At 43.9% G+C, this 57,671-nt stretch carries 44 protein-coding genes (1 of these 44 running past the window's edge); 17 read left to right on the plus strand and 27 right to left on the minus strand.

What is annotated here, in order from left to right:
- Positions 1-90: 90 nt before the first annotated feature.
- Genes maiA through hppD form a run of 4 tightly spaced genes read right to left on the minus strand, consistent with a single transcriptional unit; the run spans position 91 to position 4,105 of the window.
- Positions 91-795: a maleylacetoacetate isomerase gene (maiA, locus tag AB4232_RS00005; RefSeq protein WP_372043947.1), complete on the minus strand. Its 705-nt coding sequence runs from the start codon at positions 793-795 to the stop codon at positions 91-93.
- Between the two features lie 21 nt (positions 796-816).
- Positions 817-1,854 carry a fumarylacetoacetate hydrolase family protein gene (locus AB4232_RS00010; RefSeq protein WP_372043948.1) on the minus strand — a complete coding sequence of 346 codons (1,038 nt, stop codon included), beginning with the start codon at positions 1,852-1,854 and terminating at the stop codon, positions 817-819.
- A 9-nt stretch (positions 1,855-1,863) separates the two neighbouring features.
- The gene (locus AB4232_RS00015; protein ID WP_102525649.1) at positions 1,864-3,039 is read right to left on the minus strand and encodes a homogentisate 1,2-dioxygenase; all 1,176 of its coding nucleotides are present in this window, start codon (positions 3,037-3,039) and stop codon (positions 1,864-1,866) included.
- Positions 3,032-4,105, minus strand: a complete 1,074-nt coding sequence (gene hppD / locus AB4232_RS00020) for a 4-hydroxyphenylpyruvate dioxygenase (RefSeq protein ID WP_017100488.1) — start codon at positions 4,103-4,105, stop codon at positions 3,032-3,034. Before hppD ends, AB4232_RS00015 begins: the two co-directional genes overlap by 8 nt.
- An 88-nt stretch (positions 4,106-4,193) precedes the next feature.
- On the opposite strand from hppD, the gene AB4232_RS00025 reads away from it, so the two are divergent.
- The gene (locus AB4232_RS00025; RefSeq protein WP_372085554.1) at positions 4,194-4,376 is read left to right on the plus strand and encodes a hypothetical protein; all 183 of its coding nucleotides are present in this window, start codon (positions 4,194-4,196) and stop codon (positions 4,374-4,376) included.
- 94 nt (positions 4,377-4,470) lie between these two features.
- On the opposite strand, the gene AB4232_RS00030 is transcribed toward AB4232_RS00025, so the two are convergent.
- Together AB4232_RS00030 and AB4232_RS00035 are read right to left on the minus strand one after the other, a co-directional pair.
- A complete protein-coding gene (locus AB4232_RS00030) occupies positions 4,471-5,130 on the minus strand; it encodes an HAD family hydrolase (protein ID WP_372085555.1) in 660 nt (219 codons plus the stop codon).
- 326 nt (positions 5,131-5,456) lie between these two features.
- Positions 5,457-7,883, minus strand: coding sequence for a response regulator (locus AB4232_RS00035; RefSeq protein ID WP_372085557.1), 2,427 nt, complete (start codon positions 7,881-7,883; stop codon positions 5,457-5,459).
- 88 nt (positions 7,884-7,971) lie between these two features.
- On the opposite strand from AB4232_RS00035, the gene AB4232_RS00040 reads away from it, so the two are divergent.
- Positions 7,972-8,730 carry a substrate-binding periplasmic protein gene (locus AB4232_RS00040; protein WP_372085558.1) on the plus strand — a complete coding sequence of 253 codons (759 nt, stop codon included), beginning with the start codon at positions 7,972-7,974 and terminating at the stop codon, positions 8,728-8,730.
- Positions 8,731-8,939: 209 nt separating this feature from the next.
- On the opposite strand, the gene AB4232_RS00045 is transcribed toward AB4232_RS00040, so the two are convergent.
- Entirely contained in the window at positions 8,940-9,500 is a 561-nt protein-coding gene (locus tag AB4232_RS00045) for an NADAR family protein (protein WP_372085559.1), read from the minus strand.
- Positions 9,501-9,690: 190 nt separating this feature from the next.
- Positions 9,691-9,885, minus strand: a complete 195-nt coding sequence (locus AB4232_RS00050) for a PA3496 family putative envelope integrity protein (protein WP_004732575.1) — start codon at positions 9,883-9,885, stop codon at positions 9,691-9,693.
- Positions 9,886-10,246: 361 nt separating this feature from the next.
- On the opposite strand from AB4232_RS00050, the gene AB4232_RS00055 reads away from it, so the two are divergent.
- The 3 genes from AB4232_RS00055 to AB4232_RS00065 are packed head-to-tail and all read left to right on the plus strand — an operon-like array spanning position 10,247 to position 12,552.
- Positions 10,247-11,071, plus strand: a complete 825-nt coding sequence (locus tag AB4232_RS00055) for an ABC transporter ATP-binding protein (RefSeq protein WP_372085561.1) — start codon at positions 10,247-10,249, stop codon at positions 11,069-11,071.
- A gap of 9 nt (positions 11,072-11,080) precedes the next feature.
- Positions 11,081-12,013 carry an ATP-binding cassette domain-containing protein gene (locus tag AB4232_RS00060; RefSeq protein ID WP_371726830.1) on the plus strand — a complete coding sequence of 311 codons (933 nt, stop codon included), beginning with the start codon at positions 11,081-11,083 and terminating at the stop codon, positions 12,011-12,013.
- Positions 12,010-12,552 (plus strand): hypothetical protein, encoded by a 543-nt coding sequence (locus AB4232_RS00065; protein WP_009846019.1) that lies wholly within the window; start codon positions 12,010-12,012, stop codon positions 12,550-12,552. Before AB4232_RS00060 ends, AB4232_RS00065 begins: the two co-directional genes overlap by 4 nt.
- Before the next feature lie 68 nt (positions 12,553-12,620).
- Here the strand turns inward: AB4232_RS00065 and AB4232_RS00070 are convergent, their stop codons facing one another.
- Both AB4232_RS00070 and AB4232_RS00075 read right to left on the minus strand, forming a co-directional pair.
- The gene (locus AB4232_RS00070) at positions 12,621-14,177 is read right to left on the minus strand and encodes an alpha/beta hydrolase (RefSeq protein ID WP_372085562.1); all 1,557 of its coding nucleotides are present in this window, start codon (positions 14,175-14,177) and stop codon (positions 12,621-12,623) included.
- Positions 14,178-14,641: 464 nt separating this feature from the next.
- Positions 14,642-16,621, minus strand: a complete 1,980-nt coding sequence (locus AB4232_RS00075) for a replication initiator protein RctB domain-containing protein (RefSeq protein WP_009846017.1) — start codon at positions 16,619-16,621, stop codon at positions 14,642-14,644.
- Positions 16,622-17,882: 1,261 nt separating this feature from the next.
- Between AB4232_RS00075 and AB4232_RS00080 the strand changes: the two genes are divergently transcribed.
- The 4 genes from AB4232_RS00080 (at position 17,883) to AB4232_RS00095 (ending at position 24,505) form a co-directional block, all read left to right on the plus strand.
- Positions 17,883-19,100, plus strand: coding sequence for a ParA family protein (locus AB4232_RS00080; RefSeq protein ID WP_009846016.1), 1,218 nt, complete (start codon positions 17,883-17,885; stop codon positions 19,098-19,100).
- A gap of 5 nt (positions 19,101-19,105) precedes the next feature.
- Positions 19,106-20,080, plus strand: coding sequence for a ParB/RepB/Spo0J family partition protein (locus AB4232_RS00085; protein WP_372085563.1), 975 nt, complete (start codon positions 19,106-19,108; stop codon positions 20,078-20,080).
- Positions 20,081-20,171: 91 nt separating this feature from the next.
- On the plus strand, positions 20,172-22,304 hold the full coding sequence (locus tag AB4232_RS00090; RefSeq protein WP_372085564.1) for a GNAT family N-acetyltransferase: 2,133 nt from the start codon (positions 20,172-20,174) through the stop codon (positions 22,302-22,304).
- A gap of 530 nt (positions 22,305-22,834) precedes the next feature.
- Entirely contained in the window at positions 22,835-24,505 is a 1,671-nt protein-coding gene (locus AB4232_RS00095; RefSeq protein ID WP_372085566.1) for a DUF342 domain-containing protein, read from the plus strand.
- Positions 24,506-24,653: 148 nt separating this feature from the next.
- On the opposite strand, the gene AB4232_RS00100 is transcribed toward AB4232_RS00095, so the two are convergent.
- The 6 genes from AB4232_RS00100 to AB4232_RS00125 all read right to left on the minus strand — a co-directional run bounded on the left by AB4232_RS00100 (position 24,654) and on the right by AB4232_RS00125 (position 34,237).
- Complete coding sequence (locus AB4232_RS00100) at positions 24,654-26,768, minus strand: type I secretion system permease/ATPase (protein ID WP_372085568.1); 2,115 nt, start codon at positions 26,766-26,768, stop codon at positions 24,654-24,656.
- A gap of 17 nt (positions 26,769-26,785) precedes the next feature.
- Complete coding sequence (locus tag AB4232_RS00105) at positions 26,786-28,696, minus strand: LapD/MoxY N-terminal periplasmic domain-containing protein (RefSeq protein ID WP_009846011.1); 1,911 nt, start codon at positions 28,694-28,696, stop codon at positions 26,786-26,788.
- A gap of 5 nt (positions 28,697-28,701) precedes the next feature.
- A complete protein-coding gene (locus AB4232_RS00110) occupies positions 28,702-29,370 on the minus strand; it encodes a transglutaminase-like cysteine peptidase (protein WP_372085570.1) in 669 nt (222 codons plus the stop codon).
- 59 nt (positions 29,371-29,429) lie between these two features.
- Entirely contained in the window at positions 29,430-30,821 is a 1,392-nt protein-coding gene (locus tag AB4232_RS00115; protein ID WP_009846009.1) for an HlyD family type I secretion periplasmic adaptor subunit, read from the minus strand.
- 112 nt (positions 30,822-30,933) lie between these two features.
- Entirely contained in the window at positions 30,934-32,238 is a 1,305-nt protein-coding gene (locus AB4232_RS00120) for a sigma-54-dependent transcriptional regulator (protein ID WP_372085583.1), read from the minus strand.
- Positions 32,239-32,338: 100 nt separating this feature from the next.
- On the minus strand, positions 32,339-34,237 hold the full coding sequence (locus AB4232_RS00125; RefSeq protein WP_372085584.1) for an ATP-binding protein: 1,899 nt from the start codon (positions 34,235-34,237) through the stop codon (positions 32,339-32,341).
- Positions 34,238-34,427: 190 nt separating this feature from the next.
- On the opposite strand from AB4232_RS00125, the gene pdxH reads away from it, so the two are divergent.
- On the plus strand, positions 34,428-35,063 hold the full coding sequence (gene pdxH / locus AB4232_RS00130) for a pyridoxamine 5'-phosphate oxidase (protein WP_009846006.1): 636 nt from the start codon (positions 34,428-34,430) through the stop codon (positions 35,061-35,063).
- Between the two features lie 95 nt (positions 35,064-35,158).
- Here pdxH and AB4232_RS00135 read toward each other — a convergent pair whose 3' ends face one another.
- The 3 genes from AB4232_RS00135 to AB4232_RS00145 form a co-directional block, all read right to left on the minus strand.
- Positions 35,159-35,941 (minus strand): PAS domain-containing protein, encoded by a 783-nt coding sequence (locus AB4232_RS00135; RefSeq protein WP_371694809.1) that lies wholly within the window; start codon positions 35,939-35,941, stop codon positions 35,159-35,161.
- Positions 35,942-36,317: 376 nt separating this feature from the next.
- Entirely contained in the window at positions 36,318-38,147 is a 1,830-nt protein-coding gene (locus AB4232_RS00140; RefSeq protein ID WP_017102247.1) for a formylglycine-generating enzyme family protein, read from the minus strand.
- A gap of 158 nt (positions 38,148-38,305) precedes the next feature.
- On the minus strand, positions 38,306-39,415 hold the full coding sequence (locus tag AB4232_RS00145; RefSeq protein WP_009846003.1) for a PEGA domain-containing protein: 1,110 nt from the start codon (positions 39,413-39,415) through the stop codon (positions 38,306-38,308).
- 498 nt (positions 39,416-39,913) lie between these two features.
- On the opposite strand from AB4232_RS00145, the gene AB4232_RS00150 reads away from it, so the two are divergent.
- The 5 genes from AB4232_RS00150 (at position 39,914) to AB4232_RS00170 (ending at position 47,079) form a co-directional block, all read left to right on the plus strand.
- Positions 39,914-40,738, plus strand: a complete 825-nt coding sequence (locus AB4232_RS00150; RefSeq protein ID WP_012600035.1) for an AraC family transcriptional regulator — start codon at positions 39,914-39,916, stop codon at positions 40,736-40,738.
- A gap of 181 nt (positions 40,739-40,919) precedes the next feature.
- A complete protein-coding gene (gene putA, locus AB4232_RS00155) occupies positions 40,920-44,075 on the plus strand; it encodes a bifunctional proline dehydrogenase/L-glutamate gamma-semialdehyde dehydrogenase PutA (protein WP_372085571.1) in 3,156 nt (1,051 codons plus the stop codon).
- Between the two features lie 11 nt (positions 44,076-44,086).
- On the plus strand, positions 44,087-44,791 hold the full coding sequence (locus AB4232_RS00160; protein ID WP_372085572.1) for a 1-pyrroline-5-carboxylate dehydrogenase: 705 nt from the start codon (positions 44,087-44,089) through the stop codon (positions 44,789-44,791).
- A 186-nt stretch (positions 44,792-44,977) separates the two neighbouring features.
- Positions 44,978-46,468, plus strand: coding sequence for a sodium/proline symporter PutP (gene putP, locus AB4232_RS00165; RefSeq protein ID WP_029222791.1), 1,491 nt, complete (start codon positions 44,978-44,980; stop codon positions 46,466-46,468).
- Between the two features lie 440 nt (positions 46,469-46,908).
- The gene (locus AB4232_RS00170) at positions 46,909-47,079 is read left to right on the plus strand and encodes a hypothetical protein (RefSeq protein WP_017097212.1); all 171 of its coding nucleotides are present in this window, start codon (positions 46,909-46,911) and stop codon (positions 47,077-47,079) included.
- A gap of 62 nt (positions 47,080-47,141) precedes the next feature.
- Here AB4232_RS00170 and AB4232_RS00175 read toward each other — a convergent pair whose 3' ends face one another.
- Positions 47,142-47,312 carry a hypothetical protein gene (locus AB4232_RS00175; protein WP_009845996.1) on the minus strand — a complete coding sequence of 57 codons (171 nt, stop codon included), beginning with the start codon at positions 47,310-47,312 and terminating at the stop codon, positions 47,142-47,144.
- 279 nt (positions 47,313-47,591) lie between these two features.
- Here AB4232_RS00175 and AB4232_RS00180 point away from each other — a divergent pair, with 279 nt between their 5' ends.
- Positions 47,592-48,080 (plus strand): Lrp/AsnC family transcriptional regulator, encoded by a 489-nt coding sequence (locus AB4232_RS00180; RefSeq protein WP_009845995.1) that lies wholly within the window; start codon positions 47,592-47,594, stop codon positions 48,078-48,080.
- Between the two features lie 110 nt (positions 48,081-48,190).
- Here AB4232_RS00180 and AB4232_RS00185 read toward each other — a convergent pair whose 3' ends face one another.
- Positions 48,191-48,895 carry a DUF445 family protein gene (locus AB4232_RS00185; RefSeq protein ID WP_009845994.1) on the minus strand — a complete coding sequence of 235 codons (705 nt, stop codon included), beginning with the start codon at positions 48,893-48,895 and terminating at the stop codon, positions 48,191-48,193.
- A gap of 297 nt (positions 48,896-49,192) precedes the next feature.
- Complete coding sequence (locus tag AB4232_RS00190; protein WP_372085573.1) at positions 49,193-51,043, minus strand: ABC transporter ATP-binding protein; 1,851 nt, start codon at positions 51,041-51,043, stop codon at positions 49,193-49,195.
- Between the two features lie 566 nt (positions 51,044-51,609).
- Here AB4232_RS00190 and AB4232_RS00195 point away from each other — a divergent pair.
- Positions 51,610-52,584: an arginine deiminase-related protein gene (locus tag AB4232_RS00195; protein ID WP_372085574.1), complete on the plus strand. Its 975-nt coding sequence runs from the start codon at positions 51,610-51,612 to the stop codon at positions 52,582-52,584.
- 150 nt (positions 52,585-52,734) lie between these two features.
- Here AB4232_RS00195 and AB4232_RS00200 read toward each other — a convergent pair whose 3' ends face one another.
- From AB4232_RS00200 to AB4232_RS00220, 5 genes are all read right to left on the minus strand, one after another.
- A complete protein-coding gene (locus tag AB4232_RS00200; RefSeq protein WP_009845991.1) occupies positions 52,735-53,367 on the minus strand; it encodes a triacylglycerol lipase in 633 nt (210 codons plus the stop codon).
- Positions 53,368-53,482: 115 nt separating this feature from the next.
- Positions 53,483-54,322: a helix-turn-helix domain-containing protein gene (locus AB4232_RS00205; RefSeq protein WP_372085575.1), complete on the minus strand. Its 840-nt coding sequence runs from the start codon at positions 54,320-54,322 to the stop codon at positions 53,483-53,485.
- Positions 54,323-54,520: 198 nt separating this feature from the next.
- Positions 54,521-55,336 carry a GNAT family N-acetyltransferase gene (locus tag AB4232_RS00210; RefSeq protein WP_372085585.1) on the minus strand — a complete coding sequence of 272 codons (816 nt, stop codon included), beginning with the start codon at positions 55,334-55,336 and terminating at the stop codon, positions 54,521-54,523.
- A gap of 228 nt (positions 55,337-55,564) precedes the next feature.
- Positions 55,565-57,187, minus strand: a complete 1,623-nt coding sequence (locus AB4232_RS00215) for a phosphoethanolamine transferase (protein WP_372085577.1) — start codon at positions 57,185-57,187, stop codon at positions 55,565-55,567.
- A gap of 231 nt (positions 57,188-57,418) precedes the next feature.
- Positions 57,419-57,671 carry the final stretch of a porin family protein gene (locus AB4232_RS00220; RefSeq protein ID WP_371701267.1) on the minus strand. It continues 317 nt past the right edge of the window, so 253 of the gene's 570 nt are visible here — the last part of the coding sequence; the start codon falls outside the window, past its right edge — the gene reads right to left on this strand; its stop codon occupies positions 57,419-57,421.

Genomic DNA, 57,671 nt, shown 5'->3' on the forward strand with positions numbered 1-57,671 from the left:
AAATAATATCTTTAAATATACCAAAGCGTAATTATAACGAGACTTCATCCAAATAATGTTTCCAGTTCATTAAAAAACAATTCAATACGTTCACATCGGTGTATTCGCATCCGCTTGGTTCTCTGGCATCGCATCGATAAAAGCGGGCAACTGATTACACGCTTCGACAATCGAATTAATTAGCGGATAAGGCGACATATCAACGCCAAAGCGCAGCGCGTTATACACCTGCGGCACTATGCAAACATCGACGATACAGGGCGAATCCGTGAGGCTATACACCGAGTCGCCATGTGCTTTTCTGTGCTTCGCTAACTTCTCTTCAACTGCTCGGAAACCTTGGCTCATCCAATAGTGAAGCCAATCCATTTTCATCTCTTGTTCGCAAGATAATTCTCTCTCCAAATATTGCAACACGCGCAGGTTATTAAGAGGATGAATTTCCATCGCAATATCCTGAGCCATCGCCAGTGCTTGATAGCGCAGTGGTGTTTGCTCAGGAATCAGCGAGACTTCCGGGCTACTCTCACAAGAATAGTGCTCATCGAGATACTGAAGAATAGCCAGTGACTGATTGAGTTGAACGTCACCATCCACCAGCACAGGCACTAACTCACTGGCATTGAGTTCGCGATATTGTGGATCATGTTGCTCGCCGCCATTACGCACCAAATGCACCGATTTCGACTCATAGTTGAGTTGCTTTAGGTTCAATCCAATACGCACTCGATAGGCTGCGGACGAGCGCCAGTAACCGTAAAGTATAATGTTCTTGTTCACGATGCTCTCGCTCATACTGAAACCCTATTACGTGGATTATAGCCCTCGATACTGGCTCACTTTTTGGTCTATCGCGCCAAAAATAGAATCACCTGCCGCATCAAACATCTCAAGCTTGATCGAATCGCCAAACGACATAAATTGAGTCGAAGGTTTACCATCGCGGATGGTCTCAATCATACGAACTTCAGCTATGCATGAATAACCCACACCGCCCTCGGCAATTGAGGTGCCATGGTCAGTGCCTTGCTTATTGGAAACCGTGCCCGAGCCAATGATTGCACCGGCCGATAGTGGGCGAGTTTTCGCAGCGTGAACAACTAATTCTGCAAAGTTGAAGGTCATATCCACACCTGCATTCGGGCATCCAAAAGGTGCGTCGTTGTAGGTTGAAGTCAGTGGCAGATGCACCTTGCTGCCTCTCCATTGCTCGCCAAGCTCATCAGGTGTTACCGCAACCGGAGAGAACGCCGAAGACGGTTTAGACTGGAAGAAGCCAAAGCCTTTCGCGAGCTCAGCCGGAATCAAGCCGCGCAGCGACACATCGTTCACCAACATCAGTAATCGAATCGACTCGTGCGCCTGTTTAGCACTTGCACCCATTGGCACGTCACCGGTCACAATCGCGACCTCACCTTCGAAATCGATGCCCCATTCGTCGCTGGCAAATTCGATGTTGTCACGAGGGCCGATAAACGCGTCTGAGCCGCCTTGATACATTAATGGATCGACCCAGAAGCTTTCTGGCATTTCAGCACCACGTGCTTTACGCACCAATTCAACGTGGTTTACATAAGCGCTGCCATCAGCCCATTGATAAGCACGTGGCAGAGGCGATTCACAATACTGAGGTGCAAACACTTCACTGCCTGTCACATGCCCGTTGTTTAACGAGGTGTATAACTCTTGTAACTGAGAAACAACGCTATCCCAGTTATCCAATGCTACCTGCATGGTTGGCGCTAGATGCATCGCATGGAAAATTTCGGTGGCAGCTACACATTGTTTAAGATCTTTGCTTACGACCATCAATAGACCGTCGCGAGTGCCATTTTTTTTGGTTGCTAATTTCATCCTTGTCCCTTACTTCTTATCGTCAGCCATGGTTTGAGAACCTGTCTCTTGCAAACCCGTGTCTTGCCAACTGTAGACATATTCTTTGTTCTCAACGCTATCGAGTTCATCAGAGAACTGCAGCGCGTGGCGAGTATCGATCATCACCGCCACTTCGTCGGTAAACTTCTTCTTATGCGCCTGACCTGCCTTAAAGGCTTTAGGGTGAGGTCCATGAGTGAAGCCTGCTGGATGGAAAGTCACCATGCCCGCTTCAATATTGTCACGGCTAAAAAAGTCACCAGCGTGATAGAAGAGTACTTCGTCGTAGTCGTCATTGTTATGGTAAAACGGCACTTTCAATGCACCTGGATCGCTCTCAATCGGGCGTGGTACAAAGGTGCACACTACAAAGCCTGCACCCACAAACGTCGTATGCGCAGAAGGTGGCAAGTGGTAGCGGTGTGACATCAGCGGTCTGATATCGCGCCAATTCACTTTCACCACGGCCAAATCACCATGCCAGCCAATTGCATCCAATGGATTGAACGGATAAGTGATCACACTGACTTTGTCGTGGCGTTTCACCTGAACTTGGGTTTGATCTTCTGAATACTGAGCGCGGAATTGATCGTTGATTGAAGGGATATCGAGTACCGCCGGATCAAACACCGCATGATTGCCGACCATGCCTTTCTCTGGCAGGGAGTAAGCCGCGTCTGTATTCTCAATCATCAAGATAAACATCGGCTCGCTTGGCTCTAAACGCCAGTTGGTCGAGCGCGGGATCATCACGTAGTCCCCTTCACTCACTGCTAGATGACCATAGTCACAATAGAGATCGGCGCTGCCTTGGTGAATGAACAACAGCTCATCGCCGTCAGAGTTACGCACTAAGAAATCCATCTTCTCATCCATGCGCCATACGCGGATTTTGCAGTCCGCATTGTGCAAAAGATGAGGCACCGCCCAAGGGGTTATCTGGCTGGCTTTTTCCACCAGCGTAAAATCAAAAGCGCGAGGGCGTAAATCCCCCTCCCACTCCGACCAACCTGTTGGGGCATGCTGGTGATGAAAGTGAGCGGCAGGGCCAAAGAATCCACTTCGGCCCGCTTCTCGCTCATAAATTGCCTCTTCGGGGAAGTCGGCGTGCGCTTGTTTAGAGCACACCCCCTCCCGATGAGGAAACGAGATCCATTTATGCATCGTCTAATACTCCTCGACGAATCTGGTCCTCTTCAATCGATTCAAACAGCGCCTTGAAGTTACCTTCACCAAAGCCTTCGTTGCCTTTGCGCTGAATGATTTCAAAGAACACAGGCCCAATTACCGTCTGTGTGAAAATTTGCAGCAAGATGCCGTCTTTGGTCGGCGCGCCATCAATCAGAACACGCAGGTCGCGCAGCAGATCAGTGTCTTCACCGTGGCCTTTCACACGATCGTCAACTTTCTCATAGTAGGTATCAGGGGTTGGCATAAAGTCCATACCGCGATCACGCAGAGTCTTCACGGTTTTGTAGATGTCATCCGTTGCGAGTGCGATGTGTTGGATACCTTCGCCGTTGTATTCGCGAATAAACTCTTCGATTTGTGATTTGTCGTCGGAAGACTCATTGATAGGGATACGGATTTTGCCACACGGTGAGGTCATGGCGCGGCTCACAAGGCCTGTCAGCTTGCCTTCAATGTCGAAGTAACGAATCTCGCGGAAGTTACCAAGACGCTCATAGAACCCAGACCACACATCCATATTGCCTTGCTTAACGTTGTGCGTGAGGTGGTCGATTTCATACAAACCAACATTGGCTTCGGCCATGCGCTGTTCCGCATCGTCATAGAATCGGAAGTCGACGTCGTAGATACTCTGCTTGCCATAACGATCCACAAAATAGAGCAGGCTTTCACCGATGCCGTAAATGGCAGGAATGCTCAGTTCCATCGGCCCTATTTCTGTCTTGTACTCTTCACCGCCGCCCTTAAACGCTTGCTCCATTGCAGCGGTTGCTTCATTGACACGAAAAGCCATGCCACAGACCGATGGCCCATGCACTTTAGCGAACGCTTCCGCTTGGCTGTGAGGCTGTTCATTGACGATAAAGTTGATGTCACCTTGTCGATACAGCCAAGCCTCTTTTGAGCGGTGCTTGGCGATCTCAGCAAAACCAAGTGACACAAACAGCGCTTTAAGTTGCTCAATTCCCTTGTGGTCAACGGCCGTGTATTCAACAAACTCGAATCCATCCGTGCCAAGCGGGTTGTATGTATCCACCATGAACTTTCTCCTTGTACCTATCGGTTTTGTGTTGTGTTGTGTATTTTTTGTCCTTAATTAAATTTGGCCCACAAGCCGAGATAATGGAATGGGTGGAGGAAAATGGGCAATTTCGATGAAATCCTGTCAGTTTGTAAAACATTTGTTACACACAAACTGTCAAGACAAGAAAGTGAGTGCTATCAAGGGATTGAAAGATGGTGGTTTGATTTACAGCAGAGCAAGAGATGTTACTGAATTGTTACATGCATCCTTTTTTCAGCTAAGGTAATAAATCGAACATTAGACTGAAGATGCAAAAAAGCCGCTGTAGTCAGCGGCTTGATGAGTTCTAGAGCGAACCTAATTCGACTATAAGATTCGTGTTAATCCCAGTTGAGAATCGACCAATTCGGTTGATCGGCTAAAGCTTTCAAACGCGGGCATGGATTCACCAAGTAAGCAAAGTCAGCGTGTTCACACAAAGGTAAGTCGTTGATTGAATCTGTATAAAAGTGAATGTCCGAGTAGTTGGTTTCTTGATTATCCAACCACTCTTTTAAACGGGTTACTTTACCTTCACGGTAGCTTGGTACGCCTGATATTTGAGAAGTAAAACGGCCTTGGTTTTCAATCAAATCAATACCGAGTGCATTCTCGATACCAATCTTGCGACCGACCGCTTCCACTAAGAAAGTTACACTGGCAGAGATGATCAACATGTCGATATCATCATTCTCAAGCTGCTCAATCAAAGGTTTCGACTGCTTGAACTGTCTAGGCAAAATATGCTGTTCAACACACTCTTCCACCAATGCGGTGACTTGCTCTGTTGGCATATCGGCCAAAGGCTGCATGGAAAATGTTAGGTAATCTTCCATGTTCAATTTGCCTTCCGAATATAAACCCATTAAGCGCTTATCTTCTTCAATAAAGTTGGGCGCTGTGGCAATGCCCCTTTCAACCAAGAACTCATTCCAGAGCATTGCTGCATCGGCATTGATCAGCGTTTCATCCATATCAAATACATACAAAGGTTTGAACATCTTAGGCTCTCACAGGTTGAGTTTCGTTAAGGTTAAAAAGGAGTTCTAGTTGGCTGCATGCTATAACGGGATTGTGACATTAAGAGCATATTTTAGTGGCAGTTGTATTTCACGGCTATGACAATCAACACATGCTTGTTTTTAAATACAACAGCTTATGGATTCAATTAGTATTGATACGCGACGTATTTAACTATATGTATTTAACTAACTAGATGTATTAGCTAACCAAGTGCTCATTAGCAAAAAAAAAGAAACTCCGACTGATTCTGTCGGAGTTTCTTATAGAGTTGGATATGCTTTAGCGAGACACCAGCTAATTGAACCTAAACGATTTTCTGCTCATGTTCCTTGCTCGACTCAGTTCCTTTCGACAAGAAACTGGCAACGATCTCTCTCAGTTTCCCTTGATTGACGGGTTTTGGTAAAAATTCATCCATACCCACATCGAAGCACAAATGCTTATCTCGTTGCACGACGTTGGCCGTCAGCGCAACGATCGGAATGTGTTTAGAGGTTCCTTCTTCGAGCGCTCGGATCTGCTTAGTCGCTTCGAAACCATCAAGAACTGGCATCTGGCAATCCATGAAAATCATCACATAGTCATTGGCCTTAAATTTCTCGACACCAATTTCACCGTTGTCTGCAATATCCACCTCAAACCCCAGCTTCTTAAGCATCATTTTGGCAACTTGTTGGTTCACTCTAGAATCTTCAACGACCAAAACCTTACCACTAAACGGATCAGCCACTGGTTTTGGCTCTTCTTTGATTGGAGCTTGTTTGTCTATTTGTGTCGCTCTAACAGAAGCAGATGTTGTAGCTTCAACAGAACTCGATGGTTTGGTTAATGGCACGGGTTGATGATCTTTAAACGCGACCTCACCTCGATTTGGATAGGTAAAGGTTGAGGTATCAGCCGATCTCGCCAGGACTTCACTCAGCGTCCATTTAAGCTGATTATCTTGATAAGGGCGAGCAATGTAGGCAACAAAACCCACTTGTTTGGCGCGTGCTTCATCCTGTTTTCGAGGGTCGGCAGAAATCATCACTAGCTTCGGACAAGCTTTGTCAAAACGCTCAATCAAACTTCTTGCTAATTGGAATCCATCAATAGACGGCATCACTTTATCAATCAGCACCAGATCATAAGGCAACGACTTCGCCACAGACTCTGAAACAAGCTCTAACGCTTGAGTGGCGGTTTCACAGCACTCAGACTTAACGCCGAATGATTGAAGTTGTGTTGAGGTAATACGCATATTCAACTGGCTGTCATCAACCAGAAGTACCGAGACTTTATTAAAATCTATGTTGCTCTCGTCAACGTCTAAGCTCGGGTCAAAGTCAGCGGTAAAGTAGAATGTACTTCCCTTACCTACGATACTGGTTAGCTCAAGCTTACTGCCCATTAAGGTCACGATCTTATCGCATATCGTAAGACCAAGCCCCGTGCCTCCGTAGATGCGGGTGGTGCTGCCGTCGGCTTGTTGAAACTTATCGAATACCGATTGTTGCTTGTCTTCTGCGATACCAATACCACTATCGGTCACCTCAAATTTCACTCTGAGCTTCTGTTCCGGCTCTATGACTTCTTCTAAACGAAGTGAGAGCATGACATGACCATGTTCGGTAAATTTGATGGCATTCCCGACTAGGTTATTCAGCACTTGTCTTAACTGAGTGCCATCACCAATCACCATGGTTGGGATCTTAGGATCAATCGCCAGTTGGAATTTGAGCCCTTTTTGCTCGGCTTTAACTCTGAAGGTCGACTCTACATCGGCAGCAATACCCATCATTTTCATCGGCTCTTGCTGAAGCTCTAAACGACCCGCTTCAATCTTCGAGTAGTCGAGAATGTCATTGATTAAATCGAGTAGAGTAAGCGAAGAGGTGTTGAGCATGTCGACATACTCTTTTTGCTCTTTCGGCATATCCATTTCAGAAAGCAGTGATGAAAGCCCAATAATCCCGTTCATTGGAGTGCGGATTTCGTGGCTCATGTTGGCCAGAAATTCACTCTTGTTGCGGTTCGCTACCTCTGCAGTATCTTTGGCTTTTTCCAATTCTTGGTATTGTTGGCGAATACGTTCAATCGACTGATTGTAGCTACTCTCTAGTGTCGAGATCTCATCACTGTATGTAGAGTTAGTGGGTGTTAAAAATCGCGGTTTGTTGTCTTCAACCTGTTGATGGTTGATCTGAGAAGACATGGTCATTAAGCGCTTGACTACAAGGCGATAGACGATGGTTAAACACACCAGAGACAATAAGAAGATTTTAACTGCTTCGAAAGCGAGCAATAATAAGACCCGATCTTCAAAGTCGTTGAGAATCATACTCAGATCAGACTGCACCGTGAGCGTCGCCAGTTGGAACTCTGAGCCTCCCATCTGATGCACCATATCCCAAGATTGAGAATAAGACTGACCGGACGTCTGTTGACCTAATTCTAAAATTTTTTCATCGGGACTTTCTATTAACAGATAACTGACCGAGGGTAAGCGCGAGATACCTTCAGCTTGCACAAACAGTTGCTCTCGGTCTTCAACCCACAAACTGGCGGTTAAGCCGGAAAGATAACCATCCTTAACCTGTTCGATCTGAGAACTGATAAAAGAAACTCGATTTTGGTACTCCACATACAAACCTAGACCTGTCACTATGACTGTGAATAAGGTACTAATTGCGATGATTACCCCGATCAACTGTCGGGAGAGTCCAATATAGCGTTTTCCTTTATTCACCATACAAAAATTACCATTATTGTTATCCTAGCAAACTACAATTACTCAACTAGTATAATAGTAGTCATTCATCAAATAACTAGGGAAGGTTATGAAAAAACATCTAATAGTTACATCCATAGTCAGTTTGTTTTCAAGCAGTTATGCTTTTGCAAGCGAACCTGTTCACTACTACATCATTGCAAGCCAAGCGCAACCTTTTCAGATCGAAACTGACGGGTCATCTCACAGAGGAATGGTTTCGGATATTGTTGAAGCCGTATTTGACGACAGCCAATACGAGATCGATTACCACACCTACCCTTTCAACAGAATGGTCGATAAGCTCGACGCTAGAGAGAATCCAAACTGGGTCACCTATGGCAGCCCAAGTTGGGGAAATATCCAATCTGTAAACCTGTCTAAAGATCCGATTTACAATGTAAAACATGTGTTACTTAGCAGCGGCAAGAAGCCATTTGAGTTCAACACTATCGATGATTTAAACGGAAAAGCGGTAGTATTACTGGTGGGGTTTGAATATCCAAATCTAGAGCCTTATATCCAACAAGGTAAGCTTAACGAGATTCGAGTTAAAGGTTACAGCGCGGCTTTTCGTGTATTAAACCGAACTCCGGGTGATACCGTTTTTGTTGAAATGGAATCTCGAATCAAATACAACCTAAATGAACAGAAACTCAGTATTGATGACTACCAGATGCAAGAGTTTGGCTCAGTAATCAATAACTACCCCATCCATTTAGCATTTGACCCAGAGATGGATCCTAAACTGCAAAACTTCATCGACCAGCGCCTCGACCAAATGAAAGACGATGGTCAGCTCAACGACATCGTACAGAGTTACTTATAGCAACAGCATCAGTTGTAACCTTCGCATAAAGGTATAGCTTAAGTAACGTAATTTAGCTCTCTTCGATGACTAACTCGCTCTTAAGCCTAAAAGGCCGCCCTGATTAGCACAGAAGCTAAACAGGGCGGCCTTTTTTAATTCATCTTTAAGGGCTAAAAGAGTTTACCTGCAATCGACCTACTTAATTTGGAACCACGAAGGTAAATGAATTAGTGTGCAGCAATCAAGTGCAGTTGCTGAGTACGAAGCTCTTGTCGTACTGCCATCAGAATCTTGCCTAAATGGTTCTCGCCGGTTCCATCGCCCCCATCCCCCCAGAAGTGGTCTTTGTGCGAATGCTCTTTGATCACCGAATCTCCGGTATTAGTAAGAAACAACGCAAACTGTGGGTTCTGCTTGAACTTCTCTGTGACAATGAACTGCATCACTTCGACACGAATGTCATACCAATCTTCCCGAACTTGGTCTTCATAATCACGGCTTAAAGAGAATGCTTCAGCAGGAGTCGAGGCTTCGAGAATGGTGTTGCGCAGCGCTTGAGAGGCAAACTTCATCGCTTGATAATAATGCTCGCTGGTTGCCCAAACTTGATCGTCGATTTTGATAGGACAAGCGGCAAAATTTGACAGGTACCCGTTTGGATCTTCAGGTTCATAGAACAGCACTTCTTTGGCTTTAGCCACCGAATTAGACATAGCCTTCTCCTTACCAACAACATCGCATATTTTTGCTTTAACTTTAAAATTAGTGGCGTTGCATATAACTGTCAAACAACTTAGTTAAAGAGTATGCCAAGGGCATGTTTTTAGTCGAGAACAAGTAATGTAGAGGAAGGACAATAGATTTAAATGGTGAGAGGCAAGGAGCATGGTTTACTTATAAAAAGCACAAACTTCTTTAAAAAAGGCATATAAATCAAAGGGTGGCGGTGCGCCACCCTTCTAAATGCAATGGGGATTGTTAATGAATTAGACCTAGCTCCCTCGCTTCTTCCAGACTAAAACCGCTTTCTCTAATTTCTCTTAGAGCTTCAATACGACGACGAGCTTCAGCAGATTTCATTTTCTTTTCTGGTTTGAAAGATACTTCTTCTTCAGCATCCCACTTATTTGCAATATTTGTCATTTCATCATGGTTGATAGAATTAATGGACATGTTTTCCTCCGAAAAGCACCATGTAATGGACAGGTAATCTGTAGCAAATGCTATTTCGCTTGTTAAGCAATTCTGTACTGAAATGTGATGATTCCGACGCTTCACAAAGCTAATTAATAAATGCCTCATTTAAACTTTGCCAAAGCCATTTTCTGCCATTACATTTAAAAGATTCCCCATAAGAAATGTGGTTTGATCCACCTCTCATTTTCCTCGTTCTCATTTCCTATTTCCCGCTGAAACTTCATGAAATAATCAAAAAATAATTCGAGTCACTTCATTCTTTTTGTGCTCTTCTCTTTCACTAAATTCAACACATGTTAATGATAATAGTTATCAATATCATAACTGAGTGTTTATCATGTCTAGGGAAAATTCAGAGACACCTCTTCTCGAAGTGAAGAATCTATGTGTCGATTACATTACCGATGACGGCGATTTTAATGCCGTAAAATCCGTAAGCTTTAACATAGGCCAGGGCGAGATTTTTGGTTTAGCGGGAGAGTCAGGGTGTGGCAAAAGTACCATCGCATTTGCCATTAACCGTCTGCATAAGCCACCGGCTTTCATCTCTGGCGGGCAAATACTGTTTGGCGGGCAAGATTTGCTGAGCTTATCGGACAGCCACTTGAACACCTTACGTTGGAGTGAGATCGCAATGGTGTTCCAGAGCGCGATGAACTCGCTTAACCCTGTACTGACCATTGAAGAACAGTTTGCCGATGTATTGCGCCACCACAAGGGCATGAACAACGAGCAAGCAAAAGATCGCGCCGAAAAGTTACTCGACCTAGTCAATATCCCTCGCCACCGTCTAACCGAGTACCCGCACCAGTTTAGCGGTGGGATGCGTCAACGTTTGGTGATTGCGATAGCTCTCGCGCTCAACCCTAAGTTGATGATCATGGATGAACCGACCACAGCACTGGATGTGGTTGTACAGCGTGAAATTCTGCAGCAAATACACCAACTCAGAGAAGAGTTTGGTTTCTCAATATTGTTTATCACCCACGACCTCGCACTAATGAGCCAACTGTGCGATCGAATTGCCATTATGCGTCATGGACAGATAGTTGAAGTCAACCAAGCCCATGAGATTCGCAATAACCCTCAGCACTCCTACACCCAAAAGCTATGGAGTTCCTTCCCCAATATTCACGAACACGCTCACGCAACTGCGTGCTAGGAGAGCTCCATGTCACAACCTATTTTTCAAGTAAAAAACCTTGTTAAAGAATTCACTGTTGGTGGTGGATTTGGCAAAGAAGAGATCTTTAGAGCACTGCATGGGGTGAGTTTTGATTTACATGCAGGTAAAACATTGGCACTGGTTGGCGAATCAGGCTGCGGGAAAAGCACCTGCGCTCGACTGATGACCAAAGTGTATCCGCCAACAGAGGGAGAAATACTGTTCAATGGCAGAGATATTTCTACCTTAAAAAGTCGTAAAGATATCTTGGACTACCGAAGCCGCGTGCAAATGATATTTCAAGACCCATTTGGCTCACTCAATCCAACCCACACCATTGAACACCACTTAACACGGCCCCTTAAGATCCACAAGCAAGTTGCTACGAAACAAGCTCTCGCAGAGCGTCTCAACGAGTTATTAACGCTGGTGGAGTTGCCCATCGAAACTCTCACCAAATACCCTCATGAGCTCAGTGGAGGCCAAAGACAGCGCATAAACTTAGCCAGAGCACTCGCAGTCGGTGCTGAGGTTATCCTTGCCGATGAACCCACCTCGATGTTGGATGTTTCAATACGACTCGGTGTTTTGAACCTAATGCAGAGGATGAAGAAAGAGTTAGGGATAGGTTTTTTGTACATTACGCATGATCTCGCAACAGCACACTACATCGCAGAAGAGACAGCTGTGATGTACAAGGGACAGATCGTTGAGTGGGGATCAACCCAGTCGATCTTAACCAACCCACAACACCCATACACTAAGTTATTGATCTCTGCTGTGCCCGATCCTGATCTACCATTTGGCGAACTCGTGAAAAATGAGCCAAACTATTCAATAGACGCTGATCGTATTCGTGAACAAAGCAGTGAAATACAGCATGAGATCAAGCAAGTTTCAGATAATCACTATGTTAAACAGTGGGATAACGTTGCATGAATGAACTAGACACTTGGTTAGAGCGGATCGGAAATTGGTACAAAGACCGAAAGCATGATCAAGTGGAGAAGTTAGAGCCTTTGATCTTAACGCCTCCAGATGCACTCTGGGGGCCTTTGATCACGGATGAACAGAGCAAAGGCATCGCATGCTGGTTAGACGGATGCTTGAGAATCTTTACGTTTTATCGATATAAAGATGAAATTCTGACGGCATCGACAAAGCTTCCACCACCAAGCCCACCATCTATCTCAAACGAACTTAGTGGCTCGCACCATCAGGAAAAAGCTTTCCAATACCTGATGTTTGCCTATAGCAAGCTTCAAGCTGTGTCTTGTAATCCAAAATCAGAACCTGACTTACAAGAGTGGTGTACACAGCGGCTACAGCACTTGTGTGTATTGGCTTTGGAGTTTACCAACCAACAACAAGAACCGCGCTGGAAAGAAGAATCAGAAAAATTGATCGAATCGCATGTACGCTTTATGGCAAGTCAATACCAGAACGATGATCAAAGAGCTTCGATTGCTCCACATTAAGATCGGCCAGTTACCCAATGTGCCCTCACACCAGTTTAAAATATGAGGGCACAAGCTTGAGCCTTACATCAGATATCAATGTCCGCCACATACTTAAAGTCAGAAACATTTAAGCATGTAGTATCTAAGCTACGCATATTCTCAGGCTCATTGATCGAACTAAGAATCAAATTTTTCAGGCAAGGAACACTATCTTGGGCATCAGTCAATATACCATGAGAACCTTGATCGTAGGTCAAGCTGAGCATATTCGAGAATTTCTTAGCAGAAACTTCAGCCAGCGCAGGTGGTGTAATACCGTCATTCGCGCCGTTGAGAATGAGCACAGGATAATCAACCTTCTCCATAGAAGCATAAGAGCTGCTGCTTAGAGGCTCAACATCCATGGCTTGACATGCTTCAAGCGTCAATCCCAAATTAGTACTATTATCTACTACATTTTGTACATCCGCTCCCCACTTTGCTCGACTCTCATGATGACTTGTGTAGTAGGGCTGTTTAACTGGTTCCTCAGAACAAATATTTGCTAACCCCATGGCAGCAAAATGACTTGGATTAGAAGGGTTATAAGCATTGGCCTCAAAAGCAATTAATGCGTCTAACACAGTTTCTGTTTCTTCTTTGGTTAATTTAACCAATTCAACTGGGTTAAATTTACCAGCGGTAGGTATACTGTCATCGCGACGGATGCTTCTTGTGGTCAAGTAGCTGACAAAAAAATCATGGTACTTCTCATCAATCTGAGCAAGTTTAATATTTAAATCTGATTTAAATTTCGTTTCATCGCAGTAGCCGGTACTGCGCGCGCACACCTCTAGAACTCTATCTAGCGCTTCATAGTTTGACCAAGGCATATCCTTAATGCCATTCATTTCGATGGGAAAGACACCGTCTAATACCATCATTTGAATTGTATTGGATGCCTGATACCCAGCTTTAATCTGCTTTTGCTCTTCACGAGCCATTGTCATAGCTAGACGTGTTCCATATGACACACCATAAAGCTTCCACCCACCGTCTATTTCTTTAACTTCAGAGAGTTTCTTCTCTAGCAACAGTAAGTCTAATGCATTGTTTATATTAGTATGTTGATTCAAGTCCACGCCATCGTTGACATATTTATCCTTGCAACCTTTAATCTGCTGAGCAGTACCAGAGTCTTCAAATTCGCAGCTCAAAGAGGGAGTAGAATACCCGGTACCACGTTGATCAACAAAATAGATGTCATGATTAGCCGATAAAACAGAAAGATCATTTTCAATTTCTTGGGCCCAATCAATAGACATGCCGCCCGGACCACCATTAAGGTGTAAGAAGGCGCCTTTTTTGGGTCCCTGCGAAAGAGTTTTAGCAACCGCAACTTTAATTTTTTTCCCCTCTGGCTGCGTGTAGTCTTCTGGCACCTCTAGAAGCCAACAACTATCAACCGTCCTAGGCTTTACATAGTTCTTGCCAACCAATTGTAGTTGATTACATTGCACCGTCTGCAGTTGAACCGACACATTTGATAGCGTTGATAAGTTTACTAGGCTAGTACCGGTTACTGATGGAGTACTGCCTTCATCCCCTCCTCCACATCCAGCGATCACTGTTGCAATCACTAATACTGCTAATTTTCTATTCATCTACAAAACGTCCCTACCAAAATATAATTAGGGAAGGGTATTATTGATTTTCAAAATTAAACATGAAAAGAATGGTCTTGATAATTGCGTCTTTTTATATTTGAAGAAGCTATAAAAGGAATATTGGCAATAAATACGTAAAGATGATCAAGTTATACGGCCTTGATCATCTTTGCGGAATGAGTATGTAATACTCTGAATTTTGGGCAAAAAAAAGCGAGTCCCTAAGGAACTCGCAAAAATCTATTCAGTATGATGTAACAAAATATGAGCCAATCTATTAATCATAAGAAAGGACAAAGGTTGTCTATTCGGGATAAATAATAATCAACTAGATGCGTTACTTTGTCATCACTTTGTCAGCGTTAGGTGCGGTTTTAATCAGCACCTAATGTGTTAAAACTATCCATTCGTCGACCGTAAATATGGGCTTCTTACAACTGAGCAGTGACAGTGATTGGTGGTTAGTGGCCAATCGCCATTTCGTCGAGCGCTAGGAACACGTTTTCGTCTAAATGACCTTCGTGAACTTGTTTACACACTTTACGACGCACAGCTAAACCAGAGATCAAGCGCTCAATAGACAAGTGTCGATTGCTGGTGCTGTCACGGTCGTTGTAAAGCTCAATCAAACGACTCAGTGTTTCGTATGGGATAACGTCCTCCCCTACTCTCAACCAATCAAGCTTCTCAATGAGCTCAGAACACTCTTCTTTGATTGAAGCATGTGAATGCCCTGTCATAGCAGATAAAGCCGTTATGCTGCGTTCTAGAGCCTCTGCAGAGGTATATTTAGAGAGAGTAATCATGATTTCGTCAGCGTTGATCTCAACAGAGTGTTTACGCTGCTTAACTCGACGTCCCAATTTGCCTCTTGGCGACGGTGCTTTGCGCTGAATTGGCTCAAACTCACCATCAATAATCTCAGACAACTCTTCCAATTTCTGCTTAGACACCATTTCATTACGCAGTGGGTTCGGTAACGTTGGTGCCATATTACGCTTGCCTGCATTGGTGGTGCGTGCTCTTGAGTAACGTAAGACTTCTTCCACATTACATTTGATATCAACCTGATAATCAGTCGTTTTGCCTTTTTCGATCAACGCGGTGATCGTTAAGTGATACCCCCAAAGGTTAACCAGGAAGGTATCTTCTTGATCCCCTACTTCACCTAACTTTCTGAGCTCGCGGATCAGATCCATCGAAAAACGACGCCAATCGATGTTACGCGCCAATTTCTGATTCAGCTCGCTGAGCAACATGCAATCTGTATGGCGGCGTGCCATACGGCTTCTAAAGTACGAATACATTTGGAAGACCAAGGTATGTTGCTTCAGGATTTCTGGCGGAAATAGGAAGAAATAATCACGAGTGAGCAGCTCTTCGTAGAACGACGGTTCCCAAACCAGGATGTACAGGTTCGGTTTAATGCGAATTTCGCCGTCAGAGCCTTCTGTAGGCGCTTCTTCCGATGCGGTAATGGTTCTAGCTAGGAATCGGAAACGATCACTCTTAAAGCCTTCTGGCATGTTCTCACTAAGCCAACGGCCTGTGAGCTCATGCAATTGGAAGTCGGTAAATTCGATACGATCAATACTGTCACGGATCGAATCACGTGCCGGCCCGCTGTCTTTCTTGCCACGCAAGGACAAAATATCCGTAATGTAAAGTGGTGTTTTGTTCGGTGTGTGTTTAGCGTCTAGATGGTAATCATCTTGGTGATGATCATGATATTGAACAGTAAGCGTGAATAACGCGAATAGCGTCATCAGATCATCAACCGTCATAATGTTTTTTGAAGATCGTGTCTCGATCACCGCTCGAGTGCCAGAGATCGAAACCATTGATTTTTGGTAGCTCTTGCGCGTTCTAGGGGGCGCTAAGGCTTGATCAATAATACCTGCCCAATTAGTTGGCGACACAATAAATTGATCGGCTTCGTCTTTCATCGTTGGTGGGGTATTGAGTCCGTGTTCATTCAATAAGCGCTTGTTGACTTTGGTTTGAGCTAGAGCTTTAGATCGCTTTTGCTTCTCATTTTGCTTCACGCTTTCTGTCACTAAGCTAGTAGCACCCAGTACCGATATCAATTGGTTTGGGTTCACAAAGCGATGCAGCATAGTTTTGCCAGCAAGACCTTCTTCAAAGCGAACCGGAATTTGTTTGAAAAGACCGATACTAACCGCAGCTCTTAACCTTTGCTGTAAGGCTGCACGAGTAACTTGGCCATCGGTTGATTCAATAATCTCGGTAGTGGAAACGTAACCGTCTTTGCTGCTAAACCCACGAAGTGAAATTAGGTTAAGAAGCTCAACAATGCTTTTGGTGACACCTTTGAAGTGTTGATATTGTTCTATCCATTCAACGGCTGTTTCAGATACCTCAAATAAATGACCATCTTTGTGGCTTCGTGCCTTAATTAACAATTTCTCTTCTGGTTTCATTTTTGATCCGTATCACACTAACCGTAATTTCACTATAGTTCCTGAATGATAAAGAAAGACTGATCATAAATAAAGAGAATTTATTGGCTTTTAAATAACTGATCTTTTTGATTAATATGATCTTAAATGATTAAGTGATCTAATGATCTGGCTGTTTCTTTGCTTTTAAGTTGCTGAATTTAAAAGTTTAAAATAAAACCCCTTGGAAAGCATGATCATAAAAACCCCGAAACTATGATCATTAAATCAAAGAAAGCATGATCACAGAACGTCAGAAGTATGATCATTAAGTCATTGTAAGCATGATCACTATTGGCTTGAAAGCATGATCATTATACTTATACAGCTTATCCACAGTTCGGAAGTCAACATCATCTTCTAAGTCACTTCATACACATCAATGTGGATATTTATGATGGCCAATCTATCGGAACAATGATCAAGTGATGGTACTTTTTATCCTTCCCGCCCTATTGAGGATAAAATTTAATCTGTATCTGTTGAAAATGGATAGCTTTGATGTATTTAGCGCAGGTGGGAGTTAACTTGGAAGCATGATCATGAAATTGTCATGTTTGCGTATTCTCGGTCAGTGTAGATTGAATTTTCAATCATTGAGCCCTTATAGGCGTTGAATCCCCATTGCAAAAGCATTTGTCCGTAACTTAGCTCTTAAATTACATGCTTCCGGAACGATATTTACTTGATCATTTTTCCGTAATTAGATCATTTGTAATGTGCAGTTGTTCGGATCAATATTGCTAAGTTTACGCCTTGATCATGCTTCATAATTGGGTGTTATTAATTATCTTACACTGGATATGTTCCATGATCATTCTTCCGCTCAGGTTAGAATCCTCTGTTGTTTTTTTTGCACCTCCTCTTCTCTTCTGTTTTGAATTTTTTGTCCATTGAGCGTTTTTTAATTTTTATTGAATTGAAAATCTATAAATTCGAATGCAAATCACACCAACCGTAATCTATAGTTGTGTTTCAATCGTTCCGCAGTTTTTTAGCGATAATTTCATTTACATTGTAAATAAGTGATGCTGTAACATTTTAAATGTGCACTAGAAATAACATGGTTGTGCATGATGTAAATGATGACTTTCAGTATTACTCTGAGGTGATGTTTCATCAAATTGTAAAAACACTGTCTATTTTATGTGAGTTTACTCATAAATGCATGTTCATGTTTTTGTTGTGTTTGTCGTTAATCGCTGTACAATTTGTACTTAGTTAATCATTACGGAAACTGGCAATGAAAAGAGAACAAACGATTGATAAGCTCTATCAGCTAGCCGAACAAACTCAACAAGTTCAGGCTGACCGAATTGAGATTATTTTGGAAGAGCGAAGTGATGAACATTTCCCTCCAATGTCTAAAGCTATGATGGAGACTCGTTCTGGTTTAACGCGTCGTAAACTCGATGAAGCGATCACTAAACTTGAAGCTGATGGCCATCAGTTTACAAAGAACAATGCCAATCACTACTCGATTTCATTGACAGAAGCTCACATGTTGATGGACGCGGCAGAAGTGCCGAAGTTCCATCAACGTAAGCAGCATGCTGACAACAAACCATGGATTATCAACGTACAAAACCAAAAGGGCGGTACGGGTAAATCAATGACGGCAGTTCACTTAGCTGCGTGCTTATCTCTAAATTTGGACAAGCGCTACCGTATCTGTTTGATTGACTTGGATCCACAAGGCTCTTTGCGTCTGTTCTTAAACCCACAAATTAGTGGTGCAGAGCATGACAGCATTTATTCTGCAGTTGATATCATGTTGGATAATGTGCCAGAAGAGCAGGATGTTGACCTAGAATTCTTGCGTAAGAACGTGCTGTTGCCAACTCAGTATCCTAATTTGAAGACTATTTCAGCCTTCCCAGAAGATGCGATGTTTAACGCTGAAGCATGGCAAAGTCTGTCTAGAGATCAGTCACTTGATATTGTTCGTCTTTTGAAAGAAAAGCTTATCGACAAAATCGCCGATGATTTTGATGTGATCATGATTGATACTGGACCACACGTGGACCCGTTAGTGTGGAATGCAATGTACGCGTCGAACGCACTTTTAATACCATGTGCAGCCAAGCGTTTGGACTGGGCTTCAACGGTTAACTTCTTCCAGCACTTGCCAACGGTTTATGAAATGTTCCCGGACGATTGGAAAGGGCTTGAGTTCGTTCGTCTAATGCCAACGATGTTTGAAGACGACAATAAAAAACAGGTATCAGTTCTGACTGAGATGAACTACCTGTTGAATGACCAAGTAATGATGGCCACGATTCCAAGAAGCCGCGCCTTTGAAACTTGTGCTGACACTTACAGCACGGTTTTCGATCTGACGGTAAGCGACTTTGAGGGCGGTAAGAAAACTCTGGCTGTGGCTCAAGACGCAGTACAAAAAAGTGCTCTAGAATTAGAGCGTGTATTACATAGCAACTGGCCTTCACTTAATCAGGGATAACAAGAATGGCAATTAAAACATCTGACTTAAATGCAAAGCTATTTGGTAAAGCAAACAAACGTCGCGTAGCTACGCCACAAGAAGCTCAAACTGCGGTAAAAGAGCAAGCTCAAGTGATTGAGCTTTCTGTTGCGGGTGAAGATTTAGTTTCATTTGAATTGGTTCGAATTCCAGCCGCTGATGTAGCAACACGAACGGTTGTTTTTGAAGAGAATGCTCGTGAGCAGTCTTTCTTGAATGAGCACGCGCTTTCTGACGTACTAACTACGCTTAAAGAGCGCGGCCAGCAATATCCAGCGGTTGGCCGTAAGAACAAAGACGGCAAGATTGAAGTTCTTGATGGTAGCCGTCGTCGTATGTCATGTATTTTGGCTGACAAAGAGTTCTTGATCTATGTCGCTGAAAACATTAACGGCGAACATGCTAAGTTTTTATCGGATGTAGCTAACGCTCATAAACCACTTTCTCTCTATGAGAAGGGGAAGGAGATGCAAGCGAAGCTTGATAAAGGCGAAGCTGAAGACCAGAAAGCACTCGCTAAAATGTTCCAGTGCAGTGAAGCTTTGGTGAGTGGCGCGTTGAAAGCGGCCGCTTTACCACTTGAATTATTACAAGCTTACCCAAATGTGAGCGATCTTGGCCGTCCGACTATTGTTAAGTTACACAAACAATTTAGCGGTCTTACTAGTGAGCAGCAACAAACATTACTGACCAAGTGTGGTGCTTCTGAAGGTTTTGTGTGGCAGCGCAGCGAAGCTCAAGGCGTAACTCGTTTAACAAAAGACGTGACAGAGACTTTAGAAGGTTGGGTGCTCGAACTAGCACCAGCACCCGCGAAGAAAGTTTTTCCAAAAGTTGAACTTATTAAAGGTCGAGCGTCATATAGCCGTAAGGGTTCAAACTTGGCGTTAAATCTTAAGAAAGTTGATGATACAACAATGGAAGAAATCCTAGCATTCGTACAATCTAAGTTAGACTAAGTCACGACTTTCATTACTCCTCTAAAGCCGCTTTATGCGGCTTTTTATTTGGCTGTGATAAACTGTGTTTAGATGAATCTGGACGCTAACTATGACAAACCCAACCAATACTTTTCTGCATACACTTTCTAATATTGCCCAACACAATGGTCACCGTTACGGTGTGGTCTTTGATGGCGACTTTGATTGGCAAAACTCTGCTGTTTTAACCTTCCTTGAAAATTCGTACACTCCGAGCATCTTCCAGATTGGTGGAACTCCGTTTGAAGGAGTGATTCATACTCCAGTCAAAAAAGGCCAACAATTGCTTGGTCGTGAGTCCCAAGTTCTTGTTTGTGATTTTAGAGAGCAGTTTGATGCGAATGGTTTTAGCGCTGCACTAGGTTCGTTAATCGGTGGTGGGCTGTTGTTGGTGTTGCCGCCAAAAGTTGATGACTCTGAAGATAACGAGAGCTTTGGCCAACGTTGGTTAAAGGAGAATTTCAATAAGCTCATTTCGGTTTCACAACACAACGAAACAGACGATGTTGTTCAAGCGACTAAAGCACTTCCTCTCAAGCAAGACTTTGAAAACAGTTTGGACAAATTCGAACAGCAAAATCTGGCTGTTGAGTTGGTTAAAAAAGTGGTGTCTGGGCATCGTAAACGACCTTTAGTTCTCACGGCAGATAGAGGGCGTGGTAAAAGCTCTACATTGGGTATTGCCGCTGCTCAGCTTTTGGTTGAGCGTCATGGATTAAATATCATCGTGACAGCGCCTTCAGTGAAAGCAATCGAGCCTGTATTTTCCCACGCGAGTCAAAGCCTAGAAGACTGTGAAGTGCTCAACGCAACTTACATTTGCTATCAAAGCGGAAGTTTAAGATTCGTAGCACCAGATGAATTACTTAAGTCTAAGCCTGATTGTGATTTGCTATTAGTCGATGAAGCGGCTGCAATTCCAATCCCGATGCTCAAATCTATGGTTGGCATTTATCATCGTATGGTTTTTTCAACCACCGTTCACGGATACGAGGGGAGTGGGAGAGGGTTTGGACTTAAGTTCGAGTCTTGGCTTTCAGAGCATCGCCCGGGGTGGAAAGGTTTTAAGCTCGATCAGCCCATTCGTTGGAATCGCAATGATCCACTAGAGCGTTGGTTGTTTGATTGCTTCTTGCTTGGTAACGACGCGTCGCTAAGTGACTCGGTGATTCATGAGTTAGATAGCTTTTCTGATCTGGCAACCAACCAACTGAGCTTGGTCGAGTTATCAAAGGCAGAATGCTTGGCGAACCCGGAGCCGCTACAGCAATGCTTTTCTCTTCTTGTTGACGCTCATTATCAAACGTCACCAAACGATCTAATGCAGTTTCTCAACAATCCAGCAATCCGTTTGTACGCTGCTTGGCAGAAAAACGAATGTTTAGGTTGTATGTTGGTAACTGAAGAAGGTGGGTTGGATAGCGATCTGATTGCTCAGATTCAACTTGGAAAACGAAGACCCCAAGGTCACCTAGCTCCAGTGTTACTCGCAAACCAACTGGGTTGTACGCAAGCGGCGCTCAGTCGTTGCCTTCGAGTTATGCGTATTGCCGTTTCAACACGTCATCAAGGTTCGGGGATTGGTCGTTGGATGTTGGGGCAGTTGTCAAAGAAAACTAATCAGGCGGATTACTTAGCAACGAGCTTTGGCGCGACCAGTGAATTGATTTCATTCTGGCGCGATAACGATTTTGTACCTGTGCACATTGGCCACCAGCGCGATCAAGCAAGCGGCTGTCACTCGGTATTGATGGTTAAGCCACTTAATAAAAGCGCACAGAATTGGGTCTACAATCTGATAAGTCACTTTGAACGTAGTTTCTGTTTTCTCACTTCTGGTTCTTTGGCTTCTCTCGAGGTTGATATGGTGCGCGCATTATTACCAAGGCAAGCGGAATCTATGGCAGAGTCTGAAATCCAACTCCTCAGGAATTATGTCGATGGTGGTAATAGTTACGACAGCATTGGTTTCAGTGTCCTGAATTTGATTCTCCAAAGTAATGGTCATCAAGCGCACATAACTGAATCTGACGCTATAATCGATACAGGTTTCGTTGTTTCAGACTTACTTATCGCGAAAGTCGTGCAGCAGAAAGAGTGGGGGACTTGTGTCGAACAGTTTAATCTAGTCGGACGAAAACAAGCTGAGCTACAGTTTAGGAAAGATGTCGGTACTCTACTATTAAATTTACACTGTAAATAAGTAGGTCAACGATCGTCACTAAATTTGGAACGACAGAGCATATGTCGAGCTGTTAATTAGATTTACAGTGTAAATTAGAAGGCCGGATTTACACTGTAAACTGAACCGCGGTATGTAATGACCTATGTGATTTCAATTATCCAATCTTTATGCAATTTCTCAATTTGTTGAACATGTCCATCATGGCGCTCATTTCCTATCTCAATTCTACCGATCTAATCATCGCCGTTGTTTGGAAGGTATAATTTCATATTATCACATCAATTCATCCCGAATCGTTTGGTGATGAAGATCCGTCGCTGTATTGCGATCTTATGCTCGTACCCAATATTCATAGTTTGAAAAATCGTGAAATAATCTTTTTTGTAAAGGTGAAGAAGAGATTAGAATCGGTCAGTCTTATTTATGAGTCCCTTTGCAACATCGAAAGTAAGTGATGTGACGCTGATTATTCTACTGTAGTGATTCTAAGCACTGAGCGAATTATATAGACTGCATAACAACAGAGTTATTAAGGGTACACAATTCGAATGTGGGATAGCATCGTTACATTGTCGGAAGATAGGAAGCAAGTGATGGCATGTCTGCCGTCTGGGTTTGTGGTCAACGCAAGCTTTGACAATAAGACATTACCAACAACCTTAGAAGCTTTGAACGCATCAAACTATTTTATTTTCGAAGAAGAGATACTGCGTTTTGTCACTCTTGCTAAAGAAGGTAAGGGAGAAGCTTATCAAGGAATATTGATTGCTGAAGTTCGTAATTCCAGTGTTACGGTTGAACTGTCTGATGATGAGATGCTCGCAAGTCTTGTTGTAACTGGGGCATATAATGGGCAGGCATTACGTGGCAGCGATATCATTCATTGCTTGGCTCAGGCTCACATAACGAAAGGAATTAATAAGCTAGCACTTAGAAAAGTCTTAATGATGAGTAGCAAGCTAAAGCCGGGTGAAAAATTTACTCAGCCCGTTGCCAAAGGTTCTCCAGCTGTGAAGGGTAAAGATGCTAAGTTTTCAGCATTGGTTGAAGACATTACTCATCAAGTATTAAAGCCTCGCAGTAAAGACGCCGGTAAGATCGATATGCGAGATCTCGGCGAAACCATTACCGTTGGTCAGAATGACCCGCTAATGAAACGTACTCCTGCCACCAAAGGTATTGCGGGCTTTACCGTCCAAGGTCGAATTATCCCACCCCTTCCGGGCCAAGACAGTTTGATTAAGCCGGGAAAAGGCACCCACATTTCCCCTGACGACCCTAATTTATTACTTTCTTCATCCTCTGGTCTGCCCATTATTAAAGAGCGAAGTATCGAAGTGGATGACGCCTTATGTGTTAGCAATGTCGACGTATCTACTGGGCACGTTAAATTCAAAGGTAATGTGTTTGTCTCTGGGAATATAGAACCTGGAATGATAGTGAAGGCGACCGGAAGCATTACTGTTGGTGGCTTTATTGAATCTGCAGAAGTTCAGGCTCAGGGGGATATAAAAGTCGCGAAAGGAATCATTGGTCATACGACCAAAGAGGATGAGCCAAAAAGTTGTAAGGTACTTAGCAAAGGCTCTATCACAGCAAGCTACGCACAGAATACTGAACTGCAAACCAGCAATGACATTCTACTCAATCTACATAGCATGAGTAACGACATTCGTTGTGGCAACAACCTCATTGTGATGGATACCTTTAAGAAGCATGGCACACTTAGTGGCGGTGAAGCTAAAGTCGGCGGTAAAGTGGAATGTGTTTTCTTAGGCGTTGAAGGGGATACAGCAACTAAGGTTCATGGTTTTGCTCGCTTCGAGGGATATCAAAAAAAGATAGCTCAACTGAAGGAGATTTATAAGCACGCTCAAGAACAAACCATGGACGTCATCCGTCAAGAACTCGAATTTAAGAAGCGACCAAAAGCGGAAAGAAGCGAAGAGCAAGCGTTGGAGATTGAGCTGCAACGAGAAAAAAACAATCAAGCGATAGAGAAGACTAAATCGCAGTTGGATACACTCGAAGCTGAATTTGAAACAAACCTTGCCGAGTGCACAGTAGAGGCGCACGAGAAAGTGTACACCCGTGTATCTGTTTTGTTTGGTGATGAGATGGTGACGACTAAGCGAACGCACGGCGGCAGTGTTTTCTCGTTCAATCAATATGAAATTCAATGTTCTTTCAAAATGGAGAAAGAAGATATCTCATTGTAATTGAGCGACTCTGAAATTGCCCAATACTGAATAGAGCGGTTCGAGCAGTTTTCTGCTCATTAGACCAAATAAGAAAGGGGGAGCTGATGCTCCCCCTTTGCTTTTGCTGATATTGACTTAGTTCGATTCTTTAAGTCACATGAGCGCTTTAACTTGCCGCTTTTACCTTTCCTTGCTTCAAGTCTGACAGAACTTGTGATTTTGGTCCGTCGGCAATAATGCTGCCTTTCTCCATCACAATCACTCTATCCACGATATCCAACATCGACGTTTTGTGGGTGATAAGAATCAAAGTCTCACTAGGTAACAGCTGGCTCAGCTGATGCTTAATGTGCATCTCTGAACGGTTATCCATAGCGCTGGTAGGTTCGTCCATCAATAATACAGGAGGGCGCCCTAGGAAGGCTCTAGCTATGGCTATCGACTGACGTTGACCTCCTGAGAGTAAACCACCACCTTCACCTACTTGGCGTTCTAAGCCAGCCGGATCTTGCTGAGTAAAAGCGGTTACACCTGCACGGTTGGCAGCATCCATGACATCACGATCGTCAACCAACGGGCGTCCCAAGGTAATGTTGTCTCTTACCGTGCCATAGAATAGGTTACTGTCCTGCGGCACACAGCCTATATTGCGTCGTACGTCGACATGGTGAAGTTGTTCCATATCGGTGTCATCAATGCGAACATGACCTTCTGTGGGCTTGTACAGGCCCATAATCAGGCGTTCAAGTGTGCTTTTACCTGAACCAATTCGCCCAATAATCGCGACCTTTTCACCTGGACTAATATTAAGAGTCAGGTCTCTTATAGAAGCGATTGGCGAATTAGGGTAATGGAATGTTACTTTATCAAGCGCGATATGCCCTTGAATAATAGGGCGGTGGATGTATCGCTTACCTTCCTCTTGCTCACTGGGCATCGACATGACTTGTTCAATCAAGGTCATTGATGACTTCGCTTGGTTATAACGCGTAGAAAGCAATGATAACTGGACAAGAGGACCAATTGCTCTACCACTCAACATAGTAGCGGCAATCAAGCCACCCATTGTAAGAGTGCCTTCTGCCATTAGGTACACACCAAAAATGATCATTCCCACATTGGTACTTTGTTGAACAAAGCCAGCAGTATTTTGGATGCTGTCGGTAATACGACGACTCTTGATATTCCAGTTCGCCATGTGCGCGACAGCTTCTTCCCAGCGGAATTGGAACTGGCTTTGAGCGCTGAATAGCTTAACGGTTTCTAGCCCCGCTAAACTCTCAATTAAGTTTGCGTACTTCTGAGAAGCAAGGCGAGAGCCTTCTTCAATGGTACGACGCAGCGGGCCTTGTATTAACAACGCATAGATGATCAGTATCACCACGCCAACGACAGGAACAAACACAAGGTTGCCAGCCATTAACCAAATTAACGCCAAGAACATAAGAGCGAATGGCAAATCGATTAATGAGCCTATTGTTGCCGAAGTAAAGAACTCACGGATTGACTCGAATTCTTGCAGGTTTTTAGCAAAAGCACCGACAGAAGCAGGCTTCGCTTCCATACGAATCCCGAGGACCTTACTGAACAACTTAGATGAAATCAGGATATCGGATTTCTTACCCGCAACGTCAATAAAGTAGCTTCGCATTAACTTTAAAAGTAAGTCAAAGAGGAAGACGACAAAAATACCACTCGCGAGTACCCATAGCGTCTCAAACGCAAGGTTTGGTACCACTTTGTCGTACACCAAACGAGTAAACATTGGAGCTGCAATAGCGAAAAGGTTGATTAGAATTGATGCGATCAGTACATCTCGATAGATTTTTTTAGATTGCCAAATCGTGCTCCAAAACCAGTGACCTTCGCGCGTTTTTAAAATTTCTGGCGAGCGTTCATCATAACGGAATTGTTTTTTTACTAAGAAGTAACGGCCGATGAATTGCTCTTTCAACTCTTCGATAGGGATGACGATTGGCATCATCCCACTTTCCGTTGTGATGATTTCGGCTTCTTGCTTCTCAATATCGATACTATTAAGAACGCAAGCCTCACCTTGCTTGAGTAACAATACGGCTGGCAGAATTAAGTGAGGGATGTTTTCTAGATCGGAACGGTTTTCTTTGGCCACTAACCCCGCACGCTCTGCAGAGCGAGGGAATAGGAAAGGGGTTAGCTTTCCATCAGAGAGTGGTAGCCCATTGATCAACGCTTCGGGCGAGTTGGCTAACCCGTAATACCGACTAACGTAGATCAGTGAGTTTAATAGTGGATCTTGCATGCGATATAACCTTACAACTATTTATCAACAATGAAGCCTTGGAACACTTCTACGTAGTTATCAGACAAAATATCTAACTGAGTCTGAGTTTCAATTCGTGACGCAATAGTCGTCACACCAAGGTTATGAGCCGTTCTTGAGATAGACGTTAACGTAAATTTCTGTTTTTCGTCATCAAGGTTATGAGTAAATAGGTAATCCAGCTTCACATAGCTAGGGCGGTACTCGTTGATATAATCGAGTGATTGGAAGTTGCGTCCATAGTTATCGACACCAAACACCGCATCAGCGTTGCGAATGGTGTTACACAATAGTGCCGTGTAGTGAGGAACATTGACGAAACAGTTTTCTGGAATTTCAAAATGCAACAGATGAGCGATTGACGCATTTTTCTCAAGAGACTTTCCGATCCAACGGATGAAGCTTGGCTGAGAAATACTGCTTGGCGAGATATTGATAGCAACGGGGCTCGTAAGCTCTTTTGCATTCAGTTTATCAATCATCTTCTCGATAACGTATTGATCGAGGATGTGGCTCATTTCAAGCTGTTCTAATGCGTATAAGTATTGGTTGGCACCGTAACGAACCCCCTCTTTCTCAATCGCAGAGAACACTTCTTGGTGATAGGTTTTGCCAAAACTATTATTTGCAGCTTGGAAGCGGAAAGTTACTAGGTCATTGATGATTGCTTCTTCGACCAACATGCGCCATTGCTGTTTACCCATTACAGCGCCATGGTCGTCAGCAGTTACGTAACCGTAAGCGAGCTCACGGTTAGCTTTCGCGCTAGACAGTGCGTTATCGACCAAAGACATGATTTCAGTACTGGTTTTACGTTTCTTGCTGTATGTCACACCGAGAGCTATGTGTGGATTTGCCATACCTGTTGGATCTGAACCTAGATTTTGAATGCAGTTTACGATGCTGCTCGCGACGAGTTTCAGTTCATTTTCATCAATGTTCGGCATAATGAAGCCAAACTCATCACTAGAAATACGAGCGATAGTAATATCTGGAGATGAAATAGAAGCCTGTAGCTGTTCAGCTAATTGGTGAACTAAGGCATCGCCTTCTTGATAGCCTTTGTCATCATATTCTTCACTAATAAATTCGGCTTTTAGCACCGCCAGACCACCTAAACTAGACTCTTCTAACCACTGAGTTAATTGAGACATGTAGTAAGCACGGTTACCTAACTGAGAAACAGGGTCGATATACGCGCGCTCACGAAGTCGTTGTGCTTCTTGTGCTTGGCTCTTAAATGCAAGTTCAACTTGAGTCGACATGTGGTTAATACCGTCGACGACTAAGATGAGGTCTTTTGTTTTAGGGCGAACCAGAGGCTCACCGAACTGATTTTTGGCGATTTGATCCATTTTTTTTATGATTAATGACAGCGGACGTAGTGCTCGTTGGAGTATCCATGAAATCGAGATCAAACCCAGTAAGAAAATCGCTCCAAAGAAGGTCACTAGCCGTGTAAATGCCTCCCAAAGCTGAGTATAGGCTGGGCCTGGGTGGCTCACTATCTCAACTTCAGCAAGTTGCATCCAACCACTAGTAATCACGCGGCGATCATGAATCGGTTTAAACAAATTCAGGTTGGTAAACCATTGTGGGACACCACTTGGTTTCACAGGGTATGAACGAAGAATATCATCTCCTGTGTCTAAAAAAATCAATCGTACGACAGAGTAAGAACTACCATCAAACAGTGCGTTGATAACAGACTCTACAGCCACTTGATCCTTTTCTTCGAGGTAAGGGGCGAGCGCCAGTCCAACAGTATTAATGGTATTATTTACTTCAGAGCGTTGCTGCTCTTCTAAGTAGTCACGGGTGGTATTGAATTCGATCATAAAAACTGAGGTCATCAGTAATATGAAAACCGCAACCATTCCGACCACAAGCTGTTTATATAAAGTCATTGTACCTACTCATCGTAATTGATAATGGGTTTGTTTAATTTTAGAGAGCGCTCACGCGAACGTAAGTCGTTCCATAAGCTCAATCTTGAAGATTTTCCTGATAACTTACCGCTGCCTGCCGCCGACTTGATCAACCATAGGTTTTTACCATTGAAGCTGTATATCGGTCGTAGATCTCTGCGCTTGGAGCCACGTTTTATTTCAGGGTTTAAGTTATCTAAAATTAACGGTTCTGCACTGGGTGTAGAGTAGTAAGCCAACACCATATGGAATTGGTTTAACTCAAGTGCTTTTACGTACACTAATCGTAATTTCTTATCTGGGACGCCCAGCTCAAGTAAAGAGAAGTATTTTGCGATAGTGAAATCTTCACAGTCACCCGCGTTACTGCCCAAAAACTCTAGCGGTGTCGCCCAGTAGTCATTCTTTCCCCAAAGTATACTGTCGTCGACAAAGTACATTTGGTTGAAGAACCGGTTTACCGAATCGAGTTTCTCTTTTTCACTTAACCCTGCGTACGACGTCATATTCGAGCGCCATGTAGACACTCGCTTCCCTGCTCTTTCTCCGTAGGTTACAGAGACTGCGTCTATCCACCTTTGGTCACTCTTGTTCAGTGCCCCGGAAGTAAAAGAGGTAAGAAACAGCAGCAATAACGAAAAATGAGATTTCATTGCCGCTGCTCTTGTGTTTTCACTGCATGTAGGAAGACGTTCTCAAGCATTAACCGTCCTTACTCTTTTAGTGCGTTGTTTTGAGCACTCAAAATTGGCTTCAACATATATTCAAGCACGGTTCTTTTACCCGTAATGATATCGACAGAAGCGGTCATACCGGGAATGATAGGCAGCTCTTCATTAGCCCCAAAACTGTACTTCTCGGTACGAACACGCACGATGTAAAAACTGTTGCCTTCTTCATCTTGAGTGGTGTCAGCACTGATGTGCTCTAACACACCCACTAAACCACCATATTTAGTAAAGTCATAGGCACTGAACTTAACCACAGCGCTCAATTCTGGACGTAAGAATGCGATATCTTGTGGAGCAATTTTCGCCTCAACTAATAGGGAATCTTCAGTTGGTACAATCTCAACAATGTCCATACCCGGTTGGATAACACCGCCTACGGTATTAATACCAAGCGTTTTGACGGTTCCGGTTACTGGAGAAACTACTACAGTACGATTAACTCTGTCTTCAAGGCCAACTGCTGATTCCGTCATTGCAGAGAGCTTATCTTGTGCTTGGTTTAGCTTCTCTTGTTGTTCTGATCGGAAGTTCAATGCAGCATCGATACGACTTAGCATCGCTTCTTTGATTGCTGAACGTAGAAGAGGGATTTTGAGTTCGCTAGAGGTCATTTCTCGACGAGTGTCGTTAACTTGTCTTTGCAGCTTGAGCAGTTCAATTTTTGGTACCACCCCTTCATCGGCAAGAGGTTTTGTTATATCTAATTCTTGGCGGGCAAAGTTGTAACTCTGTCTTAAATTCTGAACACGCGCTTTTATTTCAACTAGGTCTTGTTGTTTCTGTCCAACCTGTTGATCAAAAACGGAAAGTTGGTTCTTCAGATTATTCAGATCTTGACGATATTCTGCTTTTTGGCGATTAACCAATTTGGGGTGAAGGTCGTAGAATAGTGGTGGGAAGGCAAGTTTACCATAGTCGAGTAAGACACTTTTTTTCCACTCTTTTACTGAGAATTCTTCATTGATAACAACACTGGTCAGTGAGGCGGACAGCATGAGTACATTAGCCGTTAAGTTCGCAACTTGTTGCTCACGTTCACGAAAGTCAGAGCGGAATCGAGTGTCATCTATTAATAGTAATTGTTGTCCTTTTTGAACTCGTTGCCCTTCTTTGACTAAAATTTCTTTAACCAAACCACCTTCAAGGTTTTGCACCACCTGAATCTGAGAGGAAGGGATCACCTTGCCTTGGCCAACAGTCACTTTGTCGATTTCAGCCCAAGCAGACCAACCAATAGCAGCGACAAAAAACAGAACGATAACCCACAACATAATACGCGCACTGGTGGGCGTATTGAGGAGCAGTGCCGCTGTTTTGTCATCGACATACTCAAGTTCGGTCTCGTTCAATTTGCTGAAATTTTTCTGACTCATAACAGTCCTTGTTCGCTAAATAAAAGTGCAAGCTTTGTGAGTGTATTCTTACTTTTGATAAATGTTAAGGCTTTGCTCCTTTAAATCTTTGAATTTATATATTTTTTAACTCTTATTGTTTTTTGAAATCTGTTTTATCAAGTTGGTGCTTTCTCAGCTTGTCATAAAGCGTTTTTCGCGATACTTGCAGCTCTTGCTGCACCTCTTTTAAGCGCCCTTGATGACGATGTAGTGCCTCTATCAAGAGGATTTGCTCAAAGCTATCGGTTCGTTGGCTTAATGACAGTTGTTGCTCTTCAGTCTTTAGAACGATGTGGTTCTTATCGCCTTGCTCTTGATTATGATTAGGCTCTGGTTCCAGCGATGCCAGCTTGGGTTTAGTCAACACTCTGAGCTCTGCATGTTGGCGAAGCTGTCGAATATTTTCACTCCAGTGAGTGGCGATCAATCGTTGAACCTCTTTTTCTGTAATCACCGGTGGGGGTAACTGATATCGACTTGCCGCACCACGAGCAAAATGTTTAAACAAAGAACCAATATCTTCTGTTCGTTGCGCTAGCGGTAGCAAATTAAATCGACGGAACTCACTTACCATTGTAGTAGGAAGTATTGTGGTTGCTAAAGTGATACAAGTTGCATTGGTCTTGCATGAGTTTTCACGAAGTAGAGTGGGTTTTAGGTTCGCTAGCCACTGCCATTGGTCTTGAGTTAATGCTTCTGTTTCATGGATATAAAGAGTCCCACCCTGATGTTTCAAGAACAGTTGCAAAACAAACTGATGGAATGTCGCTTCGTCACTGCGTGGCAAATTAAACGCAGCAACAGGGCAAAGCTCTGCGGCTTGATGGCTGTGAAGATCGTGCGTGTACTGCGCCGTAACCCTTTTGCCCGTTCCTAAATCACCGACGAACAGTAGAAGTGGGTTAGTTTTGGTATCTAGAGAGATCAGTTCTCGGCGTAATGCCTGCATTGATGGCGATTGACCAATCAGTTTTGGACCCACCTGATTCTGTACCGCCAACTCTTTACGTAATAGATTATTCTCTTCAACTAAAGCGAGCTTATCCGATGCTTTTTTTACTGCGGTCAGCAGGGCATCGACCACAAACGGTTTTTCCAAAAAATCATAAGCGCCAGCTTTCATTGCGGATACGGCTGTTTGCACGTCCCCATGGCCTGTCAGTACGATGATCTGAAAATGAGGGTTTTGATTCAGCAGCTTTTGTGTCAATTGAATGCCATCCATCACTGGCATGTGAATATCGGTAATGACAATCCCAGCTTGCGTCACATCTATTCTCTTTAGTGCCTCAATGGCATTGGGGAAGCAGGTAATATCGATGCCTTCAATGAGCATGGCTTGTTCTACGGAGTCTCGAATGGCGGGTTCATCATCGACAAAATAGAGTTTAGGCAGAGGGTGCAAAAGTCGAATCCTTAACAGTATGTGAGGTTAGCTATGTGTGAAATTAGCAGTATGTAAAATTCATTTTCTAATCAACGATAACAACGGCACGTTAGCCCTTATCGTTATATAACGGGATGTTTAGCGAGAATACCATGCCTGAAGGCTCTAATCGGTTGGCGCTGATCGTGCCGTGATAAGCTTCAATAATCCGTTTCGATATTGAAAGCCCTAGCCCTAAGCCTTCCGGTTTAGTGGTAAAAAACGGGTTGAACAGCTGTTCTAGCTTATCGTCCGGCATGCCAATTCCGTTGTCCCAAATGATCAGCTGACAAGAGTTATGATGCAGTTGCCATTCGATACCTATCTGTGGGCTGGCCGGTTGGTCAACGTTTTCCAGGTTTTGTTGCTCCTGCAAGATTTTCTGTTCAAGAACTTGTTGTTGAAGCGCTTGGGTCGCGTTGTGAATTAGATTCACCAGTACTTGCTCGAGTTCGGTTGGATGAATGGCAATATTAATGTGATTTGGCACCGTGCTTAGTCTTAGTGTAATGCCTTGCTTGATCATCAGCGCACTGAGAATACTGGTGGCGTTGTTGACCGCTTGGTGCAGGTTCGCGACATGATGTTCTTGTTTAGTGACCTTGCGAGTAAAGACTTTGAGTCGCGCTATGATGTCGGTAATGGTGTTGTTGAGGCCAATCATTTTCTCAAGATTGCTCTTCACTAAATCTGTCCGTTCCATTTCAAGCAGCTTTAAGCTGTTCTCGCTATAAGTTCGAAGCGCTGCAAGCGGTTGGTTGATTTCGTGGTTAATGCTGGCTGACAGCTCTCCGAGTACCGCTAATTTTGCTGTTTGGGTCAGCTCTTGTTCTGTCTGCTTCAGCTTTAACTGCGATGCTTGGTATTGAAAAATGGTTTGCTGAAGTTGTTGATTGGATTTCTTCAAATAGTGAGTACGTTTATCGACGGTTTGTTCTAGGTTTTGGTTGAGCCGGGTTAGCGCCACTTTCGCGACGTAAGTCTGTCGCCACGACCACGCGATGAGCATCACCAAGCTGTAAATCACCACGAAGATGACATCGATCTGCAGCACTTTAATAAGCTCTGCTTCGGCCTTTTTTAATGCGACAACTTGGTACTGATTGTTACTGAAGGTTGCGGGGTAAAGATTGAACGGCCCAAGTTTAAACAATCGGTTTGGCGTGAGTTCTCTTTGTACTCGATTTGGTTGAATGTTGTTGGGCTGATTGGCGTCGTTAACTTGTGGTTGATAGTTGGAAGAGCGAAAAGCTTCTATGATCGAAATTTCGCTTTGACCGTATTGTCGCTGCAGGGCGATATCGGTTTGTTGCTTCTGGCTTAATGGCAACAACGAGTGATAAAGCCACTGAGTTTGGCTCGAGAGAAAAACCACTTGGTTAGAGTCGAGTACCACAATCTCAAAATCATCGCTGGTTAGGATGTTTTCAAGGTTCTCTAGACTCACTTTAACGGTGATAACCCCAACAATGTCATTCTCTATATACAGGGGCGAAGACAAAAAGTAACCGCGTACGTTGGAGCGAGCCCCCAGTGCGACATAGTGTGTGCTGTTACCTTCAATTGCGGACGCAAAATAAGGACGAAACGAGAAGTTCTCACCCACGAAAGTACCGAGTTTCTGGTAATTACTGGAAGCGACCACAGTACCGCTTGGGTCATGAATATAGATGGTGTCAGCTTGGCTTTGATTAGACCATTCAAATAGCAATTGATTGAGCTGCGCAGCGGAAATCTTGTCTGTTTGTGGTGATGAGTCAAAATAAGAGAGCAGACGTGGGTCATGGCTGAGCAAATCAGGGATCTGTTTGAATTTATCCAGTTCAGAGTCTATTTGTAGGTTCGCTTTATTGGCTGCTTCGTTGAGCTTTTGAGTGACCACTTTTTCTTGAAATTGTACTGCCAAAAAATGAGTTGCGCTCAGCCCAATGGCCCCCAATAACAATGAGAATAAAACGAAGGGAGTCATTATGTTAAGCAGTATCTTAGTCACTAGGATCTCAGTATGTCATCGGTTTGTATAAAGATTATCAATATGATGGATAGAGTACCGAGATCTTGTTAACACAGAGCACCTTCTGTGAGACAAAACCATGGCTTAGACTTGTGTTTCAAAGGATTACAGCGCAAAATCAAAAAAAATTGAAAGGAGCAACCAAATGGAACTGACCGATATTCGTCGCGAATACGCTAAGGGTGGATTGAGACGTAAAGACTTAGCCGCAGACCCGATTGAGCAATTCAATCTATGGCTAGAGCAAGCTATTGAAGCTAAGTTGACGGACCCTACTGCCATGACAGTTGCTACGGTTGATGAAAATGGTCAGCCATTCCAGCGAATTGTTCTGCTAAAGAATGTTGATAAAGACGGCTTCGTTTTTTACACCAACTTAGGTAGCCGTAAAGCGCATCAGCTAGAGCACAATAGCAAAATCAGTTTGCATTTCCCTTGGCACCCTCTTGAGCGACAAGTTCATATTACGGGCACGGCTGAAAAACTGACAGCAATGGAAAATATGAAGTACTTCTCGTCACGACCAAAAGAGAGCCAATTGGCCGCAATTGCAAGTAAGCAAAGTAGCCGTATCTCTGCTCGTGGGATTTTAGAAGGCAAATATCTAGAGCTTAAACAGAAGTTCGCGAAAGGAGAGATTCCTGTGCCTTCTTTCTGGGGTGGCTTCCGTGTGCGTGTGGATAGCATTGAGTTTTGGCAAGGTGGAGAGCACCGCTTGCATGATCGCTTCTTGTTCTCACGCCAAGATAGCCGTTGGGATATCGACCGCCTAGCGCCTTAATTTGCTTAACTGCTTAACTGCTTAACTGATCCAAAAATACCGTTGATTAGACTTATCAACGGTATTTTTTTGTCTGCATCTCATCAAACCAATATCTAGTCACTGTGCAGAACAACGGAGATCTGCTTTTTAAGCAGGGTTTCTGGGATCATAGAGCCTAGCCCCGAGTCCAACGCATACTCAATCAACTGGCTTTTACTGCGCGCATCAAATTTCTGTTTCAACCTGGCGACATGCCCTTCGACCGTTTTGATTGAAATGTTCAACGTAGACGCGATGTACTGTGGTTTCTTGCCGAATAGCAGCAAGAACAGCACTTCTGATTCTCGCGAAGTGAGTCGCTTTTTGAGCTTTGATATGCGTGGCTTTGATCCTGCAATGGACACTTGATTGTCTTTTTCGCAAGTTGCCTGACACACCCAATGGCCTACTTCTAAGATGGCGGTGTCGGTGAGTTCTTGACCATAAAAAATGGTGCCTTGAACTTCGCCATTCCCATCAAGCCAAGGGGTTTTAGTAAAAATATGGGCGTGCCAGCGTCCGTCTGGATAAGGGTGAATATCGAGGATTTTAAGAGTACTGCGTGTATCCATTACATGTTTGTCTTGAGCCCTGAAATCCTGCGCGCATTCGGTTGTTTGACTAGGCATATCGAAATCGGTTAAGCCCGTACAAGTTTCGTTGGGTTTTAAGCCAATTAATTGGTTGTAAGCAAGGTTGGCATACACGAAGACAGAGTCAGTATCTTTGCAACCCCAGCAACCTGGAAGTTGTTCAAATAAAGAACGATGTATGGAGTCGAGGGGATCCGGCAAGGCTTTATCTCGTGAGAGGGAGTGTCGCAATGATATCAGTTTCTTATAGAGCTGCAATGACAATTAGAAGTCGAGTTATGCATCAAAAATGGAGTGTGATTAATAGTTGAACGGCATGCTGTTTAAGTGCGCTTTTATTGATCAATGGCTAAACAAAAAGGATGAGAAAAAAGCAAAAAAAAGCCAGCCTGAAGAAGGGCTGGCCAAAGACAAGATATACCTTGTCGACACGTAGAAGATTTCCAGTTTAATTTACGAGGGTCATGTAAATTAAGCTGAGGTATCAGATAGATACCCAGAGTGACTTACTACTCTATCGACGAATTTACTCCTAGGCGAGATCGAATATAAGGAGGGAATTCCCCTATAAACACTGACTCAACCTGATACTAGGAGAATCTAAGGTAAATATTTGAGGGCTTTGAGTAATACCAAGAGCTTATAACTCTCGTAATACTCGGAATCCTAAGTAGTTAGCGGCAGTAGAAGGCGAAACGTACAGTTCAGCAAACACTTTTGCCTCTTCAGGAGAGAAGCTCCACGCGCCCCCCTTAGCGATGCCTTTTTGGGTTGCAGTCCATTCCCAAACGTTACCTACCATGTCGTAGAAACCCGTTGGCGTTGGCAAGAATGATTTAACAGGAGAAGTACTGACGTTTGACCACTGTGTACCAGACCAACCAGTATTAGCTCTACCTGAACGGAATTTGTTGCCCCACCAGAAGCTGGTATCTTGACCCGCTCTTGCCGCCGCTTCCCACTCTTGTTGTGTTGGTAGGCGGTAAGTAAAGCCTGTTTTTTTAGATAACCAACGTGTGTACGCTTTCGCATCGCTTTGGCTGACACATACAACGGGTGAATTATCGACTTGCTTGAAACCAGGAGCTTTCCAGTCATTGTCTGACACAGTCGTGATTTCTGCATTCACGAAGGTATCACAAGTGTTCATCAGCTCTGCGTCGGTCTGGTAACCCGTATTTTTCACAAATGCTTTAAAGTCTTGAACACGAGTTGGGGTTGCCGCTAATGCAAATGGCTGTTTGATCGTGACTTGCTCAGCGTTATTTTCACCGAGTAGGTAAGTCCCAGATCCAACCACAATCATTTCTGGACTTTGAGCACCATTGCCCATTGGGTCAGCAAACTTAGTCCCCACATTCAGTGAGTTCTGCTTCGCTTGTAATACTGCTCTTAGGTTGTGATCTCGGGCTATTTTCAGCTCTTGGTGGAAAGAAAGGTAACCTTCTTTCTCAATCGTAACCATGTGCTGCCCAGTAGGTAACATCACTTCAACCGGAGTGCTGCCATAGTTCACACCATTGATAGAAACCTTGTCATTATATTGATTTGAACGAACCACCAAGTTAACCCATGCAACCTCTTTTTGTTGATCATCGGCTTGCAGATCGCTCTGATCGAAACAGTTTGAGGATTTAATACCAAGTAGGCGGCAAGGGGTGTTCTTATCTGGACGAGTTTCTAAATTCGCGGTAATCACGGCTCGGTAACGGTTATCTTCGGAGAAGCCAGATGATTTCACGCTGTGTTGCAGAACGTGAATATTCAAAGATGCAGACGCTAGGTGTTCTTTTACTATTTTTGATTCTGTCGCGTTGGATACAAGGCTATTTTGAAATTGTTTTACTGCTTTTTGAAGTGTCAAAGCCACCGTTTGGTCTGAACATTGAGCTAACGTCATGTCGCTGCTACAGCGGTTGGTAAAGCTAACGGTATGTTCTTGTGTTTGAGTGACCTCGCTTCTTAATCTCTCAGCTCTTGCTCTTAGTTTGTCTTGATTCAAATGGGCGATAGACATTTCTACAGCCGATTTTTCGGCTTTGATGGCCTCTAGTTCCATCACTAAGCTTTGAAGCTTTTGCTCTGAATCCGAAATCGTAAGCTTGTGCTCTTTTACCGATTTCCAGGCATCTTGAAAGCGATTTTGAGCTGGTGAGATATCGAAATCTGGCTCATCAATCATGCGAGTGTAATCTTGCTCTAGGCTAGTTTTCGCCGTTGCGAGTTTTTGCTCTGATTGAGCTAATAACTTGGCTTGACGTGCCATTTGCTCTGCTTGGTTGTCGACTTGATTTTGTTTGTCCGCCATCTTCTTCTCGATAGCCGTTAAACTGGCATGTTCTTCGAAAAGAGAGCTTTCAATGTCGATGACTGATGACGTGATTGCTGGAGATGTCGCTTCAGCGAAAACAGCAGGCGTCATTAAGCATGGAGCAAGTGCAAATAATAGAGTAGGAAAACCTTGGCGCATGTTGGGCTACTTCAGTCGTAATTTAGGTTAATTGAATATTCTAACGAAAACGCCATTTCGTTTGAAGCTACTTTCTATAACTACAAACAAGATGGCGAGTATTCATTCAGCTTTGTGAAATAGGCACGGCTATTTATATCAGGCTTAGCTTTATATATTTAGATTTCATTTTCTTTACTAGGAAGGAGTTTCACCCAAATAGTATCGCTGCCGTTAATAGTCACTGTGCGGTTGTATGACTCGTAACCTTCTTTTGAAATGGTTACTTGGTGACGACCGCTCGGTAGCGAAACCTCTAGGGGTGTGCTGCCGTATTTAATGCCGTTGATAGTGACTGAGTCATTGTACTGATCAGAACGTACCATCACGTTTGCCCACTGCTTGTCGCTCTTCTTTGTAACCTTAACGTCGCTGTCCGTTAAACAGTAGCGAGTTGAAACGTTCAATAAGTTACATGCTGCAATCGCTTCCGGTTTTGCTTGAAGTTGAGCTTGCATCTGCACAAAGTAAGAGTTGTTTCCAGAGAAACCGCTCTTGATTGCTTGGCTGTCTTGAACATGAATGTTCAATTGAACACCTTGTAAGTTTTGCTTCGCTAGCGTGCTTTCTGTGAGCTGTTCAAGTAATTTGCTCTTGAAGTTTTGTACTGCTTTCTGCTTCGTCAGGTGTTTACCTTGAGCAATACACTCACCCAGTGTCATTGTTGATGAACATGTGGTGGTGTAGCTCGTTTCAAGAACGGCACTTTCACGAAGTTCTGTTGCAATACGTTTAACGCGAGCTTCAACTTTTGATTCTTTCAAGTTAGCCAGCTCATTATTCAAACGAGCTTGCTTTTGCTTAATTTGAGAAAGGTAAATTTCGTTCTCATTCATCGCTTGCTGATTATCTAGCTGAGACGATTGATTCTCTTTAACCGCAGCCCAAGCATCTTGGTATCCTTTCTGAAAAGAAACCAGATCCGTTTCTGGATCGTCAAGTAAGCGACTGTATTGTTTGTCGAGTACAGATTTAGCTCGGTTACGTTTTGCCTTTAACTCTTCACCTTCACGTAACAACTTACTGTTCTGGTTTTGAAGTTGTTTTAAGGTCTCAGTTGCCGATACTTTGGTCGCTGAAATACGCTCAATATCTGAGTTTTTCTCTGTTAGCTTTGCATCGATAGCTGAAACGGGATCGACTTGATTCAGTTCTTCAGCTGATAACGATGCAGATACCCAAAGTGGGGATAGCGCAAGTAAAAGCGCTGAAATTCGAAAGTTAGTCATAGGTCCCTGCAACTTGTATATTTAAAATTGGCTCGTTAATAAAGTGTCTACTTCCTAGTTGTCAGTCACTAGTTATTAGCAATTAACACAGTACCCGTCTTTATACCGTTTTATTGCCCTCCAATCTACTCAAAAGCTAAGTTTCGGTACTTCGGATACACTTTTTACATATTTACACCGAAATAATTGAGCTATATAAGAAAATATTGTCGTTATGGTGTAGTCATTTGGTTTCCATTTGTGACTTGCTTTGACTTTTGGTGTTCAGATTTATTTGCTCTTGGAACAAGGAAGAGTGGCCTAAAGATTGGAAGGTTGACTTTACAAAGCCCGTAGTTTGGGCTCACTTGATCATACTTCCGGAGACATGATCACGTGGTTATCAATAATGATCTTTCTTTGAAGAAGAGAAAACATCTCTCATGATCATTTACAAATTCATCTTCTGCAGATTTCAGAGTATTATTCTTATCATGTCGACCTAAGTACTTTGCTGTCATGCCAAAACCTTTACCCTTTCCAAACCTAGACTTGTCTCCGCTAGGGCTTACAGGCCCCCGACCAGCGGAAATCATAACTTTGCCTTCGCATATGGACTGTCACGATCATCATTATTCGCAGGTGGTGATTGGTTTAAAAGGTCAGGCTGAATTTGAAGTGAGCGGTAAAGGTAATCTTGTCGGCCCAGGTCAAGGTTGTGTGGTAACGGCGAGCTCTGATCATGCTTTCGGTGGTGTGGTTGGCCAGTCGGACATCCTAGTACTCAATATGCCAGTGCCAACGGATGATGACCCTCTGATGCTAGAGAAGATCAATCAGTTAGAATCATCGAACGTCTACTTCCAATTAGACGCGCAAATTCAAAAGCTTATCCATATGTTGGTGCAAGAAATGCAGGCGAGTCCTAATGATCTGCTACTAAGCCGAGCCTGTAATGACACAGTGATCGCGCTGATGCAAAGACACATCTCGGCATTCGAAACCTCAATCAAAGATTCACGCTTTGATCTTGAAGCGTTGGATCGCTACATAGAACAGCATTTAGCAAATAAGATCTCCGTCGCGCAGCTTGCGGGTAGTGTGTTCTTGGGTGAAAGCCAGTTCCACATGCTATTCAAAGATCAAATGGGTATTACTCCGCATCAGTACGTGTTAGGTAAGCGTATCGACCGATCTCGTCGTTTAATCGAACAAGGTAACCTCAGCCTTGGTCAGGTCGCTGAACTGGCTGGTTTCTCCGGTCAATCTTCCTTTACTCACACCTTTTCACGCCTTCAAGGCATGTCACCATCTCAATACAAAAAGAAAATTTCTGTTAAATAGTGAAACAAAACGGCATATTATTTTAAAGTTTCATATGTGACCTTGTGTTTGTTTTGTTAATAAAGCGAGTTTTTAGCAAAAAACTCGGAGTTTTTGACAAGTAATCCTTATATACTCTAAATACACTGCAGCCATTGTAGAGATCCCGGGCTAATTCCGGGTGTGAGATTAAGGAAAACGCATGTTTACAGCTACTGATGTGTTAAAGCCAGAATTCAACGAGCAGTCGCTTGCTGATCTATGGTCGCTTATCTCACCATTATATATGGTGGATGAAACCCAATGGCTAGAGCAACTTCTGCCGCTAGCTACCCCTTCTGAGTCAGAAAAGCAGCAGATCACAGACAAAACGACATCATTGATCGAAGCTATCCGTGCGGATAAGACTTCTATCCAGATGATCGATGCATTGTTGCTTGAATACAGCTTAGATACTCAAGAGGGCATCTTGCTAATGTGTCTGGCGGAAGCCTTGATGCGTATTCCTGATTCAGCAACCGCTGATGCTCTGATTCGTGACAAACTAAGCGTTGCGGATTGGAAATCTCACCTAAAGAATTCAGACTCAGTATTTGTTAACGCATCCACTTGGGGATTAATGCTAACAGGTAAGGTGGTTGGACTTTCATCTAAAGAGCAGAGTGCAGGTCAAGCGGTTAACCGTTTAGTGAACAAGCTTTCTGAGCCGGTGATTCGCAAAGCGATGCACCAAGCGATGAAGGTGATGGGTCACCAATTTGTTCTTGGTCGCAGCATTGCTGAAGCGCAAAAGAACGGTAAGTCTATGCGTGACAAAGGTTTTACCTACTCATACGACATGCTAGGTGAAGCGGCACTGACTACAGCTGACGCAAACAAATACTTCAAAGATTACCTAATGGCGATTGAAGCCGTAGGTCGAGACAACTATGTTTCTCCAGAATCGAAGGTCTCTTCAAAATCGAGCCCTGCGCCATCGGTATCTATCAAGCTTTCTGCGCTTCACCCACGTTATGAAGTGGCGAACGAAGACCGCGTACTGACTGAACTTTGCGACACGCTAGAGCAGCTATTGCGCCGTGCAGTAGAGCTCGATGTTGCGATTACGATCGATGCGGAAGAAGCGGATCGCCTAGAGCTTTCTCTTAAATTATTCGAAAAACTGTACCGTACTGATCTTGTAAAAGGTTGGGGTAAATTTGGTCTGGTTATTCAAGCCTACTCAAAGCGTGCACTACCGGTTCTAGTATGGCTAAACCGCCTAGCGAAAGAGCAGGGTGATTTGATCCCACTTCGCTTAGTTAAAGGTGCTTACTGGGACAGCGAAATTAAATGGTCACAGCAGGCTGGTTTCACTGATTACCCAGTTTACACACGTAAAGAAGCGACAGACGTAGCTTACCTTGCTTGTGCGCGTTACCTATTGAGCCCAAGTGTTCGCGGCAATATCTTCCCGCAGTTTGCGAGCCACAACGCTCATACAGTTTCTGCTATTGCTGTCATGACCGACCATAAAGACTTTGAATTCCAGCGCTTACACGGCATGGGTGATTCTCTGTACAACCATGCAATGGAAGCTTACCAACAGTCGGTACGTATCTACGCACCGGTTGGCAGCCATAAAGATCTACTGCCATACCTAGTACGTCGCTTGTTAGAAAACGGCGCAAACAGCTCGTTTGTACACCGTTTAGTTGATGCGCGTTGCCCTGTCGCTGAGCTGACTCAACATCCTGTCGATATGCTTCTGGCGTTCGATACGCTGCACAACACTAAGATTCCTCTGCCTCCAGCGGTATTCCCTGAGCGTAAGAACTCTTACGGTGTGAACATTGATATTGAAAGCGAAGCGCATCAATTTGAAGAGAAAGTAAAAAGCTTCTTAAACAACCAATGGACAGCGGGCCCTGTGATCAACGGTGAATCTCTTGCCGAAAGCATGATCAAGGCTGATCAGAACGTTGAGCAAGTGACAGCACCTTATGATCGTCGTATTCATGTGGGTCAGGTGGCTTTTGCTAACCTTGATCATGTTTCCGCAGCGATCACTGGCGCAGACGCAGCATTCGCTGATTGGAACGCAACTTCGGTTGAAACCAAAGCGGCTGCACTTGATAAGTTGGCTGACCTGATGGAAGACAACCTCGCTGAGCTGGTGGCGATTTGTCATCAAGAAGCGGGTAAGACAATTCACGATAGTGTTGATGAAGTACGTGAAGCAGTCGATTTCTGTCGTTACTACGCAAAACAAGCTGACAATCTACAAGGTTTCGAACTAAAAGGTTTTGATGGCCAAACACGAATCGCTTCTCGACAAGGTCGTGGTGTGTTCGTCTGTATCAGCCCTTGGAACTTCCCTCTAGCCATCTTCCTTGGCCAAATTACTGCAGCACTAGTGGCGGGTAATACGGTTGTGGCTAAGCCTGCCGAGCAAACAAGCTTGATTGCTGCTCGTGCGGTTGAACTGATGAATGAAGCGGGCTTCCCTGCTGGCACGATTCAGTTACTACCGGGTCGCGGTGCTGAGATCGGCAGTGCACTAACAAGCCATGATGCGATTGCGGGCGTTGCCTTTACTGGTTCTACGCCAACGGCACAGCGTATCAATGTGTCATTAGCCACTCGTAACGCTAAGCCAGTTCCGTTTATTGCGGAAACAGGCGGCCAGAACGCGATGATCGTCGACAGTACTGCACTGCCTGAACAGGTAGTTCGTGATGTGATTCGTTCAGCATTCGCTTCAGCAGGTCAGCGTTGTTCTGCACTACGTGTGCTTTACATCCAAGAAGACATTGCAGACCGCGTGGTTGGATTGATTCACGGTGCAATGGACGAGCTGAGTGTTGGCATTCCACACCTTCATAAAACCGATGTTGGCCCTGTTATCGACCAAAACGCAAAACAGAAGCTAATGGCGCACTTAGAAAACATGACCAATACCCAGAAGAAGGTGGCTCAACTTTCTCTAGGTAGTGATTGTGAACATGGTGATTTTGTTCCACCAAGTGCTTTTGAAATTGATGACATCAACTGCTTGAAAGAAGAACAGTTTGGCCCAGTGCTACACATTGTTCGCTTCAAAGCGAGTGAGCTAGCGCAAGTGGTAGACCAAATCAACCAAACGGGCTTTGGCTTAACCATGGGTATCCACAGTCGTAACGAGACAACTTACCGTTGGATCGAAAAACACGTTCGTGTGGGTAACTGCTACATCAACCGTGACCAAGTGGGCGCCGTTGTTGGTGTTCAACCATTTGGTGGTCAAGGCTTGTCAGGTACTGGCCCTAAAGCGGGTGGTCCTCACTACCTATATCGCTTTACTGATATTCATTTCTCTCAATCACAAGACAAGGCATAAGGAGCATTATCATGGTTCATCAAGTGACACGTTTTTCTGATGCTTTGCTAGCGTGGGAACAATGGAATCTTACCGACTTTGATTACAAGAGTGCTCAGGTACTTGCGCTGAAATCAGAGATCGAAAGTCAATCTGCGCCTTTGGCTGCAGTGGCAACTTATCATCTAGAGCAAGCGTCTGCGCTGCTTTCTGAACATCACTTAATGGCAGGTCCTACGGGCGAAACCAATGAGTTGTATGCCGCAGGCCGCGGTGTGGCTTTGGTGATTGTTGATGATTGCGAAGAGAAGGTGCCCGCACTGCAAACTGCAACAGCGATGATTACTGCAGCACTATTGGCAGGTAACAGCGTTCAATTGTGCAGTGATGACGTGCAGTTCAATACCTTAATTGCAGATGCCGCGAAACAAGCGAATCTACCAACCAACTTGGTGCAGGTTGCCTCGTATGACGCTGCTCAACAGCTATTGTCTTGCGATGTGCGAAGCGCGGGTTACGTAGGTAATTCACAAACGGCACAAGTTATCAATTTACAGCTTGCTAAGCGTGACGGTGCAATCGTCGGTTTAGTGGCTGAAACGGATCTGACCGCAATGAATGTTGCTAATGATCCACACCTATCGCTGCGCTTCATTACCGAGCGTACGCGAACTATAAATATAACAGCCGTGGGCGGTAACGCGACCTTGCTCGAACTTGGAAGCGAAGCTCACTAACCTTCAGTAAAATTGGCTCTAAAGACTTTTGGTTTTCTCCATTTTTGGGTTTTCCCATTTTTGGTTTACTCCCTGAGTGCTTTGGAGCCTCAATACCTAACTCAATGCACTTGCTTGCCTTTACGGTGAGTACCTTGCATTGAATTAGGCATGGAAGGCTTTCTACAAAATGAGGACTATCAAATGATAGAAAACAGTTTTGCAATAACGACGACGTTCATTGCGTATCTAATTATGATGCTAGCGATCGGTGTTATTGCTTACAAACGTACATCTAACTCAACTGACTACTTCCTAGGTGGTCGCTCGTTAGGTCCATGGCCTGCTGCACTTTCTGCTGGTGCATCAGACATGAGTGGTTGGTTGCTACTTGGCCTGCCTGGTTACGCTTACGCTGCTGGCTTTGAAGCATTTTGGCTTGCTGGTGGCCTACTTGTTGGTACTTGGGCAAACTGGTTAATCAGTGCAAAACGTCTACGTACTTACAGCATTACGACTGAATCACTGACGCTGCCTGAGTTCCTATCTCGTCGCTTCAACGATAATTCTAAGCTGATCCAAACAATTTCTGCTTTCTTTATCCTTTTATTCTTCCTTTTCTACACAAGTTCAGGCTTGGTAGCAGGTGGTAAATTGTTTGAAACGGTATTCGGCCTTGATTACACAACAGCGGTAATTATCGGTACAGTCTGTGTAGTTTCGTACACTCTGTTTGGTGGTTTCCTTGCGGTATCTTGGACTGACTTAGTTCAAGGCTTACTAATGTCTGCAGCGCTATTGATTGTACCAATTGCGGCAATGAACGGTGGCCTAGGTCAGCTTTCTAGCGACCTACACAACATCAACCCCGAGCTTCTAACGCTATGGAATGATGCGAAGGGTGAGCCACTGTCTGCTATTGCGATCATCTCACTAGCGGCATGGGGTTTGGGTTACTTCGGTCAACCACACATCCTTGCGCGTTTCAAAGCAACACGTAGTAATAAAGACCTGACAACAGCGCGCCGCATTGCCGTTATCTGGACTGCACTGTCTATGATTGGTGCAATGCTTGTGGGTCTTGTTGGTCTAATCTATGTGACGAACTCTGGCGCACCTAAGCTAGACGATGGCGAGAAGATCTTCATGCTTCTTGTGAACGCGATGTTCCACCCAGTAATCGCCGGCATCCTACTTGCTGCCATTCTAGCGGCAATCATGAGTACTGCGGATTCACAACTTCTTGTTTCTTCATCTGCAATGGCAGAAGACCTGTATAAGCAAGTTTTGAAGAAAGACGCAACGTCAGAAGAGATTGTTCGTGTCGGCCGTTTCGCGGTTATTCTAATTTCTCTTGTTGCTCTTGTTCTGGCGATGACACCAGACAGCTCAGTACTTGGCCTTGTATCTTACGCATGGGCTGGTTTTGGTGCTGCATTCGGTCCTGCAATCGTATTAAGCCTATACTGGTCTCGTATGAACCGTAACGGCGCTCTAGCGGGTATCGTGGTTGGTGGTGTTACGATTGTACTTTGGAAGCAGTTCACGGGCGGTTGGTTCGATGTTTACGAAATCGTACCGGGAATCATCCTATCGACGCTTTCTATCGTTATTGTGAGTCTAATGACTGGTGAGCCAGAAGACGAAGTGAAAAAGCAACACGCTGAGTTCAAGAAGAACCTAGTTGAGCTAGACTAATTTACATTGTAAAACATATGTGAATTAGCAAAGAACATTAGCTAAAAAGCAATTGTAAAAAGTAATTGAAAAATAAAAGTAATAGAGTCACTTCGGTGGCTCTATTTTTTTATGTGGGCACTACCTTTGTCTTATAAAAAACCAGTAGGATACAGGAGAAGCACGGCTGTTATGAGGTTTACAATGTAAATCGAAACCAAATGATAGAAGGAAAATAAATAGAAGAGAAAGGCTTTTCATAGCGCTTGATGTCAAAAAATAACCGATAAAATGGCTATTTTTTGAACTTGGCGCTCACTTTTGTTATTAGCTCGGTGAATTATTACACTGAATTGGACATCATGTGTCAATTATCAGTAACCACTAAAGACCTATAGGACAAAGGTATGCCTGATCTCTATTGCAAAGGATGTAAAAAAACAACACTACATAAGTCTATAATGAAACGTTGTGAATCTGAGCCTGAGACAACCTCTGGCCGTATGATGCAATGGACGTCAAAGCTATTTAGTGGAAACCTGTACTACGACATGGAAACTCAGCACTTCTGTCGAACGTGCAATTGTCGTTGTGAAACAGGAACTGCAGTTCCCCAAGTTGGTCTGGCTTAGATTGTAGTAAGTGCTTACTAACTTAGATTTAAAAACCTCCCTGATGGAGGTTTTTTCGTTTTCTATGCCGCTTTTAGTGAAGGTTCTGCCTCGACGACATTGCCATCAATCTTAACTTCCCAGCCATAGTTTGAGTATTCACTTGCGAGTGCTTGGGCAACATCTTTTGATACCGTTACGTGTGTCCATGAACCGATTCCGTAAGGTTTATATGCGAGTTCTTGCGTTTTCATAATAGAGTCATCCTTTCTCTTTGAGAATTCTATTATTCACTTTGGCCTATATCCTTTCTTTCGTTTCTGGCTCAACTTATTTGTTAATCGGGTCATTTCTATAATAATTTGTTAATAACTGGAGTTTGATTTATAAGGGTTGTTATCGCTCTGTTCGGTTTTATATTTAACGTGAATAGGAATGGTCTATTTAGTTTTCTAAATGTGTGAGCAAGGTTTTCTTCGATTGCTCTTAGTATGGAATATACTGAGCGTAATCTAGAATGTTTAAGGAATATTATGTCTCAGCATCAACTCGATCGTATCGATAAAGAGATACTAAGAATTCTGCATATGAAAGGCCGTTTGCCCGTTGTTGAACTAGCGAAACAGGTCAACCTAACAACTTCACCTTGCTCTGATAGGTTGAAGCGATTGGAAAAAGTCGGCTACATCACCGGCTATCATGCTGAGCTTTGTTCAGAAAAGTTGGGGCTCGATGTCCAAGTGTTTATCCATATTCGCCTCGATCAAACCAGCTTTTCAATTTTTGATAAATTTGCCCAAGCGGTTGAAACGATGCCTGAAGTCGAAGAGTGCTATTCGCTGTCGGGGGACTTCGACACCATGATCAAGGTTCGAGTAAAAGACATGAAGGCGTACCAAGCATTTATGGCAACTAAGTTGGGTACCCTGCCAGGTGTGATTCAGACACGCAGCGAAGTGGTGATTGAAGAACACAAGAAGGGCTTTGGTGTTAACCCTGAGCTGTTGGCCACCATAAAATAATGACCTGCGTTCGCCTTACCAAGGTTATTTACATATAAAAAATGGAAGCCAATAAGCTTCCATTTTTTGTTGAACGTCAGATAAAGAGCAATCGGATAAACTTCTCCGCCTTACAGCGTAATTGCCGCAGAGATTAAGCCAATCACACCACCGAATACCCCACCCCAAACGACCAACCAACCAAGGTGTTTTTTGATCATGGTCTGAACCATCTCTTTAACCAGTTTTGGTGTCAGTTCATTCAAGCGCTGATCGATGATCGCCTCAATGTTCTCTTTAATTTCATCCATCATTGCAGGCGATTCAAGTTCATCCTTGATGGCATTTTTTACCGAATCGCTCTTGCTGATTTCAATCACAGACTCTTGCATCTTCTCTACAAATGGCGCTTTCATCGGCTGTAGTGCTTCTGTGCCGCCAACCATTGCCAACATGCCACCAAACTGTGAGTTTTCGATAACATGCACCAGCGATTCGAATGCAGGGTTAAAGTCGATCTTCTTGATCACAGGCTCTAGGTTGAGTGACTTTCCTGTCATCTCACTACTAAGAAAACGGTCGATGTTACTTTCGGTAAAGAACTGTTCCATCATCAGTTGTTTGATGGCTGCCTTGAACTCTTCAAAGCGCGCAGGAATAACGCCAGAACCATATAGGCCGGGTACTTTCTCGAACAACATGTGAATCGCAAGCCAGTTGGTGATAGCACCAGAAAATGCGAATAGGCCTGCATAAAGCAAGTATTGGTTTGCTGTCGCATAGCCGCCAGCAAGCAGTGCTAACGCAATAACGTTAGTTAAGACACTTTTGTTCATGGTTGATCTCTAAAAAGAATACTGCGCGCATTTTAAGAAAAAAACGCCAAGAAAAAAACAAAAGGATCGATGAAGTTTATAGAACCAATGAAAACAGATGAGAAAGAGGCAGAGAATAACAGACATAAAAAAGGCTAGCCTCCCCCCGAAGTCTAGCCTTATTCCAGAACGCGCAAGCGAAGCGTCATTGCTGTTAATGTCATTATATGATTACGACATAACATTCTGCCATGTGTAATTTACCGCCAATTAACATTTTGGTGTGAATTACGCCGCACTTTTAAAGTAGCACATTAATTAAGCACTTGTTGCTTGCTGTAGGTCGTCAGCGATGAAGCCGCCAGTCTGGTGATTCCACAATTGAGCATAGATGCCATTTTGTGTAATCAGCTCTTGGTGCGTGCCTTCTTCGACGATATTACCTTGGTCGAGTACGATCAAACGGTCCATTGCTGCAATCGTCGATAGACGGTGTGCAATCGCTATAACCGTTTTGCCTTCCATTAGTTCAATCAAGCTCTCTTGTATCGCAGCTTCAACCTCTGAATCGAGAGCTGATGTTGCTTCATCTAGAACCAACAGCGGAGCATTCTTCAGAAGTACACGTGAGATAGCGACACGTTGACGCTGACCACCAGAAAGCTTGACGCCACGTTCACCTACTTGAGCATCGTAGCCAACATTACCAAACGGGTCAGTTAGGGTTTCGATAAACTCATGAGCGTGTGCCTGTTGGGTTGCGGCATACACTTCTTCATCTGATGCTTCTGGTCGACCGTAAAGAATGTTGTCTTTGATCGAACGGTGCAGCAGTGAGGTATCTTGAGTCACCATACCTATGTTGCTACGCAGAGAATCTTGAGTAACGCTCGAGATCTCTTGGTCATCAATCAGGATACGACCACTTTCTACATCGTGGAAACGCAGCAGTAAGTTAACTAGGGTCGATTTACCTGCACCTGAACGGCCAACCAAGCCGACTTTTTCACCCGGTTTGATGTTGAGGTTTAGGTTGTTAATCACACCCTTATTCTCACCGTAGTTAAAGCTCACGTTGTCGAAGTTGATACCGCCTTGTGGAACGTCCAAAGGTTTCGCATATTTTTTGTCTTCGATAGCAATGGGCTTAGACAGTGTTTTAATACCATCAATCACGGTACCTAGGTTTTCAAACAGACCACCTATTTCCCACATGATCCATTTCGACATGCCGTTAATACGCAGAGCCAAGCTGACTGCAATGGCAATCGCACCGACCGTGATTGCGTTATCTAACCATAGGTAAATAGAGATACCGGCAATGCTGAATACCAATAGATAGTTAGCAAATTCAACGCAGATGTTGAAGCCAGTAACCAAGCGCATTTGGCGATGGACTGTGTCTAGGAAGCCTTCCATCCCTTCTTCAGCGTACTCGGTTTCTCTTTTACTATGAGAGAAAAGTTTGACCGTAGCGATATTGGTGTAGCTATCAACAATGCGTCCTGTCATCAGTGAGCGTGCATCCGCCTGTTCTGAAGACACGTCTTTCAGCTTTGGTACGAAGTGCAGTTGAATGCCAACGTAAATGAACAACCAAATCAACATTGGAGCCATTAAGCGCCAATCCGATTCCGCGAGCATGAACAGCATCGCTGTAAAGTAAACCGTCACGTAAACAAACACATCAACCATTTTGGTCACGGTTTCACGTACCGCGAGCGAGGTTTGCATCACTTTGGTCGCGACACGTCCGGCGAAGTCATCTTGATAAAAGGACAGGCTTTGCTTCAAAAGGTAGCGGTGCGCTAACCAACGAATCGACATTGGGTAGTTGCCCAGCAAAGTTTGGTGAAGCAGTAGTGAGTAAACACTGATCAAGATTGGCATCACGACCAACAGCAGAACGCCGAGCCCCATCAGTGTCGACTCGTTGTCTGCCAAGAAAGTGTCCGGGTTGCTGGTTGATAGCCAGTCAACCAGTTGACCCATGTAACCGAACAGCGCAACTTCGATGATCGCGATGGTCATGCTCATCAATCCGAGCAAGATCAACGGCTTTTCAAAACCTCGTGTGTAATGGCGGCAGAATGCCAGTATTCCAGTAGGAGGTTGTATCGGCTCTCCCTTTGGAAAGGCTTCAGTAAAGCCTTCAAATTTCTTGTACATAGTTTTCCCTTTATAAGCTACTGCATCTTTGATGCTAGAGCATCGTGATGTGCAGCTTTGTTTTTATAGTCTTGATTTGAATTTTTCAGTTTTAGTTTGAAATTATATAAGTGCCAACGCGTTCTTATAAGTATTAAGCCATTCGATAGAGTTTTGTTTAGTTCTTATGTAAGTACTTGGTTTAAGCGACACAGAACACTTCCAAAGAGTGTCTTTCATGAAGCTAATTTTAGATTGAATTAGGCAGGAAAAGTTAAGCTTATTTCAAACGTAATTGATGGTTATGCAACGGTGATAATCCTAACGTTAAATGGATTAAATTGTAATCAAAACTCGTGTGGAGCTGAAAAATGAAATGAGAATATTTATCCAGAAAATTCTTTAACGAATATGCATACAGTTGGTTCTTTCTGATGTGCTGTTATCTTGCAGTAAAAATTACCGATTAATCTAAAATCTGCAGTAATTACTTGGGATAAATATTCAAATCATTGTGATTTTCAGTGAATTTTGTCGTAACAAGTTGTTTACAATTCTGAGGTAAATAAAAGATAGGGACGGTTAAAATGTTAAACCTACACAAAAAATCACTGCATATTACTAATGTTCAAAACGCAAATTGCGTTGTTATGGTGCCGCCAAAAGAATTTAAATTTAACGAAGAAACAGCCCGTGATAACGAGTTTCAGCACAGAGTCGATCTGACTGAAGCTGAGGTAAAGCTAGAAACGATGGCCGAGTTTAAGGCTATGGTGGTTTCGCTACGTAAAGAAGGTGTGCAAGTTGTAGAGTTTGATTATCCGGAACTGGGTGTTGAAACCCCTGACGCAGTGTTCCCAAACAACTGGTTCAGTACTTGTAGTGATGGAAGCCTATTCACTTTCCCTATGGCGTGTGAAAACCGTCAAAATGAAGTTAAGCCGAATGCACTTATTGAAGCGTTGGAAGCGTCTGGTCGCATTGTTAATCACAGTGAGTCTATGGAGTCGTACGTTGCTCAAGGTTCTTATCTAGAGAGCACAGGCGTGATGGTGATCGACCATATCAACAAGACCATTTATGCTGCGCTTTCACAACGTTGTGATCGCGAAGTATTGGAAGATTACGCGAAGCGCATTGGCTACTCTCGCGTGGTCTCGTTCCAAACGGCATTACCGTCTGGTCAACCGATTTACCATACCAATGTGATGATGGCGATTGGTGATAACTTCTGCGTGATCTGTGATGAAGTGATCCCAGAGTTTGAGCGCCGCTTTGTTGTGAAGTCTCTTGCCAAAGACAAGCAAGTTGTCTCTATCTCAATCGATCAGATGAATCGTTTTTGTGGCAACATCCTTCAGCTTGAAACTGTGAATGGCGACAAGGTGATCGCGATGTCTCAATCGGCTTACGATGCGTTTTCTCCAGCTCAGTTGGCTCAGCTTTCGACGCACGGTAAGCTACTACCATTTAACGTGAAAACGATCGAAGACATCGGCGGTGGTTCGGTGCGATGCATGTTGGGCGAGGTGTTCTTACCAACCCGAGTGAATCGTCTGTAGCAAGTATAGAAAGTATAGCAAGCGCTCATTTCCAGTAATGGATCTTCGAATACCACTCTTATCGCAGAGTGGTATTTTTGTTTTTATCTATCACAAATAAGAGAACAAGAGCTCGATACAGGAGTCAACGCGCAAAGCTACTGAAAAAAGCTATGAAGCGTCCTTAAAAGCTCTGTGTTCAATGAACTGAGCCGACAGTGTTACGACTTCCTTGGAGTAGACAAGCGCTGTGTGGTTGAGTTTGAGGGCGTAAGTATCAGTGGCTCCTCTCAGGTTGGCGTCTTCGAGTGTTACTGTGCCATCCCCAGGATTTCTTCCCAATACAATGCGTCCTACTCCGGCGTCGTAGGTACCCGTAATTACGCCTATCGGCACATCAATATCGTAGTCACCCAAGCCATCGCTTAAAATCATTTTGCTCGAACCAAATATAAATCCAAGCCCATGATTAGACAGTGTTTTGGCGATGGTTGCCCCATTGTGCGGAGTGCCTGCTGTAATAATGCAGGTGTCGGCGAAGTGTGGTTGGTAGAATTTAAAGTAATGACGAATCAGCAAGCCACCCAGTGAGTGACCGAAAAAATAGACCTCATCATACTCATTAAAACGAGCATTCACGAAACGATTGAGACGTTTGGCTGCAGAAGGGAAACGCAGCGAGTTGTAGGCAAACTTGTGCGTTGTAAAGCCGCGTTTTTTGAAGTTTCTATCCAGATATTGCATGATCAACGCAGGCATATATAGACCATGAATTAAAACTATATGTTTGTTTTTATTATTCATTTTTGTCCTCCGTCTGATGATGTTTCCAGTATATTTAGTCGCAAATCTAAACTCAATAAAACTTGCTACTAATGGGACACAAAAGACAGAGAGTCCTTGATGGATAAGGGGTGGGTTAGTCCGATCTCACTCCACCATAAACATCTATGGTTAAACCGCCTTGTTTGGCATAGGTATTCGGTGTTAGCCCTATGGTTTTCTTCAGGTAGCGAATTAGGTGTGGTTGGTCGCTAAATCCAAACTGGTAGGCAACGTCTATCCAATCAATGTCATCAAAATTTCGTTTATAAAGGTATTCGAGCATCGCCTCGAGTTTGTTCATCGATTGGCACTGTTTCAACGTTAGTCCTGTCACCTTGTTGAAGCTTCTTTCTAAAGTCCGTTGCGAGCAAAACAGTTTGTCGCCGAGCTCTGCAATCGGTGTTGTACTAAGTACTTGTAACACCTTACGCGTGAGTTCGCTGTGTCTGTCTGTTTTACCTGCCGATAGCCAAGGTAGCAGCAAAGAATCCAACCGCTCACAACAAGCTTCAAAGTCGGTTTGAGCGAGCTTGATCAGCGACATTGCTTCGGTATTGGAATTACCTAACAAATTGGCGAGCTCGATAGGGTTAACATGGTCTAGGCTGGGGTGTGGACAGTCTGGAATATTTAACGAGTACAAGGCGCCTACATGGAACTTGATACCCAAATGAATAAACGGCTTCGAGTGATCCAGTTCAATCGCTTTATGGTGTGGTAGTAGTAGATGACAGCCAACGCCTTGATCGACTTGTTGCTCGATCGTGTAGTGATACGCTTGTTCATTTGGCGATAAAATCAAGTGTGCCGATGGATCGGGATTGAGTATCGGAAATTGATGAGTTTGAGCGTCGGGCGTTTTTTCAATCAGCCAGTAGCAATCAATGAACTGAGCAACTTCAGGAGATTTCGGAGACTGTAACCAATTGATCATTCGGTATTCTATTTGGCGTTAACGTTACATATAACTATATGTGTCTATCGTTGGGGAAGATAGTTTTCTCTTTGTTGAACGCGTAATGGGTAACCACAAACAATAAAGCCCATAACCGTTGGATGTATAGAGTCACAGTTATAGGCTTTATTTATGCTGGCTTCGCTCGGGCAGCGAGCAAGTCGTTAAAGTAGAATCCTAACTAAAATCGAACTGTAGGATTCGGTTTTTCGATGATAACCCAGCACGGATTATCGCTTTCTGCGCACCGATGTTGCTGCTTTCTGTAGAACACATCGCTTCCAAACCTTGGCTGGTGGCGTGTTGTGTTAGAAAGTTCAGTACGCGTGTTGCTAAGCCTTTTCCACGTTCTTGTGGCGCGACAATCATACCTAAGTCAGCAAACTGCGTTTGGTGTTCATCGAATTTACGACACTCTCCCGTAGCAAGAATACTGTCGCTTTCCCAGTAGCCCCATAGCTCTTGGCGGGCAATCAAATTACCGTAGTAACCGGTGAGCCACTCTTTAGGCGCGCCAATCGCTGAGGAAGCAAATTCGACTAGCTGCTCGAGTTGCTCTTCCGTCGCGAGAGTCATCTCGATATTTTCAATGTTGTTTGCGACGGCTGTTGGACGCTGGCGGAACATCAGTGCGTTGACTTTGAAGGACTCGGTATTGTCCAAGCATAGTGACAGATACTGCGGCTCTGCTGTGCTCACGAATGCGCCTTTCACCTCACCAATCACAGATCTGTTGTTTTCGATGATCAAGGTGAACAAGTCGGTTATATTCGCGTTGGCTGTTGCTGCTAGGAAAAATTGAAGCAAGTAGCCTTCACCATTCAACACGCAGTAACCGACAAGCTTGCTGTTTTCGTAAAAAGCAAAATGGTCAGACATTGGTACAAAACCGAAATGCCACATGCCATCAAGTGGAGCTGTTGACTCAGTAAAGTAAGCCGTTTTAAGTTCGCTTAAGTCGCTAAGTGATGAGATTTTTTTGATGCCTAACATCGCGTTCATTCCTGTTGTTTCAATTTGGTAGAGTGCGTAACTGCTGTCAGGTTCTCAGGTGCGTTGATTGACGATGAGATACATTGATTAACTGAGCCACGTTTCAATGACAGCAAGTGTAGGCGAGTAACTGAGATAGGTATTGAACAAAAACGACAGTTTTAGATTAGATAGAAAGCAAAAAGGGGCTCATACAATGAGCCCCTTAAAATCAGTATTTGAAAAGAACTACCGACACGGTGCGAAGATGTCTTGGCTCGCTCGGTATTCTTTGGTTTGCACGTCCATTAGGCCGAGCAGCGAGTCGAACAGATTATCTTGGGAAAAGCTCTGCTCTTTTCCCGCCTTTCTTAAGCAGGTCTCGCTTATCCCTTTCTGCGCAGAAAAACCATCAGACATCCATAGGATCATCGGTACGTGAGTCTGCTCTTTTGGTGCCAGCGAGTAGGGCATGCCATGAAGATACACACCATTCTCCCCTAAAGACTCTCCGTGATCCGAGATATACATCAGCGCGACATTGTACTTGCTGGTCAGTTTCTCCAGTTTCTGAATCGCCTGTGAGAGAAAGAAATCCGTATACAAGATGGTGTTGTCGTAGGTGTTAACTACTTCCTCTTTGGTGCAGTTTTCAATGTCTGCACGAGCGCAGTCTGGCGTAAACTTCTTATGTTCGTCAGGGTAACGTTCAAAGTAAGTAGGCCCGTGAGACCCCGAAATATGATAGAAAATGATGCTATCTTTCTTGAGTTCTTGAGTATCTTGTTCGAAGTTCTCTAGCATGGCTGTGTCGTAGCATACGTCGTTATTACACAATGGGTCGCTGTCCTTTGCGACGATCGTCATCTCTTTGATTCGGTGTGCGACCGCTTTGTCTCCCCCATCATGCTCTCGCCAGATAGAGTGAATGCCCGCGCGGTTCATAATGTCGACCACGTTATCTTGGTTGTAGGCTTTGTCGCGATCGTAGTTGCTGCGATTCATGTTCGAGAACATACATGGCACAGAAACCGCGGTGGCTGTTCCGCACGACTGAACATCAGAGAAAAATATCGGGTTGTAAGGCTTGGTATGAGCGTTGGTTTCTCTCTCATAGCCATGATATTGGTAGTTGTATACGCGTGCGGTTTCACCAAGAACAAACACTAATAATGTTGGTTTGGTTGCCGCTTTGGCTTGTACTGTTTGCTTCGCATCTAACCCTAACTCTTGATAAGGGATGGGCTGTTTTATGTAGGTGTTATTGATATATTTAACCGTTGATGACACATACTCGGTCGGGATGATCATCTTTTTGATGTGCGAATGATTACGACCAATCGATACGTAATCTTTGTAGAAAAGCCCGGCAATAATGGCAATGACGATCAAGGAAGAGAGCAGTCCAATCGATTTCCAGACAAAGAAATCTTTCCAAGATTCTTTTTCAAGTTTGGTGAACAACAGGATGATCGATGGAATAACGCCCATGGATAGTAACCATAAGATCGAGTGGCCACTGATATAGCTAGCTGCTTCACCACTATTGGTCTCGAATACGTTTTCTATCATCCCGTAGTCTACATAGATGCCGTAATTGAACATGCTGTAGCTGACTAAGGTTGAGGTGATCAGTAATAAGATGAAAAACGGTTTGGAGAATATCGGCCAATTAAAGACTTGGAAGATGAAATTAAAAGCAGCAAGGAAGAAGAACGGGATGGATACAAGAAACGCGACACTTTCAGACTTTGATGCCTGAACAATACTAAACAGTTCTAGGGAGAGAGGGATGTTGATGACAAGCAGATAATACACAGCCAACACAAAGGGCAGCTTGTTTATCGACATGTTTAAGCTTGGTAGATTCATAGGTCTTTTTTCCTGCGTATCTTATCTCTTTATTTTAGTCTCCCTATCAAGAAAGCTCTAATATCAACGCATAAAGATCGAGAAGTGATGGTGAGTGATAACCGGCTAAAGTGAAATGGCTCGATAGGGTGTATAGATACAAAAATTCACTTTACTGTGCTGCCTTATCATAGGGCAGAGTAGCAAAGTGAATTTGAGTTATTTACTTACAACGTGGCCGTGAGGAACACATTAGAAGTTGTATGAACCACCGAAGCTAACACTGTTGAATGCTAGTGTGTGGTCATCGTTTTTGAGAGAACCTTGATAGGAATAGTCATCAACACTCACCGCGTCAGCTTGTGAAATAAGGCGAAGTGTTAAGTGTTCAATCGGCGTGTATTCAACACCTACGCCAAAGTGGAAGCCAGTACCGCTGTCGTCCCCATAGTTTGCCGCTTGGTTCGCGTGAAGGTCAACAGAGCTTAAACCAGCCAACACGAAT

This window comes from Vibrio sp. 10N.286.46.A8 (assembly GCF_041470165.1).
In the GTDB taxonomy this organism is placed as follows: domain Bacteria; phylum Pseudomonadota; class Gammaproteobacteria; order Enterobacterales; family Vibrionaceae; genus Vibrio; species Vibrio tasmaniensis_A.

Bases quoted from the DNA above. Each gene is read 5' to 3' on its own strand.
- AB4232_RS00190 (WP_372085573.1), bottom strand. From the start codon at position 51,043: ATGTACAAGAAATTTGAAGGCTTTACTGAAGCCTTTCCAAAGGGAGAG.
- AB4232_RS00075 (WP_009846017.1), bottom strand. From the start codon at position 16,621: ATGAAACCAGAAGAGAAATTGTTAATTAAGGCACGAAGCCACAAAGAT.
- AB4232_RS00010 (WP_372043948.1), bottom strand. From the start codon at position 1,854: ATGAAATTAGCAACCAAAAAAAATGGCACTCGCGACGGTCTATTGATG.
- AB4232_RS00160 (WP_372085572.1), top strand. From the start codon at position 44,087: ATGGTTCATCAAGTGACACGTTTTTCTGATGCTTTGCTAGCGTGGGAA.
- AB4232_RS00110 (WP_372085570.1), bottom strand. From the start codon at position 29,370: ATGAAATCTCATTTTTCGTTATTGCTGCTGTTTCTTACCTCTTTTACT.
- AB4232_RS00145 (WP_009846003.1), bottom strand. From the start codon at position 39,415: ATGACTAACTTTCGAATTTCAGCGCTTTTACTTGCGCTATCCCCACTT.
- AB4232_RS00195 (WP_372085574.1), top strand. From the start codon at position 51,610: ATGTTAAACCTACACAAAAAATCACTGCATATTACTAATGTTCAAAAC.
- AB4232_RS00090 (WP_372085564.1), top strand. From the start codon at position 20,172: ATGACAAACCCAACCAATACTTTTCTGCATACACTTTCTAATATTGCC.
- AB4232_RS00070 (WP_372085562.1), bottom strand. From the start codon at position 14,177: ATGAATAGAAAATTAGCAGTATTAGTGATTGCAACAGTGATCGCTGGA.
- AB4232_RS00185 (WP_009845994.1), bottom strand. From the start codon at position 48,895: ATGAACAAAAGTGTCTTAACTAACGTTATTGCGTTAGCACTGCTTGCT.
- AB4232_RS00015 (WP_102525649.1), bottom strand. From the start codon at position 3,039: ATGCATAAATGGATCTCGTTTCCTCATCGGGAGGGGGTGTGCTCTAAA.
- AB4232_RS00030 (WP_372085555.1), bottom strand. From the start codon at position 5,130: ATGTTCAAACCTTTGTATGTATTTGATATGGATGAAACGCTGATCAAT.
- AB4232_RS00040 (WP_372085558.1), top strand. From the start codon at position 7,972: ATGAAAAAACATCTAATAGTTACATCCATAGTCAGTTTGTTTTCAAGC.
- AB4232_RS00205 (WP_372085575.1), bottom strand. From the start codon at position 54,322: ATGATCAATTGGTTACAGTCTCCGAAATCTCCTGAAGTTGCTCAGTTC.
- AB4232_RS00035 (WP_372085557.1), bottom strand. From the start codon at position 7,883: ATGGTGAATAAAGGAAAACGCTATATTGGACTCTCCCGACAGTTGATC.
- AB4232_RS00100 (WP_372085568.1), bottom strand. From the start codon at position 26,768: ATGCAAGATCCACTATTAAACTCACTGATCTACGTTAGTCGGTATTAC.
- AB4232_RS00115 (WP_009846009.1), bottom strand. From the start codon at position 30,821: ATGAGTCAGAAAAATTTCAGCAAATTGAACGAGACCGAACTTGAGTAT.
- AB4232_RS00050 (WP_004732575.1), bottom strand. From the start codon at position 9,885: ATGTCCATTAATTCTATCAACCATGATGAAATGACAAATATTGCAAAT.
- AB4232_RS00200 (WP_009845991.1), bottom strand. From the start codon at position 53,367: ATGAATAATAAAAACAAACATATAGTTTTAATTCATGGTCTATATATG.
- AB4232_RS00180 (WP_009845995.1), top strand. From the start codon at position 47,592: ATGTCTCAGCATCAACTCGATCGTATCGATAAAGAGATACTAAGAATT.
- putA (WP_372085571.1), top strand. From the start codon at position 40,920: ATGTTTACAGCTACTGATGTGTTAAAGCCAGAATTCAACGAGCAGTCG.
- AB4232_RS00210 (WP_372085585.1), bottom strand. From the start codon at position 55,336: ATGTTAGGCATCAAAAAAATCTCATCACTTAGCGACTTAAGCGAACTT.
- AB4232_RS00170 (WP_017097212.1), top strand. From the start codon at position 46,909: ATGAAACGTTGTGAATCTGAGCCTGAGACAACCTCTGGCCGTATGATG.
- AB4232_RS00095 (WP_372085566.1), top strand. From the start codon at position 22,835: ATGTGGGATAGCATCGTTACATTGTCGGAAGATAGGAAGCAAGTGATG.
- AB4232_RS00060 (WP_371726830.1), top strand. From the start codon at position 11,081: ATGTCACAACCTATTTTTCAAGTAAAAAACCTTGTTAAAGAATTCACT.
- AB4232_RS00105 (WP_009846011.1), bottom strand. From the start codon at position 28,696: ATGACTTTATATAAACAGCTTGTGGTCGGAATGGTTGCGGTTTTCATA.
- AB4232_RS00055 (WP_372085561.1), top strand. From the start codon at position 10,247: ATGTCTAGGGAAAATTCAGAGACACCTCTTCTCGAAGTGAAGAATCTA.
- AB4232_RS00085 (WP_372085563.1), top strand. From the start codon at position 19,106: ATGGCAATTAAAACATCTGACTTAAATGCAAAGCTATTTGGTAAAGCA.
- maiA (WP_372043947.1), bottom strand. From the start codon at position 795: ATGAGCGAGAGCATCGTGAACAAGAACATTATACTTTACGGTTACTGG.
- AB4232_RS00215 (WP_372085577.1), bottom strand. From the start codon at position 57,187: ATGAATCTACCAAGCTTAAACATGTCGATAAACAAGCTGCCCTTTGTG.
- pdxH (WP_009846006.1), top strand. From the start codon at position 34,428: ATGGAACTGACCGATATTCGTCGCGAATACGCTAAGGGTGGATTGAGA.
- AB4232_RS00150 (WP_012600035.1), top strand. From the start codon at position 39,914: ATGCCAAAACCTTTACCCTTTCCAAACCTAGACTTGTCTCCGCTAGGG.
- AB4232_RS00080 (WP_009846016.1), top strand. From the start codon at position 17,883: ATGAAAAGAGAACAAACGATTGATAAGCTCTATCAGCTAGCCGAACAA.
- AB4232_RS00140 (WP_017102247.1), bottom strand. From the start codon at position 38,147: ATGCGCCAAGGTTTTCCTACTCTATTATTTGCACTTGCTCCATGCTTA.
- AB4232_RS00125 (WP_372085584.1), bottom strand. From the start codon at position 34,237: ATGACTCCCTTCGTTTTATTCTCATTGTTATTGGGGGCCATTGGGCTG.
- AB4232_RS00175 (WP_009845996.1), bottom strand. From the start codon at position 47,312: ATGAAAACGCAAGAACTCGCATATAAACCTTACGGAATCGGTTCATGG.
- hppD (WP_017100488.1), bottom strand. From the start codon at position 4,105: ATGGTGGATACATACAACCCGCTTGGCACGGATGGATTCGAGTTTGTT.
- AB4232_RS00065 (WP_009846019.1), top strand. From the start codon at position 12,010: ATGAATGAACTAGACACTTGGTTAGAGCGGATCGGAAATTGGTACAAA.
- AB4232_RS00025 (WP_372085554.1), top strand. From the start codon at position 4,194: ATGGGTGGAGGAAAATGGGCAATTTCGATGAAATCCTGTCAGTTTGTA.